This window comes from Bradyrhizobium sp. 199 (genome assembly GCF_023073355.1).
GTDB lineage: Bacteria > Pseudomonadota > Alphaproteobacteria > Rhizobiales > Xanthobacteraceae > Bradyrhizobium.
Genome location: NZ_JADPJI010000008.1, coordinates 286,766 through 343,667 on the forward strand (window position 1 = coordinate 286,766; position 56,902 = coordinate 343,667).

Annotated in this window: 49 protein-coding genes and 2 pseudogenes (2 of these 51 cut by a window edge); 17 read left to right on the forward strand and 34 right to left on the reverse strand. The window is 64.1% G+C overall.

Going from position 1 to position 56,902, the window contains the following annotated elements; genetic code table 11:
- On the reverse strand, positions 1–1,034 hold the beginning of the coding sequence (locus IVB28_RS23770; protein WP_247529440.1) for a transketolase. It extends 1,330 nt beyond the left edge of the window; 1,034 of the gene's 2,364 nt are visible here — the first part of the coding sequence; the start codon lies at positions 1,032–1,034; its stop codon lies beyond the left edge, outside the window.
- A gap of 134 nt (positions 1,035–1,168) precedes the next feature.
- Between IVB28_RS23770 and IVB28_RS23775 the strand changes: the two genes are divergently transcribed.
- Entirely contained in the window at positions 1,169–1,630 is a 462-nt protein-coding gene (locus IVB28_RS23775) for an Lrp/AsnC family transcriptional regulator (protein WP_247529441.1), read from the forward strand.
- A gap of 105 nt (positions 1,631–1,735) precedes the next feature.
- On the opposite strand, the gene IVB28_RS23780 is transcribed toward IVB28_RS23775, so the two are convergent.
- The 11 genes from IVB28_RS23780 to IVB28_RS23830 form a co-directional block, all read right to left on the reverse strand.
- The gene (locus tag IVB28_RS23780; RefSeq protein ID WP_247529442.1) at positions 1,736–2,815 is read right to left on the reverse strand and encodes a zinc-binding dehydrogenase; all 1,080 of its coding nucleotides are present in this window, start codon (positions 2,813–2,815) and stop codon (positions 1,736–1,738) included.
- Positions 2,816–2,874: 59 nt separating this feature from the next.
- Positions 2,875–3,816, reverse strand: coding sequence for a DMT family transporter (locus IVB28_RS23785; RefSeq protein ID WP_247530146.1), 942 nt, complete (start codon positions 3,814–3,816; stop codon positions 2,875–2,877).
- 186 nt (positions 3,817–4,002) lie between these two features.
- Positions 4,003–4,842: an aldo/keto reductase gene (locus tag IVB28_RS23790; protein ID WP_247529443.1), complete on the reverse strand. Its 840-nt coding sequence runs from the start codon at positions 4,840–4,842 to the stop codon at positions 4,003–4,005.
- 8 nt (positions 4,843–4,850) lie between these two features.
- The gene (locus tag IVB28_RS23795; RefSeq protein WP_247530148.1) at positions 4,851–5,747 is read right to left on the reverse strand and encodes an SMP-30/gluconolactonase/LRE family protein; all 897 of its coding nucleotides are present in this window, start codon (positions 5,745–5,747) and stop codon (positions 4,851–4,853) included.
- A 251-nt stretch (positions 5,748–5,998) separates the two neighbouring features.
- Complete coding sequence (locus tag IVB28_RS23800) at positions 5,999–8,698, reverse strand: nitrate reductase (RefSeq protein WP_247529444.1); 2,700 nt, start codon at positions 8,696–8,698, stop codon at positions 5,999–6,001.
- Position 8,699: 1 nt separating this feature from the next.
- The gene (locus IVB28_RS23805; RefSeq protein WP_346730762.1) at positions 8,700–9,917 is read right to left on the reverse strand and encodes an FAD-dependent oxidoreductase; all 1,218 of its coding nucleotides are present in this window, start codon (positions 9,915–9,917) and stop codon (positions 8,700–8,702) included.
- Between the two features lie 10 nt (positions 9,918–9,927).
- Positions 9,928–10,356 carry a globin family protein gene (locus tag IVB28_RS23810; protein ID WP_247529445.1) on the reverse strand — a complete coding sequence of 143 codons (429 nt, stop codon included), beginning with the start codon at positions 10,354–10,356 and terminating at the stop codon, positions 9,928–9,930.
- Positions 10,357–10,478: 122 nt separating this feature from the next.
- The gene (locus IVB28_RS23815; RefSeq protein WP_247529446.1) at positions 10,479–11,858 is read right to left on the reverse strand and encodes an MFS transporter; all 1,380 of its coding nucleotides are present in this window, start codon (positions 11,856–11,858) and stop codon (positions 10,479–10,481) included.
- A gap of 336 nt (positions 11,859–12,194) precedes the next feature.
- Entirely contained in the window at positions 12,195–12,989 is a 795-nt protein-coding gene (locus IVB28_RS23820) for an ABC transporter ATP-binding protein (RefSeq protein WP_247529447.1), read from the reverse strand.
- A 13-nt stretch (positions 12,990–13,002) separates the two neighbouring features.
- Complete coding sequence (gene ntrB / locus IVB28_RS23825; RefSeq protein ID WP_247529448.1) at positions 13,003–13,899, reverse strand: nitrate ABC transporter permease; 897 nt, start codon at positions 13,897–13,899, stop codon at positions 13,003–13,005.
- A gap of 60 nt (positions 13,900–13,959) precedes the next feature.
- On the reverse strand, positions 13,960–15,279 hold the full coding sequence (locus IVB28_RS23830; RefSeq protein WP_247529449.1) for a CmpA/NrtA family ABC transporter substrate-binding protein: 1,320 nt from the start codon (positions 15,277–15,279) through the stop codon (positions 13,960–13,962).
- 670 nt (positions 15,280–15,949) lie between these two features.
- On the opposite strand from IVB28_RS23830, the gene IVB28_RS23835 reads away from it, so the two are divergent.
- Together IVB28_RS23835 and IVB28_RS23840 are read left to right on the forward strand one after the other, a co-directional pair.
- A complete protein-coding gene (locus tag IVB28_RS23835; protein WP_247529450.1) occupies positions 15,950–16,789 on the forward strand; it encodes a formate/nitrite transporter family protein in 840 nt (279 codons plus the stop codon).
- A 61-nt stretch (positions 16,790–16,850) separates the two neighbouring features.
- A complete protein-coding gene (locus IVB28_RS23840; protein WP_247529452.1) occupies positions 16,851–18,587 on the forward strand; it encodes a bifunctional protein-serine/threonine kinase/phosphatase in 1,737 nt (578 codons plus the stop codon).
- 23 nt (positions 18,588–18,610) lie between these two features.
- Here the strand turns inward: IVB28_RS23840 and IVB28_RS23845 are convergent, their stop codons facing one another.
- Together IVB28_RS23845 and IVB28_RS23850 are read right to left on the reverse strand one after the other, a co-directional pair.
- Positions 18,611–19,084, reverse strand: coding sequence for an AtaL-like protein (locus IVB28_RS23845; RefSeq protein ID WP_247529454.1), 474 nt, complete (start codon positions 19,082–19,084; stop codon positions 18,611–18,613).
- A gap of 34 nt (positions 19,085–19,118) precedes the next feature.
- Positions 19,119–19,988 (reverse strand): SDR family NAD(P)-dependent oxidoreductase, encoded by an 870-nt coding sequence (locus IVB28_RS23850; protein ID WP_247529456.1) that lies wholly within the window; start codon positions 19,986–19,988, stop codon positions 19,119–19,121.
- A gap of 103 nt (positions 19,989–20,091) precedes the next feature.
- On the opposite strand from IVB28_RS23850, the gene IVB28_RS23855 reads away from it, so the two are divergent.
- Complete coding sequence (locus IVB28_RS23855; RefSeq protein WP_247530151.1) at positions 20,092–20,985, forward strand: LysR substrate-binding domain-containing protein; 894 nt, start codon at positions 20,092–20,094, stop codon at positions 20,983–20,985.
- Between the two features lie 30 nt (positions 20,986–21,015).
- Here the strand turns inward: IVB28_RS23855 and IVB28_RS23860 are convergent, their stop codons facing one another.
- Positions 21,016–21,933 carry an intradiol ring-cleavage dioxygenase gene (locus IVB28_RS23860; protein WP_247529458.1) on the reverse strand — a complete coding sequence of 306 codons (918 nt, stop codon included), beginning with the start codon at positions 21,931–21,933 and terminating at the stop codon, positions 21,016–21,018.
- Between the two features lie 176 nt (positions 21,934–22,109).
- On the opposite strand from IVB28_RS23860, the gene IVB28_RS23865 reads away from it, so the two are divergent.
- A complete protein-coding gene (locus IVB28_RS23865) occupies positions 22,110–23,384 on the forward strand; it encodes a serine hydrolase domain-containing protein (protein ID WP_247529460.1) in 1,275 nt (424 codons plus the stop codon).
- A 49-nt stretch (positions 23,385–23,433) separates the two neighbouring features.
- On the opposite strand, the gene IVB28_RS23870 is transcribed toward IVB28_RS23865, so the two are convergent.
- The 4 genes from IVB28_RS23870 to IVB28_RS23885 all read right to left on the reverse strand — a co-directional run bounded on the left by IVB28_RS23870 (position 23,434) and on the right by IVB28_RS23885 (position 26,957).
- Positions 23,434–24,753, reverse strand: coding sequence for a TRAP transporter large permease (locus IVB28_RS23870; RefSeq protein ID WP_027568829.1), 1,320 nt, complete (start codon positions 24,751–24,753; stop codon positions 23,434–23,436).
- The gene (locus IVB28_RS23875) at positions 24,750–25,265 is read right to left on the reverse strand and encodes a TRAP transporter small permease (protein WP_247529461.1); all 516 of its coding nucleotides are present in this window, start codon (positions 25,263–25,265) and stop codon (positions 24,750–24,752) included. Before IVB28_RS23875 ends, IVB28_RS23870 begins: the two co-directional genes overlap by 4 nt.
- A gap of 84 nt (positions 25,266–25,349) precedes the next feature.
- A complete protein-coding gene (locus IVB28_RS23880) occupies positions 25,350–26,288 on the reverse strand; it encodes a TRAP transporter substrate-binding protein (RefSeq protein WP_247529462.1) in 939 nt (312 codons plus the stop codon).
- Positions 26,289–26,723: 435 nt separating this feature from the next.
- A complete protein-coding gene (locus tag IVB28_RS23885) occupies positions 26,724–26,957 on the reverse strand; it encodes a hypothetical protein (RefSeq protein WP_247529463.1) in 234 nt (77 codons plus the stop codon).
- A 137-nt stretch (positions 26,958–27,094) separates the two neighbouring features.
- On the opposite strand from IVB28_RS23885, the gene IVB28_RS23890 reads away from it, so the two are divergent.
- Together IVB28_RS23890 and IVB28_RS23895 are read left to right on the forward strand one after the other, a co-directional pair.
- Positions 27,095–27,439, forward strand: coding sequence for a DUF1236 domain-containing protein (locus IVB28_RS23890; protein ID WP_247529464.1), 345 nt, complete (start codon positions 27,095–27,097; stop codon positions 27,437–27,439).
- Between the two features lie 341 nt (positions 27,440–27,780).
- Positions 27,781–29,238: a sensor histidine kinase gene (locus IVB28_RS23895; RefSeq protein WP_247530152.1), complete on the forward strand. Its 1,458-nt coding sequence runs from the start codon at positions 27,781–27,783 to the stop codon at positions 29,236–29,238.
- Positions 29,239–29,249: 11 nt separating this feature from the next.
- Here the strand turns inward: IVB28_RS23895 and IVB28_RS23900 are convergent, their stop codons facing one another.
- On the reverse strand, positions 29,250–29,981 hold the full coding sequence (locus tag IVB28_RS23900) for a cytochrome c biogenesis protein CcdA (protein ID WP_247529465.1): 732 nt from the start codon (positions 29,979–29,981) through the stop codon (positions 29,250–29,252).
- Positions 29,982–30,189: 208 nt separating this feature from the next.
- A complete protein-coding gene (locus IVB28_RS23905; RefSeq protein ID WP_246916790.1) occupies positions 30,190–30,456 on the reverse strand; it encodes a hypothetical protein in 267 nt (88 codons plus the stop codon).
- Positions 30,457–30,938: 482 nt separating this feature from the next.
- Between IVB28_RS23905 and IVB28_RS23910 the strand changes: the two genes are divergently transcribed.
- The 5 genes from IVB28_RS23910 to IVB28_RS23930 all read left to right on the forward strand — a co-directional run bounded on the left by IVB28_RS23910 (position 30,939) and on the right by IVB28_RS23930 (position 35,467).
- The gene (locus IVB28_RS23910; protein ID WP_247529466.1) at positions 30,939–31,988 is read left to right on the forward strand and encodes a LysR family transcriptional regulator; all 1,050 of its coding nucleotides are present in this window, start codon (positions 30,939–30,941) and stop codon (positions 31,986–31,988) included.
- A 29-nt stretch (positions 31,989–32,017) separates the two neighbouring features.
- Positions 32,018–32,389 (forward strand): helix-turn-helix transcriptional regulator, encoded by a 372-nt coding sequence (locus IVB28_RS23915; RefSeq protein ID WP_247529467.1) that lies wholly within the window; start codon positions 32,018–32,020, stop codon positions 32,387–32,389.
- 387 nt (positions 32,390–32,776) lie between these two features.
- Complete coding sequence (locus IVB28_RS23920) at positions 32,777–34,126, forward strand: L,D-transpeptidase family protein (RefSeq protein WP_247529468.1); 1,350 nt, start codon at positions 32,777–32,779, stop codon at positions 34,124–34,126.
- Between the two features lie 127 nt (positions 34,127–34,253).
- On the forward strand, positions 34,254–35,075 hold the full coding sequence (locus tag IVB28_RS23925) for an enoyl-CoA hydratase (protein WP_247529469.1): 822 nt from the start codon (positions 34,254–34,256) through the stop codon (positions 35,073–35,075).
- 104 nt (positions 35,076–35,179) lie between these two features.
- Positions 35,180–35,467: a hypothetical protein gene (locus IVB28_RS23930; RefSeq protein WP_247529470.1), complete on the forward strand. Its 288-nt coding sequence runs from the start codon at positions 35,180–35,182 to the stop codon at positions 35,465–35,467.
- Between the two features lie 35 nt (positions 35,468–35,502).
- On the opposite strand, the gene IVB28_RS23935 is transcribed toward IVB28_RS23930, so the two are convergent.
- The 3 genes from IVB28_RS23935 to IVB28_RS23945 form a co-directional block, all read right to left on the reverse strand.
- Entirely contained in the window at positions 35,503–36,582 is a 1,080-nt protein-coding gene (locus IVB28_RS23935; RefSeq protein ID WP_247529472.1) for an isocitrate/isopropylmalate dehydrogenase family protein, read from the reverse strand.
- 133 nt (positions 36,583–36,715) lie between these two features.
- Positions 36,716–37,783, reverse strand: a complete 1,068-nt coding sequence (locus IVB28_RS23940; protein ID WP_247529473.1) for an alcohol dehydrogenase — start codon at positions 37,781–37,783, stop codon at positions 36,716–36,718.
- Between the two features lie 158 nt (positions 37,784–37,941).
- Positions 37,942–39,138: a CoA transferase gene (locus IVB28_RS23945; protein ID WP_247529474.1), complete on the reverse strand. Its 1,197-nt coding sequence runs from the start codon at positions 39,136–39,138 to the stop codon at positions 37,942–37,944.
- A gap of 192 nt (positions 39,139–39,330) precedes the next feature.
- Between IVB28_RS23945 and glgA the strand changes: the two genes are divergently transcribed.
- Complete coding sequence (glgA, locus tag IVB28_RS23950) at positions 39,331–40,746, forward strand: glycogen synthase GlgA (RefSeq protein WP_247529475.1); 1,416 nt, start codon at positions 39,331–39,333, stop codon at positions 40,744–40,746.
- Positions 40,747–40,810: 64 nt separating this feature from the next.
- Here glgA and IVB28_RS23955 read toward each other — a convergent pair whose 3' ends face one another.
- The 3 genes and pseudogenes from IVB28_RS23955 to IVB28_RS23965 all read right to left on the reverse strand — a co-directional run bounded on the left by IVB28_RS23955 (position 40,811) and on the right by IVB28_RS23965 (position 43,888).
- Entirely contained in the window at positions 40,811–41,755 is a 945-nt protein-coding gene (locus tag IVB28_RS23955; RefSeq protein WP_247529476.1) for an oxygenase MpaB family protein, read from the reverse strand.
- 91 nt (positions 41,756–41,846) lie between these two features.
- Entirely contained in the window at positions 41,847–42,995 is a 1,149-nt protein-coding gene (locus IVB28_RS23960; RefSeq protein WP_247529477.1) for a patatin-like phospholipase family protein, read from the reverse strand.
- 70 nt (positions 42,996–43,065) lie between these two features.
- Positions 43,066–43,888: pseudogene (locus IVB28_RS23965) on the reverse strand (3-hydroxybutyrate dehydrogenase).
- A 176-nt stretch (positions 43,889–44,064) separates the two neighbouring features.
- Between IVB28_RS23965 and IVB28_RS23970 the strand changes: the two are divergent.
- On the forward strand, positions 44,065–44,946 hold the full coding sequence (locus IVB28_RS23970; RefSeq protein ID WP_247529478.1) for a LysR family transcriptional regulator: 882 nt from the start codon (positions 44,065–44,067) through the stop codon (positions 44,944–44,946).
- Positions 44,947–45,011: 65 nt separating this feature from the next.
- Here the strand turns inward: IVB28_RS23970 and IVB28_RS23975 are convergent, their stop codons facing one another.
- Both IVB28_RS23975 and IVB28_RS23980 read right to left on the reverse strand, forming a co-directional pair.
- A complete protein-coding gene (locus tag IVB28_RS23975; RefSeq protein ID WP_247529479.1) occupies positions 45,012–45,728 on the reverse strand; it encodes a peroxiredoxin-like family protein in 717 nt (238 codons plus the stop codon).
- A gap of 83 nt (positions 45,729–45,811) precedes the next feature.
- Positions 45,812–46,096 (reverse strand): hypothetical protein, encoded by a 285-nt coding sequence (locus IVB28_RS23980; protein WP_247529480.1) that lies wholly within the window; start codon positions 46,094–46,096, stop codon positions 45,812–45,814.
- A 237-nt stretch (positions 46,097–46,333) separates the two neighbouring features.
- On the opposite strand from IVB28_RS23980, the gene IVB28_RS23985 reads away from it, so the two are divergent.
- Together IVB28_RS23985 and IVB28_RS23990 are read left to right on the forward strand one after the other, a co-directional pair.
- The gene (locus tag IVB28_RS23985; RefSeq protein WP_247529482.1) at positions 46,334–46,816 is read left to right on the forward strand and encodes a cupin domain-containing protein; all 483 of its coding nucleotides are present in this window, start codon (positions 46,334–46,336) and stop codon (positions 46,814–46,816) included.
- 111 nt (positions 46,817–46,927) lie between these two features.
- Positions 46,928–48,144, forward strand: a pseudogene (locus IVB28_RS23990) (MFS transporter).
- 81 nt (positions 48,145–48,225) lie between these two features.
- Here the strand turns inward: IVB28_RS23990 and IVB28_RS23995 are convergent.
- The 4 genes from IVB28_RS23995 to IVB28_RS24010 are packed head-to-tail and all read right to left on the reverse strand — an operon-like array spanning position 48,226 to position 54,138.
- A complete protein-coding gene (locus tag IVB28_RS23995) occupies positions 48,226–49,548 on the reverse strand; it encodes an MFS transporter (protein ID WP_247529484.1) in 1,323 nt (440 codons plus the stop codon).
- A gap of 22 nt (positions 49,549–49,570) precedes the next feature.
- On the reverse strand, positions 49,571–50,089 hold the full coding sequence (locus IVB28_RS24000; RefSeq protein ID WP_247529486.1) for a PRC-barrel domain-containing protein: 519 nt from the start codon (positions 50,087–50,089) through the stop codon (positions 49,571–49,573).
- A gap of 20 nt (positions 50,090–50,109) precedes the next feature.
- Positions 50,110–52,314: an amylo-alpha-1,6-glucosidase gene (locus tag IVB28_RS24005; protein ID WP_247529488.1), complete on the reverse strand. Its 2,205-nt coding sequence runs from the start codon at positions 52,312–52,314 to the stop codon at positions 50,110–50,112.
- 60 nt (positions 52,315–52,374) lie between these two features.
- Positions 52,375–54,138 (reverse strand): ABC transporter ATP-binding protein, encoded by a 1,764-nt coding sequence (locus IVB28_RS24010; RefSeq protein ID WP_247529490.1) that lies wholly within the window; start codon positions 54,136–54,138, stop codon positions 52,375–52,377.
- Positions 54,139–54,410: 272 nt separating this feature from the next.
- On the opposite strand from IVB28_RS24010, the gene IVB28_RS24015 reads away from it, so the two are divergent.
- Positions 54,411–55,481 carry a glycosyltransferase family 4 protein gene (locus tag IVB28_RS24015; protein ID WP_247529492.1) on the forward strand — a complete coding sequence of 357 codons (1,071 nt, stop codon included), beginning with the start codon at positions 54,411–54,413 and terminating at the stop codon, positions 55,479–55,481.
- Between the two features lie 58 nt (positions 55,482–55,539).
- Here the strand turns inward: IVB28_RS24015 and IVB28_RS24020 are convergent, their stop codons facing one another.
- Positions 55,540–56,902, reverse strand: the 3' portion of a protein-coding gene (locus tag IVB28_RS24020; RefSeq protein WP_247529493.1) for an alkyl sulfatase dimerization domain-containing protein. 566 nt of this gene lie beyond the right edge of the window; the window shows 1,363 of its 1,929 coding nt (coding positions 567–1,929); the start codon falls outside the window, past its right edge; it ends in the stop codon at positions 55,540–55,542.

The following is a 56,902-nucleotide window of genomic DNA, read 5'->3' on the forward strand; positions in this document are numbered from 1 at the left end:
ATCTGCGCGACCGTCATCAGGCCGGCATGGTTGTCCTTGTGGCCCTGGAAGGGCAGGCCGACTCCCTTGATGGTGTAGGCGATGAAGCAGACCGGACGATCATGATCGATGGATTGGAAGGCCTCCAGCATGCTCTCCATGTCGTGGCCGCCAAGATTCGACATCAGCGCCAGCAATTCGTCGTCGCTGCGACGGTCAATCAGCTTGGTAATCGGACCCTGGTCGCCGATCTCGTCGTGCAAATGCTTGCGGAAAGCCGCACCGCCCTGAAAACACAGCGCGGCATAAAGCGCGTTCGGGCAATTGTCGATCCAGCGCTTGAGCGCCTCGCCGCCGGGCTCGGCGAAGGCCTCGCGCATCAGGCGGCCGTATTTCACGATCACCACGTCCCAGCCGAAATTGCGGAACATGGTCTCGAATTTCTCCCAGAGCCCTTCGCGCACCACGGCGTCGAGCGACTGCCTGTTGTAGTCGACCACCCACCAGGTGTTGCGCAGGCCGTGCTTCCAGCCCTCCGCCAGCGCCTCGAAGATGTTGCCCTCGTCCATCTCGGCGTCGCCGACGAGAGCAATCATCCGCCCCTCGCGACGATCCTTCATCCAGCCATGCGCCTTGACGTAGTCCTGCACCAGCGAGGCGAACAGCGTCTGCGCGACGCCAAGGCCGACCGAGCCGGTGGAGAAATCGACGTCGTCGACGTCCTTGGTTCGCGAGGGATAGGACTGCGCGCCCTTGAACCCGCGAAAGTTCTCCAGCTTCTCGCGGCTCTGCCGGCCGAACAGATACTGAATGGCGTGGAACACCGGGCTCGCATGCGGCTTCACCGCGACGCGATCCTCAGGTTTCAGCACGTGGAAGTACAACGCCGACATGATGGTGGCGAGCGAGGCGGACGAAGCCTGGTGGCCGCCGACCTTGAGTCCATCAGCGCTGGGGCGGATGTGATTGGCGTGGTGGATGGTCCACGACGACAACCACAGCGCCTTGCGGGCGAGCGCGTTCAGGATGTCGAGGCGGTTGGAATCAACGGGCATGGCAATGCTCCCGGCAACAGGTCGCATCGATGATACGCCCGCGGGCTGCGCCAAACTTCTCAATTTTTCGCGCGCCACCCGCCGAGATTGAGATAGCATACTAATATTTCCACAAATATACAGGTTTCATCCCAATGCCAGAGCTCGACACCATCGACCGCAAAATCCTCGCGCTGCTCCAGGCGGACAGCCGCCTGACCATGCAGGAGCTCGCCGACAAGGTCGGGCTGTCGGTCTCGCCTTGCCATCGCCGGGTCAAGCTGCTGGAGGAGCGCGGCGTGATCTCACGCTATGTCGCGACCGTCGACCAGAAGGCGCTCGGGCTGCATGTCAGCGTCTTCATCTCGATCAAGCTGGCGCGGCAGAAGGAGGAGGACCTCAACCGCTTCGCGCGTGCGATCTCGAAATGGGACGAGGTGCTGGAATGCTATCTGATGACCGGCAACCGCGACTATCTCCTGCGCGTCGTCGCCGCCGACCTCGCCTCCTACGAGACGTTCCTGAAGACCAAGCTGACCCGGCTCGACGGCATCGCCTCGATCGAGTCCAGCTTTGCGCTGAGCCAGGTGAAATATTCGATCGCGCTGCCGGTGTGACGGCTGCTTCTGCCCGTCATTGCGAGCGTAGCGAAGCAATCCAGAATGCGTCTGCGGAAACGGTCTGGATTGCTTCCTCGCTTCGCTCCTCGCAATGACGACGTGTTACCGCCACGGCTGCACGATAATCTTGGTGTGCGCCTCTGGGTTGGCAAGATCGGCGAAGGCCTTTGCGACGCCGTCGATGCCGATCTCGGCCGTCACCATCGCCGCGGCGTCCACCTGCCCTTCCGCAATCAGCCGTAGCGAGCCTGCGAACTCCTCCGGCGTATAGCCGAGCACGTATTGAACGTTGAGCTCCTTCATGATGCCGAGCATTGGCTCGTTCCTGTCGCTCTCCATGCAGACGCCGGCCACCACGATCCTCGCGTCACGCGGGGCGCCTTCGAACACCTGCTGCAACAGGCCGGGAACGCCGACGCATTCGAAGATGATCGCGGGCTTAAGCGCCGGCAGCATGGCCTGGAACGGCGGCCGCGCCCCCTTCTCGGCGTCCGACATCTGCGCGTGCTCCGCCCAGGTCGCATAGGGCTGCGACACCTTGGGATCGACGACGATGTCGGCGCCGAGCCTGGCCGCGAGCGCCCGCCGCGCCGGCGAATAGTCGGCGGCGACGATCGGATGCAGTCCCCTAAGCTTCAGCGCCGCGATCACCGCAAGCCCGACCGGGCCGCAGCCGATCACCAGCGGCACCTCGCCGCCGCGGATGTTGGCCTTGGCGACAGCGTGAACACCGACCGCGAGCGGCTCGGTCAGCGCGGCATGTTCCGGCGCGAGACCGTTGGGCACTTCGAGCAGCAGCGCTTCGCTGAGCAGCATCGCCTCGGCATAGCCGCCGATATTGTCGTTGGAATAGCCGATGCCTTCGATGCCCTGCGGCGTCACGAGGGCCGGCAGCGAGCAGACGCGCGTGCCAGGCTTGAGCTTGCGCGCGGTGCCGGCTCCGTAGTCGACGATCTCGCAGCAGAACTCGTGGCCGAACACGACGTCGCGGGCAAGATCCATCGGCTTGCGCCCGCTCTTCCGCGCCATCTCCACCATGCGGTGGGCGTGCTGGCGTGCGTGGAGGTCGGAGCCGCAGATGCCGCAGGCGAGAGTCTTGACCAGCACCTGGCCGGGGCCCGGCGTCGGCTCGGCCATCTGTCCAACGACAATCTCACCGTTCCTGAAAATCGCAGCGCGCATCCGGCTCCTCCCCTGTCGTTGGAGTCCTTGATAGCAAAAGCGGGACGCGCGGACTTGCGTCAGGGGTTCGGGGAACGCTCTTCCAGCACCAGCAGCTGGTTCCGACGGACCCGCTCGCGATGGGCGATGTAGAGGCCGCTCGCGACGATGAAGGCCGCGCCGACGATGGTCCAGAGATCAGGCACCTCACCGAAGATGAAGAAGCCCAGAATACTCACCCAAAGCAGCTGCGTGTACGAGAACGGCGCCAGCACCGAGGCATCGCCATAGCGATAGGCCAGCACGATGATCCACTGGCCGACTGTCGAGGCGACGCCGATGAGGATGCCGTATCCGACCGCAGTCCAGCTCGGCGTCACCCAGACGAACGGTACCATGACGCTGAGGATCGCAACGCCAGTCAGCGCGGAATAGGCCATGGTGGTGAGCACGGCTTCGCGGCCGCTCATCATGCGCGTCAGGATCAGCGCGGCGGCCCAGCAGAATGCCGAGATGATCGGGAAGAACGCAGCAGCGTGAAACGCGCTCGAGCCCGGCCGCAGGATGATCAGCACGCCGGTCAGGCCGATCGCGGTCGCGACCCAGCGGCGCATGCCGACCTTCTCGCTCAGAAAGATGATCGACAGCGCGGTGACGAACAGCGGCGAGACGAAGCCCGTGGCGGAGGCTTCCGCGATGGGGAGGAATGCGAGGCCGGTGATGAAAAACAGTGAGGAGCCGAGCAGCGCGGCACCGCGCATCAATTGCAGGCCAAGACGCTCGGTGTGCATCGCATGCAGCGGCGAGCCCGGCAGCATCACCGGCGTGAACATCAGTGCGAAGGTAACGAAGCGGATCCAGGTGATCTCAATCGGCGGCAGGCTGGTCGAGAGATATTTCGCGGTGACGTCGGAGGTTCCGAGAAACACCGTCGACAACAAAACCAGCGCGATGCCTTTGAAGGGATGATCGACGCGCGCAGGCGCGCGGCGAACTTCCTGCTTCTTCTCCGGCATGGGCATGGGAATACTGTCGAGCCTTGCGGCTGCAGCGGGCGGCGGTGTCACGGCTGGAACCCGGGAAATTGCGAATCGAGACCGGTGTAAAAAACGACAAATGCGCCGCGTTCACAACTTCCGAAAACAGGATGCGGATATGCGCGGGCCGCCAAGCGCGTCAACGCTCCGTTAATAATAGGAGTTTGTGCATTACAGCATGGGCAGGCTGCGCGGCTTCGGTCCGCGCGGAAACGCCGCATCGAGCGCAGAAATCTCCTCTTTCGTCAGCACGAGATCGCCGGCCGCAGCGTTCTCAGTGGCATGTTCCGCGGACGACGCCTTCGGGATCGCGAACACCGTACTTGCACGGGTGAGAAAGCTCAGCGCGACCTGACGCGGCGTTGCGCGACGGGCCTCCGCAATCTTCGCCAGCGCGGCGCCGCCATTGCTGCGCGTATCCGGGAAATCGTCATGACCGAACGGCGAATAGGCGACCACCGCGACGCCATGCTTCTCGCACCATGGGATCACCGCGTGCTCGATGGCGCGTTCCTTCAGATGATAGAGCACCTGGTTGCAGGCGATCCGGCCCTCGCCGGCCACGTCGAGAATCTCATCGAGATCGTCGGTGTCGAAATTGGAAACGCCCCAGGATTTTATCTTGCCGGCCTTCACCAGTTCCTCGAACGCAGCGACTGTGTCTTCCAGCGGATAGGAACCGCGCCAGTGGAGGAGATAGCAATCGAGACGATCGGTCTTCAGCCGTTTCAGCGAGCGCTCGCAGGCGGTGACGGTTCCGCGGCGCGAGGCATTGCTCGGCAATACCTTGGACACCAGGAACACCTCGTCGCGCCGGCCCGCAATGGCCTCAGCAATGACGAGCTCCGCATCGCCATACATCTCGGCGGTATCGACATGCGTCATGCCGAGATCGAGCCCGCGCTGAAGCGCGGCGATCGCGCGCTTGCGGTCGCCGTGGTCGAGATACCAGGTGCCCTGCCCGATGACGGAGACGCTGGCGCCGGTTTTGCCGAAGGGTCTTGTGTTCATGCTAGAGCTCACAGTCCGCTGATATCCGCCACCAGCACGCTGCCGGTCGACGACTCCGTGATATAGAGACGATCCTTGTTCGCGCCACCGATGGCGACATTGGTGCAGTTCGGCCCCGCGCACGACTTGATCCGCGCAATCAGTTCACCGTTGGGCGCGAATACGAAGACGTGGCCGAGTGAGGCGTGGCCGACGAACAGGCGCCCCTTGGCGTCCATGGTCAGGCCGTCCGGTCCGCTGGTGCCGAACAGCGAGCAAAACCGGCCGACCTTGGACACGCAGCCGTCCTTCATGAACGGCAATCGCCACACCGCATTGTCGCGCGTCATGGCGACGAACAGGACGGTCTCGGTCGGATCGAGCACGAGACCGTTCGGGCTGACGCCGGTATCGATCAGGCAGTCGAGCCGGCCATTCGATGCCAGCCGATAGACCCGGCCACTCGGATCATGCAATCCGGTCTGCCCCTGGTCGGTGAAATAGATGTCACCATTGGAGGCGAGATGCAGATCGTTGCAGCCGCGGAACGATTCCGAATTGCGCGCGGTGAGGACCGGCTTGACGCGGCCGGCCTTGGCATCGAGCTCCATGATGCCGTGCATGTAGTCGGCGAGCAGGATGCGACCGTCGGATGCGATCTTCAGCCCGTTCGGCCAGCCCTCGTATTCGATCACGAGCGACCACTCGCCGTCGGGCGCAATGCGGAAGATGCGGCCGAAGGGAATGTCGACGATGTAGAGATTGCCGTCCTTGTCGAGCGAGGGACCTTCGATGAAGGAGTCCGTCGGCACACCTGGCCGGTTGGCGTCAGCCCAATCCGTGCGCTCGCCCTTGCGGCGGAATTTGTCGGGCATGGTCGAGAAGAGCCTGGTCTCGATCAGGCGCGGCGGCGTTTCCAGGTACATCATTCTTCTTATGTGCTTTTGGGAGAGAGCGCGGCAGCATAAGGCACAATGGCGGGAAGGTCGATTGGCAGTGATGACATGGCTCCGCAGCAGCTTACACCACTCTCGTGTCCCGGACGCGCTGCAACGCGTCAGCGTTGCTGCGCAGAGCCGGGACCCAGAAAGCCGAACATTCCGCCGTTGGATGAGCCCCGGCTCTGCAGCGCATCACTTCGTGCTGCGCAGCGTCCGGGGCACGAGACCTGGCTCACCTAGCCCACCGCGCTCGCGACCTTCGCCTGCTTTACCGGGACGTCCGTCGCGATCAGGCGCTTTAGTTCGGGGATGCAGGAGCCGCAATTGGTGCCGGCCTTGAGCTTGACGCCGATCTCGGCGGCCGTACGCGCGCCGGTGGCGATGCTCTCGCAGATGGTATTGCGGCCGACGCCGAAGCAGGCGCAGACGATCGGCCCGCTCGATGCGGCCCCCTCGCCGGACTTGCCCGACAGCAGCATGCGGCGCTGATCGTCCGACACGTGATCGGCCACGAACAGGCTCTTCACCGCCTCCCAGTCGCCCGCATCATGCCCGGGCCCCACGAAGAGGCAAGTTTCGATGCGGTCGCTCGCGAAAGACGCGGCGCGATAGACGCCGCCGCCGAAGTCGCGATAATCGGCGACGTCCTCCCCGGCGACGCTCTCGAGCCAGGCCGGCCAGCGCGACAGGTCCGCATTGTCGGCAAAGAGATAGCCGAAGCCACCGGCGACCGTGACGCGGGTCCACAACAGGTTCGACGGCAGATCGAGCTGTTTCCGTGACAGCGCAAAGCCGCGGAAGACGAATTCGTAAGGCGCAATCGCAGCCGGCGTCGCCTTCGATTCCGGCTGCCCGGAGAACGGATCGGTGAACGACTGCACCAGCGCCCCGACGCGGCCATGCGAGGCGTTCATCGCGCTCCAGTGGATCGGAACGAACACCGTGCCGCGCTGCTGCCGATCGCTGACCACGGCCTTCAGGATGCACTGGCCGTAATCGGTGGTGATGCGGGCAAAGCCGTCGTGAACGATACCGTATTTGCTGGCGTCGTCGGGATGAACCTCGACGAAAGGCTCGGGCAGGTGCGCACCCAGCCGCTGGCTGAGACCGGTGCGCGTCATGGTGTGCCACTGGTCGCGGATGCGTCCGGTGTTGAGCCTGAGGGGACGCGAGGCACCGGTCTGGCTGCGCAGCGACGGCACCTCCGGCGCAACGAACCGGCCCTTGCCGTCATTGGTGAAGAAGCCGCCGCTTGCAAAAAAGCGCTCGCCAGGCGCCTGCCCCTCGCGCGCTGGCCACTGCACCGGCTTCAAGGCGTCGAAGGCTTCGTCGGACAGCGAGGTCAGCGCGCCGATGTCGAAATCACGGCTGCCGCCGTTCTCGAACGCCGAGAGCGCCGCGTGTTCGCGAAAGATGTCGGCCGCGGATTTATAATTGAAGCTATCGCGGAAGCCGAGACGTTTGGCGGTCTCGCTCAGGATCCACCAATCGGGACGCGCCTCCCCCGGCGCCGGCAGGAACGAGCGCTGGCGCGAGATGCGGCGCTCGGAATTGGTCACTGTGCCCGACTTCTCACCCCAGGCGAGAGCCGGCAGCAGCACATGCGGGCCGGCCTCGACCGTGTCGTTCGAGAGCACGTTCTCGGAGACCACGAACAGCTCGAGCTTCTTCAGCGCTTCGCGCACAAAGTCCGCCTCAGGCAGCGAGACCGCCGGATTGGTGCCCATCACCCAGAGCGCCTTGACCTCGCCGCGGTCGATGGCCTCGAACAGTTGCACCGCCTTCAACCCCTCCTGGGTGGCGATGTGCGGTGCCTTCCAGAACCGTCGGACGCGATCGATGTCGGGCGGCGTGAATCCCATATGGGCAGCGAGCATATTGGCAAGACCGCCGACTTCGCGACCGCCCATCGCATTGGGCTGGCCAGTAAGCGAGAACGGCGAGGCGCCAGGCTTGCCGATCCGCCCGGTAGCGAGATGACAATTCAGGATCGCGTTGACCTTGTCGGTGCCTTGTGCCGACTGGTTGACCCCTTGCGAGTAGAGCGTGACGACCTTCTCGGTGTCGCGGAACATCTTGAAGAAATTGGCGACGTCCCGCTCGGAGAGGCCCGTGGCCAGCGCGGTCGCGGTGACGCTGCCGGCAATGCTCCGCGCGCGTGCTAACGCGTCGTCGAAACCCGACGTGTTCTGCGCGATATACTCCTGGTCCAGCGCACCATTGTCGGCGAGATGGACGAACAAACCGGAGAACAACGCGGTATCGGTGCCGGGTTTGAGGCCAAGGAACAGATCGACGTCATCGGCGGTGTCGGTGCGGCGGGGATCGATCACGATCATGCGGGCACCGCGTTCCCCACGGTTCTTCAGCATACGCTGGAACAGCACCGGATGGCACCAGGCCGCGTTCGAGCCGACGAAAACGAGCAAATCGGCGTGGTCGAGGTCCTCGTAGCAGCCGGGCACGGTATCGGCGCCGAAGGCGCGACGATGGCCGGCGACGGACGACGACATGCAGAGCCGCGAATTGGTATCGACATTGGCGGTGCCGACAAAGCCCTTCATCAGCTTGTTGGCGACGTAGTAATCCTCGGTCAGCAACTGGCCGGAGAGATAGAACGCAACCGCATCGGCACCGTCGCGCGCCACGATGTGCTGCATGCGATGGGCGACATGATCCAGCGCATCGCTCCAGGCCACCCGCTCCAGCACGCCCTTGCAGCGGATCATCGGATAGAGCAGACGGCCCTCCAGCCCGACGGTCTCACCAAGCGCGGAGCCCTTGGAGCACAGCCGGCCGAAATTGGCGGGATGATCAGGGTCCCCGGCGATCGCCGCGCCACCCTTGCCATCAGGCGTTGCCAGCACGCCGCAGCCGACTCCGCAATAGGGACAGGTCGTCTTGGTGGCGCGGAGCGTGGGATCAATCGCCGTCATATCAAGCTGCTTTCGGAGGAAGCGCGAGCGCGCGGCCGAACATCATGTCGGTGCGGATCGCCGCCACCTTGTCGCGATTGCGGATCAGCTCGAGGTACCAGAGCGCATCGACGGTATCGCCGATCAGCACGGCGCCGGTCAGCCGTCCGTCCGCGATGACGAGCTTCTTGTAGGTGCCGCGCCTGCGATCGGTCAGCACGAGGCTCTCGCTGCCCTCGCCGCCCATGAAATCGCCCGCCGAGAACACGCTGACGCCGGACACCTTCAGATTGGTCGAGACCACGCTGCCCGGATAGGAAGCAGGACGTCCGGCGAGATGCCGCGCCAGCACGCGCGCCTGCTCATAGGCGGGCTCGACCAGGCCGTAGCAGGTGCCGCGATGCTCGGCGCATTCGCCGAGCGCGAAGATGTCTGGCGAGGACGTCTGCATGACGTCGTTGACGACGATGCCGCGATTGACCGCGATCCCCGCCTCTTTCGCTAGCGCCGCGCTCGGCTTGATGCCGGCCGCGAAAATGACGGCGTCGGCCTCGATACGGCTGCCGTCGGCGAGCTCGACGGTTTCGACATGACCATCGCCGTGGATGCGTGCGGTCGAGGCGTTGAGCAGGATGCGGATGCCCTTGCGCTCGACCAGCATCTTGAGCAGACCGGCTGCCGATCCATCGAGCTGACGCTCCATCAGCCGGTCCATCAGATGCAGCAGCGTCACCGGCGCGCCGGCCTTGGCGAGGCCGTAAGCAGCTTCAAGTCCGAGCAGGCCGCCGCCGACGACCACGACACGCTTCTTCGCTGCAGCCAGCGTCAGCAACAGGTCGACATCGCGGGTGTCGCGAAAGGTGTGCACGCCGGCAAGATCGGCGCCTGGCACGTTCAGCCGCAGCGGCGTCGATCCCGTGGCGAGCACGAGCTTGGAATATTCCATGCTTTCTTCGCCTTCGATCTTCAGCTCGCGGCGGCCGGTGTCGATCTCGGTGACGCGATAGCCGTAGCGCACGGTGACGCCACGATGGCGCCACCACTCCGCCGGCCGGAGCTCGATCTCGTGCGAGCCGGTCTCGCCCGCCAGCACGGAGGAGAGCAGTACGCGGTTGTAAGCGAGCCGCGGCTCCTCGCCGATCACGGCGACCGCGTAGCGGCCAAGCGCAGTCTTGGCGAGTTCGTCGACCAGACGCGCGGCCGCCATACCGTTACCGACGATGACCAGCGGTTCACTCACGCGGCCTCTCCTATTCAGCGGCCTGCGGCTGTGCGCCGTAGGCTTCGGACATCATGTAGCCGGACAGCACGCCATAGACGTCGGTCCACGCTTTTGCGAGTTCGGGCGTCCAGTCTTCGCCGAGCCCCTTTTCCAGCGTCCACAGCAGGGCCGCGCCGACCACGGGGTAGTGTTCGGCCTTGGTGCCATAGGCGACGTGACGCTTGGCGAGCGCGGAGGCTGCGGGAAGAATCGAATTCAGGTTCGACAGACCGCCGACGACGGCGGCGAGCATGCCCATCAGCTTTTTGCGCTGCTCGGTCATGTCGTCGGGAAACATCGCGCGCACGGACGGCGCTACCTCGAACAGGCGATCGTAGAACAGCACCGCGGCCTGCTCCGATATCGGCGCGACCTTGGAAAAGCTTTGCTGGACGAGGGCTATCTGTTCTGGCGTCATGGTATTCTCCTGTCTGTTTCGGTCTGCCTTCGTCCGCGCCGTTGCGGAAAAAGTTCATGGGTCAAACGTCATCAGAGGGGCTTCTCCCCGCGTACGGGGAGAAGCGAGATTCGTACCAATTACTAGACCCTTGCTTCGGCAAGGCTTCCGGCGGCTTCGCCCTGCGGGCTGCGACGCAGGTAGAACCACCAGGTCAGAGCGAGGCAGGTGGCGTAGAAGCCGAGATAGACCACGAGCGCGAGCTGCGGCCCGCCGGTCATGGCGATCGACTTGCCGAAACCGGTCGGGATCAGATAGCCGCCGACCGCCCCGATGGCGCCGATGAAGCCGACCGCTGCACCGCTCTCGATGCTCGCCGTCTTGAGCGCCAGCGCGCGCGCCGCATCGCCCTTGCCGCGTACCTTGAACAGGTTCTCCTCGCGGAAGATCGAGGGGATCATGCGATAGGTCGAGCCGTTGCCGATGCCCGTCGTCACGAACAGGATCAGGAACATCGAGAGGAAGCCGATGAAATCCTTCTGCCCGACGAAGTAGAGCACGCCGACCGTGGCGCCCGCCATCACGATGAAATTCCAGAAGGTGATGATCGAGCCGCCGATCCTGTCGGCAAGCCAGCCGCCGAGCGGACGCGACAGTGAGCCGATCAGCGGCCCCAGGAACGCGATCGCGATCGTGACTTGCGGGAACTGGGTCTTGATCAGCAGCGGAAATGCAGCCGAGTAGCCGATGAAGGATCCGAACGTGCCGATATAGAGATACGCCATGATCCAGGTGTGCTTGCGCTTGACGATCGCGAGTTGGTTCTTCACCGACGATTTCGCCGTGGTGAGGTTGTTCATGAAGAACACGGCACCGAACACCGCGATCGCGATAGGCAGCACCCACATCAGGCCGGCGTTCTGGAGGAAGATGCCGTCGACCGGCGTTGCCTGGAACAGGTTGAAGACGGCGAGCGTCATCAGGATCGGGGTCAGGAGCTGCACGCTGGAGACACCGATATTGCCGCCGGCCGCATTCAGGCCGAGCGCCCATCCCTTCATCCTGTCGGGGAAGAAGAAGGAGATGTTGGTCATGCTGGAGGCGAAATTGCCGCCGCCGAGGCCCGCAGTCGAGGCGATCAGCAGCATTAGCCAGAACGGCGTGTCGGGCTGGCTCACGAAATAGGCAAGCGACAGCGTCGGAATGAACAGGATCGCCGCACTGAAGATGGTCCAGTTCCTGCCGCCGAACGTCGTCACTGCGAATGTATAGGGAAAGCGCATCAATGCGCCGATCAGGCCCGGCACCGCGACGAGCTGGAACAGCTGGTCGGTAGTGTAGTGAAAGCCCGCCTGCGGCAGCTTGGTGGTGACGATGCTCCAGATCAGCCAGACCGAGAAGCCGATATGCTCGGCCACGATCGACCAGATCAGATTGCGTCGCGCGATAGTCTTGCCAGTCGCATTCCAGAACGCCTCATCTTCGGGGCGCCAGTCTGAAATCCAAGTAGGATTCTTCGTCATTGAGTATCCCTTCCAGGCTCACCGCTGCGTCGTTGCAGGCTCTGCCTCACATGGAGGCGCGCTCCGAGGCTTCACCCCGGTGGCGAGTTCACGATGCTGATTGATGGTGTTGAGGGACGTCGTCGTTGGCGTCGCGCAAAGACGTTTCAATTTCCGTGCCAATTGCGCGCATGCTAGAAATTCAGGGATTTCAGGACATTATTCGCATCGCCCGAATTCGTTGCAGGGCTTTTTCGCACGCTAAATTTGCGATTCGCTCAATCCTTGTGCGGCGCACAAGGATTGAGCGGGATGTCGATTATTTGGGCGCGCGCGTGTCTCGCGTTAACATTTGATTTACGCGGCCTCGACGAAGCGATGACGCTCGTAGAGGAATTCGAGCACGCGCTGCCGGCACTTCAGATAAGTGGCGTTGGTCGCGAGCTCGAGCCGCTTGCGCCGACGCGCCAGCGGCACCTCCAGCACCTCGCCGATGCGCGCGCTCGGTCCGTTGGTCATCATCACGATGCGGTCGGACAACAGCACGGCTTCGTCGACATCGTGGGTGATCATCAAAATGGTGTTGCCGAGCTTCTGGTGCAGCGCCATCACGGAGTCCTGCAAATGCGCGCGGGTCAGCGCGTCGAGCGCGCCGAACGGCTCGTCCAGCAGCAGCACCTTCGGCTCCATGGCCAGCGCCCGCGCAATGCCGACGCGCTGCTTCATGCCGCCGGAGATCTCCGAGGGCCGCTTGTCCTTGGCATGGGCCATCTGCACGAGGTTGAGATTGTGCATCACCCAGGCGTCGCGTTCAGCCCGCTTCTTGGTTTTGGCGAAGACCTTGTCGACGCCGAGCCTGACGTTCTCGTAGACGGTGAGCCACGGCAACAGGCTGTGGTTCTGGAACACCACGGCGCGATCCGGCCCCGGCGAGTTGACCTCGCGGTTTTCCAGCAGCACGCCGCCCGTGGTGGCGTTGGTCAGGCCTGCGATGATGTTGAGCAGGGTCGACTTGCCGCAACCGGAATGGCCGATGATCGAGACGTATTCGCCCTTCTCGATCGTCAGGTTGATCTCCTTGAGCACCTCGGTGGTGGCGGCGCCGCGGGTAAAGACCTTGTCGATATGGTCGAGCTTCAGATAGGCGGTCATGTGCCCCTCTCCTTTAATTCTGCGCGGTGCCGCCGGTGACGAACTTGCCGAGACCCGCAATCAGGCGGTCCAGCACGAAGCCGACGATGCCGACATAGAACAGCGCCAGGATGATCTCGCTGATATGCGACGAGTTCCAGGCGTCCCAGATGAAGAACCCGATGCCGACGCCGCCGATCAGCATTTCAGCCGCGATGATGGCGAGCCATGACAGCCCGATGCCGATGCGCAGGCCCGTGAAGATGTAAGGCGCGGCCGCCGGGATCATGATCTTGGCGAAGAACTCGAGCGGATTGAGCTGCACCACCGCGGCGACGTTGCGATAGTCCTGCGGGATGTTGCGGATGCCGACCGCGGTGTTGATGATGATCGGCCAGATCGAGGTGATGAAGATGACGAAGATCGCCGAGGGCTGGCCGTCGCGGAAGGCCGCGAGCGACAGCGGCAGCCAGGCCAGCGGCGGGATGGTGCGCAGCACCTGGAACAGCGGATCGAGCCCGCGCATCGCCCAGACCGACTGTCCGACCAGCACGCCGAGCCCGATGCCGGCGATCGCCGAGAGCGAATAGCCGAAGGCAACGCGCTGCAAGCTGGCGGAGAGATGCCAGAACAGGCCCTTGTCGATGCCGCCATGGTCGAAGAACGGATCGAGGATCAGCTCCTTGGTATCCTTGAACACTTTCGATGGCGGCGGCAGTGCCGAGCCGGCACGGCGGCAAATCAGCTCCCAGATCAGCGTGAGCAGCGCGATCACGACCAGCGGCGGGATCACGCGTACGGCCGTCTCCCTTGCCAGGCGTGCGTAGGCTTGCGTGCGCGGGGGACGCTTTGGCGTCATTGCAACGACCGCCGCGGCACTGGCCGCGGGCGTCGCAATCTCGATCTCAATCTTTGCAGCAGGCATATTCATCGCAATTTCTCTCCGGCTTGAAAAGTCGATGCGGCCGCCCAAAGGCGGCCGCTGGCTCCATCAGACTTCGACACGCTTGATCGCGAGCGATTTCAGATAGGCAGCCGGATTTTCCGGATCGAACACCTTGCCGTCGAAGAAGGTCTCCTTGCCGCGCGAAGTAGAGGTTGGAATGTCGGAGGCGGCAACACCGAGCGTCTTGGCCGCATCGCGCCACATGTCCTCACGGTTGACCTTGGCGATGAGCGCCTTGGTGTCGAAGTTCGCCTCGTACTTGCCCCAGCGGATGTCCTCGGTGAGGAACCAGAGGTCGTGGCTCTGGAACGGATAGGAGGCGTGGTCGCGCCAGTACTTCATGATGTGCGGCGAGTTCTCGACCACCTTGCCGGGGATGCCGTAGTCGAACTTGCCGGCGGTGCGGTCGAGCACGTCTTCGACAGGGCAGTTCATCCACTGCCGCTTGCCCATGATAGCGGCAAGCTCCGCCTTGTTCTCGGCCTTGTCGGCCCATTGCTGGGCTTCCATCACCGCCATCAGCAGCGCCTTGGCGGCCTTCGGATATTTATCGACGAAGGCGGCGCGCATGCCGAAGGATTTTTCCGGATGCTTGTTCCAGAGTTCGCCCGTTGTCACGGCGGTGTAGCCGATTTTCTGATTGATCAGTTGCAGGTTCCAGGGCTCGCCGACGCAGAAGCAGTCCATGGTGCCGACCTTCATGTTGGCCACCATTTGCGGCGGCGGCACCACGATGGTCTCGATGTCCTTGTCGGGATCGATACCGCCGGCGGCGAGCCAATAGCGCAGCCAGAGGTCGTGCGTGCCGCCGGGGAAGGTCATTGCCGCCTTCACGGCCTTGCCGGAGGCCTTCTTCTTCTCCAGCGCCGCCTTGAATGGCGTAGCATCGACGCCGAGCTTGAGGTCGGCATATTCATTGGCGACGGAGATGCACTGGCTGTCGAGATTGAGCCGCGCCAGGATGTACATCGGCGTCGGCTGGTTGTTCTGCGTCACCTTGCCCGCCGAGATCAGATACGGCATCGGGGTGAGGATATGTGCGCCGTCGATGCCGTTGCCTTCGGAGCCGAGCACGAGATTGTCGCGCGTGGTGCCCCAGGAGGCCTGCTTCTGCACGTCGGTGTCGGGCACGCCGTATTTGGCGAACAGGCCCTTGTCCTTGGCGACGAAGAGCGGGCCGGCATCGCTCAGCGCGATGAAGCCGAGCTTGGCGCCCTTGACCTCGGGCCCTGCGTCCTGCGCGAAGGCGCCGGCGGGGAAATTCAGTTTTGCGGCGGCGAGAAGTGCGGCGGTCGAGCTTGCGGCCTTCAGCAATTGACGGCGGCTGAGCCCGTTGTCCGAGGGCCGGCGGGTGCGCTTGGTCATGAGTGGTGTCGTCCTTTGCGTCGTTGCAGAATTGATGGCGTCAGTGCACGCGAGCAGCCCGTCCGTCCGGCGGCGCCGTCTTTGGCGCATGCGAACGCACGACGGGGGAAACCCCCGTCTGGTGGCGTCGGCAAGTCGGATGAGAGTCTCGCGGGACGGCTTCAATGGCGTCGGCGCGGAACTATTCAAGCTTCATGCCAAGCGCGACACCTAAAAAACAGAAGACTAATCAACGCGTTATTGGCTTTGCGGCAGGCCGTCGCAGGACCACCGCGCAAGTCAAACTTGCGGCCTGCTCAATCTTTGTGCGGCGCACAAATCTTGTGCATGGGATCAAGCAAGAAGCCGACCAGCGCTGCACCGCCGGACCGAGCTGAGAGCTATCGCATTGATATTACTACACTTCCATAAGAGCTTGGTACGGCACGCAACTTGCATCTCCGTAGGCGTCAACGAAGACTGCGGCTTGCCGCATTGTTGCAGCCTCTGGCGGCTGCATCCGGAAGCTCATCTGCTTCGCGCCCCTTTCCGGCTCAGGCCTCGTGACGCGGTTCCCGGCTTCCAAACTTTCAATAGCTCGTGCGCGGCAGGTCAGCCCGCACGGCCCAAGACGTTCAGCCGCCCCCTCCCAGAGGGGGTCGATCTCACTTACGAAGCAAAGGAACCATTGATGTCGTATCTCGCGCCTTCGGAATTCGTCACCAAGATGGTGGATGCGGGCGAGTCCAAGATCTTCATGTCCACCCGAGATACCATCATCCGCGCCTACATGGCCGGGGCCATCTTGGCGCTGGCGGCATGGTTCGCCGTCACGATCAACGTCAATACCGGTCAGCCCCTGGTCGGCGCACTGCTGTTCCCGGTCGGCTTCGTCATGCTCTATCTCCTGGGCTTCGACCTTCTGACCGGCGTGTTCGTGCTCTCGCCGCTGGCTCTGATCGACAAGCGTCCGGGCGTCACGTTTGGCGGCGTGCTGCGCAACTGGGGTCTCGTCTTCGTCGGCAATTTCGCCGGCGCCTTCACCGTCGCCTTCATGATGGCCTTCGTCACGACATTCGGCTTCACGCAAGACCCCGACAAGGTCGGCGCCGCCATCGGAAACATCGGCGAGGGCCGAACGCTCGGCTATGCCGCGCATGGCGCCGCCGGCATGGCGACGCTGTTCCTGCGGGGAATGCTCTGCAACTGGATGGTTTCGACCGGTGTCGTCGGCGCCATGATCTCGACCTCGGTCCCGGGCAAGGTGATCGCGATGTGGATGCCGATCCTGGTGTTCTTCTACATGGTGTTCGAGCATTCCGTCGTGAACATGTTCCTGTTTCCCTCGGGCCTGATGCTGCACGCGAAGTTCTCGATCATGGATTATCTGATCTGGAACGAGATCCCGACCGTGCTCGGCAACCTCGTCGGCGGCCTCGCCTTCACCGGCATGACCCTTTACGCCACGCACGTCATGACGCAGCCCAAGCGCCAGGCCGGCAAGGCGACCCAGCCCCGCGTTGCGGCCTGATCAAACAACGTCTCGACAGAGGAGCCTCGCCCCAGCAGGGTGAGGCTCCCCTTTGCCGGTGATGACGATGACCCGCGGACTTCAGATTTCGGTCGGCCAGCATTCCGACAAGGGTCGCAAACCCATCAACCAGGACTTTCACGGCGTCCTCGTTCCGGACGAGCCGCAGCTCAGCCTGAAGGGCATCGCGGCCGTCCTCGCCGACGGCATCTCGAGCAGCACGGTGAGCCAGATCGCCAGCGAGTCGGCGGTCAAGAGCTTCCTGATGGACTATTATTGCACGTCGGAATCCTGGACGGTGAAGACGTCCGCGCGCCGCGTGCTGGATGCCACCAATTCCTGGCTGCACGCACAGACGCGCAAGAGCCAATATGCCTATGACCGCGACAAGGGCTATGTCTGCACCCTCACCGCCATGGTCATCAAAGCGACCACCGCGCACATCTTCCACGTCGGCGATTGTCGCGTCTATCGGGTCGCCGGCAAGGCGCTCGAGCAGCTGACCGACGATCACCGGATCATCGTGTCCTCGGAGCAGACCTATCTCGGCCGCGCGCTCGGCATCAATCCGCAGCTCGAGATCGACTATCAGGCCTTCGAGATCGAAGCGGGCGACACCTTCCTGCTGGCGACCGACGGTGCCTACGAATTCGTGGACGCGCGCTTCATCACGAGCGCGCTCGGCGAGCACGCAGCCGAGCTCGACGGCGCGGCCAAGGCCATCGTCGAGGAAGCCTACCGGCGCGGCAGCGACGACAACATTACGGTCCAGATCCTGCGGATCGATGCGGTGCCGCAGCGCGAGCCGGCCGGCATCTTCAGTCAGACCTCACAATTGCCGCTGCCGCCGCTGCCGGAGCCACGAGCGGTCTTCGACGGCTATCGGATCGTTCGGGAAATCCACGGCAGCAGCCGCAGCCATATCTACCTCGCGGTCGATGTGGAAACCGAGGAGCCGGTCGCGCTCAAGCTGCCGTCGGTCGACCTGCGCGACAATGCCGCCTATCTCAAGCGTTTCCTGATGGAGGAGTGGATCGCGCGCCGGATCGACAGCCCGCACGTGCTCAAGCCGCTGTCACAGTCGAAACGACGCAGCTATCTCTACGTTGCCACCGAATTCGTCGAAGGCCAGACCCTGAAGCAGTGGATGACCGACAATCCACGTCCCGACCTCGAAACCGTCCGGGGCCTTGTCGAGCAGATCGCCGCCGGCCTGCGCGCCTTCCACCGCATGGAGATGCTGCATCAGGACCTCAGGCCCGACAACATCCTGATCGACAAGACCGGCACCGCGAAGATCATCGACTTCGGATCGGTCAGGGTGGCCGGCGTGGCCGAAGCGGCGCCGCCGGACGAGGCCGACGAAATCCTGGGCACCGTCCAGTACACGGCGCCGGAGTATTTTCTTGGGCAGGGCGGCTCGCCGCGCTCCGACATGTTTTCGCTGGGCGTGATCTGCTACCAGATGCTGACCGGAAAGCTTCCCTATGGCGCCCAGATCGCCAGGATCCGGCGCAAGGCGGACGTGCGAAGGCTCAAATATCGCCCGGCCGATGGCGATCGTAACGTGCCGGCCTGGATCGACGGCGCGCTCAGGCGCGCGCTTCATCCCGATCCCTACAAGCGCCACGAGGACCTGTCCGAGTTCATCTTCGAGCTTCGCACGCCCAATCCGGCTTATCTGGACACGCGGATCACACCGCTGTTGGAGCGCAGTCCGCTGATGTTCTGGAAGCTGACCTCGGCGGCGCTCGCCTGCGCAGTCGTCGTGCTGCTGGCGCTGCTGCACGCGCGCTGACGCGGATCGTGTCGCAAGCGGGCTCAGAGCCTGCCTTCCGCGAACAACTCGCGGGTACGCCTCAGCGTTGACAGCAGGGCGGCCCTGTAGCCGTTGTCGCTGTCGAACTGCGCCTGTTCGGCCTGCTCTTCGGGCCCGAAGGGCTTCTTTCCGCGCAGGCCGGTGTAGCAATAGAACCGCAGCTGCAGCGCGCCGGCTTCGTCCTCGAACAGCTCGTTGACGATCGCGCCTTCGCGGGGGCCGGCGGCCTGGAAGAAGGACACCTTGCGCTCCGACTCAAAGCTGATGATCTCGCGCAGATCGTCGCCTGCGATCGTGGCTTCGCGCACGATGTGCGTCGGGCTCTCCTCTACGACCTCGCAGCGGGTGCAGAGATTGGGTGGAAGAAACAGCCGGGCGTCGCGGGCCTTAAGGACAAGCCCCTGCCAAGTTTGCGCGCGGGTCAGCGCCGTCTCGCCTGGCGGATTCACCGGCACTGTGGCGGTCGAATAGATCATAATCGTCGTCCTTGTTGTCGTGAATGACATACCGTCAGGCCGAGGCCGCGATCTCGGAGACGAAGTCGCGATAGGAGCGCAGGGGGCGGCCGAGCAGCGCGGTCAGCCGCTCGACGTCGCCGGCCTCGGGGACCATTCCCTCGGTGAGGAAACGCTCGCTCATGAGCCGCATGTCGTAGGCCATCCAGCTCGGCATGAACTGCCGGAGATTCTTCTCGAAGCCGGCGGTATCGTCCCCGGGATAGGCGATCGTGCGACCCAGCACCTCTGACCAGACCTCGGCGGCTTTCGCGCCGGTCAGGGTTTCGGGACCGACAAGATTGATGCGGTCGAGCGCAAGCGGCGCTGCGGCGCGCTCACGACGGATGAGCTCGAGGGCCGCGATCTCGTCGATGTCGCGCGCATCGATCATGGCGAGCCCCCTGCTCCCGATGGGCATCGGATAGATGCCGTATCCGGTCACCACGTCCTTGATCGTGATATCGTTGTTCATGAAGTACGCCGGACGCAGGATGGTGGCGTTGAAGCCCATCTGCTCGATCATCCGCTCGACGCCGAACTTGCCGGCAAAGTGCGGGACGTTTACGTAGCGATCGCTGTGGATCACCGAGAGGTAGACGACCCGCTCGACGCCCATCTCGCGGGCCACGTTGAGCGCGATCAGCGCCTGCGTGAATTCATCGGCGACCACTGCGTTGAGCAGGAACAGGGTCGAGACGCCCTTGAACGCGCTGCGCAGCGAGTCGACGTCGAGCAGGTCGCCCTGCGCGACGGTGGCGCTCGCCGGGAGGTTTGCCTTTGCAGGATCGCGGGCGAGCGCGCGGACATCGGCGCCGCGCTTGACGAGCTGTTCGACGACGTTGCGGCCGATGGTGCCGGTGGCGCCGGTAACGAGGATGGTCATGGGGATCACTCCGGGTTGGGGTCAGAAGACACCCGAGAAATTAGTGATCCACATTCGAACCGATAGTCGCTATATCTGGACAGACCGTCTCACTGGTGGAACGATGGACTTGCTCGCCCTCGCCGATTTCAATCTTGTCGCCCGCCACGGCGGGTTCGGACGCGCCGCACGGGCCGCCGGGCGCCCGAAAGCCACCCTGTCCCGCCGGGTCGCGGAGTTGGAGGCCGCGCTCGACCTGCGCCTGTTCGAGCGCGGCGCGCGTGCCCTGAGACTCACCCAGGAAGGACGCGCCCTTTACGAGCGGACGGGGGCCTTGCTCACCGAGCTCGACGAGACGGCGGCAGCGATCGCTTCGGGTGGGGACAGCCCGCGAGGCAGGATGCGGATCAGCGCGCCTTTGCTGTTCTCGCAGACGGCAATGGGGAAGCTCTCGGCCGAGTTCGCGCTCAGATATCCGGAGGTCCGTCTTGAGGTCACGACGGAAGATCGCTCGGTCGACATGGTCGAGGAGGGGTATGATCTGGTGATCCGGGTCAATCCCGATCCAGATGACAGCCTTGTCGGACGAATCTTTCTGCGCGACCGGCTGGTGGTCGTAGCGAGCCCGGATCTGAAACGACCGAGCGAGGGTATCGCTGTGCCGGCTGTCATGCGCGGACCGGGCGACCAGCTGGCAACCTGGGAAGTGAAGGTGCCAAGCGGAAGATCGCGCATCGCGGTTGATCCAGTCCTTCGCCTGTCATCGCTCGTCATGGTCCGCGATGCGGTCCGGGCGGGCGTCGGCGCGGCACGCGTTCCGGTGTCACTGGTCAGTCACGATCTGGCTGCCGGCACGCTGGTGCATTGGGGTGACATCGAGGGACCAGAGATCGCGTTGTGGACGCTCTATCCATCGCGCCGGCTCCTAAGCGCGCGCGTATCCGCCTTCCTCGACTTTATCAAGGAAGCCTTTCCGATGGGGACGCCTGACGAATTGGCGGCCTTTATCGGGAGATGAGAGGCCGCGCGCGCCCCTCGCGCCTGACCCTCACGCCGGCTCTTCCGCCTTCACACCCAGCGGTTTCGGCGCGATGCCGCCGCCGGGCTTGAGGTGGAATTCGTAAGTCATCAGGTGCCACCGCCCGTTCGCCTTGGTGCCGTCGGGCATCTCATGGTCGGTGCGCGGCTCGACCTTGGCGATGAGATCGTCCTTGACCCCGAACACCACGTCGGAATCCAGGTATTTGTCACCGTCCATGAAGACGTGGGTGATCAGCGGCTCATAGCCCTTTGCGTTGACCAGGAAATGCACATGCGCCGGGCGCATCGGGTGACGCTTGGTCTGCATGATCATCTCTCCGACGGGGCCGTCGGTCGGGATCGGATAGCTGCATGGCAAAATGGTACGGAAGAAGAAGCGGCCATCGCTGTCGGTGACGAAGCGCGCCCGCGCCGAGGCGCCGACCTCGTCGTAGTTCGGCTTCTGGGAATCGTAGAAGCCGTCGTCATCGGCATGCCAGACGTCGACGGGGACATTGGCGAGCGGCTTGCCCTTGAGGTCGGTCACGCGGCTCTGCACGAACATCCGCTCGCCGGCTTGATTGTTCGGCGAGATATCGGTGCCATGCGCTGTCACCTTGTGCTCGCCGACATAAAATGGGCCGAGCACGGTGGTCTGGGTAGCGCCGTCGCGGTCGCGATGATTGACGGCGTCGACCAGCATGGAGACGCCGAGCACGTCGGACAAGAGGATGAATTCCTGGCGGGTATCGGTGCATTTCTGCCCGGTGCGGGTCAGAAAATCGATGGCGTATTCCCATTCTTCGAAGGTGAGACCGGTCTTGCTCACGTAATCGTGCAGCGACTTCACCAATTCCTGGAGCAGGAATTTCGCGCGCGTGTCGGGCGTCTGGTCAAAGCTCCGGACGACGGCGTCGGTGAGTTCGGTCTCGTTGAACTGGGTCATGGTGCGTTTGCCTGCGTTTTCTCATTGGCCCCAAGGGGCTCCTTTCAGGGGCTCCTTGGAGGTCTTCCAAGGCGGAGTCTACACCAGTCGGCCCGCCGACGTTAAGCGCGACGCCCTTGGAATGGGGCCGCCACTTCGGCTATCAACCTTCCAAGAAAAGCTGTCCGGAGGAACTGATGCTCGCCCCCACCCCCGCCTCGCCCGAATCCGTCGGCATGTCCAAGGCCGCGCTCGACCGCGTCGATGCGCATCTGAAGAGCCGGTACATCGATGCCGGCCGCTTCCCGGGCACGCATCTCCTGGTCTATCGCCGAGGCAAGATCGCCCACAGCTCGGTCCAGGGTTTTGCCGACGTCGAGCGCAAGCTGCCGGTCAAGGACGACACCATCTACCGCATCTATTCCATGACCAAGCCGCTCACCAGCGTCGCCTTCATGATGCTGGTGGAGCAAGGCCTCGTCGCCATCGACGAGCCCGTCGCCAAATACATTCCAGAATGGAAGGACCTCGGCATATTCGTCGCGGGCACCGCGCCTTCCTTCCTGACCCGGCCGCCGTCGCGGCCGATGCTGATCGTCGACCTCCTGCGCCACACCTCCGGCCTCACCTACGGCTTCCAGCAACGCTCCAATGTCGACGCCGCCTATCGCGCCGAGAAGATCGGCGAGGTGGAGAAGTCGGGCACGCTCCAGACCATGATCGAGGCGCTGGCAAAAATCCCGCTGGAATTCTCGCCGGGCGAGGCCTGGAACTACTCCGTCTCGACCGACGTCCTCGGTTATCTCGTCGGCAAGATCTCCGGCATGCCGTTCGAGCAGTTCCTCAAGACACGCATCCTCGATCCACTCGGCATGACCGACACCGACTTCCACGTGCCGGCTTCCAAGGCCCATCGGTTCGCGGCCTGCTACTCGGCCGATCCGGGCGGTGGCATGACCTTCCATGCCGGCCAGCGCCGCGAGGGCCTGACGCTCCAGGACGATCCAAGCAAGAGCTCGTTCCTGTCACCGCCCTCCTTCATCTCGGGCGGCGGCGGGCTGTGCTCGACGACGGCCGACTATCTCACCTTCTGCCGTGCGCTGCTCAACGGCGGCGAGCTCGGCGGCATCAGGCTGATCGGACCGAAGACGCTGGCGCTGATGACGGCCAACCACATTCCGGGTGGACGCACGCTGCCGGAGGTTTCGCGCTCGCTATTTGCGGAGGCCGCCTATAACGGCATCGGCTTCGGCCTCGGCTTCGCCGTGACCATGCGCCCGGCGGAGACGCTGATCGCCGGCAGCCCCGGCGAATATGCTTGGGGCGGCGCGGCCACGACGTCGTTCTGGATCGATCCGGCCGAAGAGCTGATCACCATCTTCATGACGCAGGTGCTGCCGTCGAGCGCCTACCCGCTCCGTCGCGAGCTGCGCAGCATGGTCTACGCTGCGATCACCGAGAGCAATCTCTGAGAAAAATGCACCGATCCCGCGGCATCAGAGCCGCGGGATCAAGCTTTGCTCATTTCAGCATCTCCGGCACGATCAGGCGCGGCAGGAACAGGGAAACGCTGGGCCAAATGATGAGCGCCGCCAGCACGAGCAGCATGGGGATCAGCATGATCACCGTGTCCTTCAGCGCATAGCGCAGCCGCACCCCTGCGATCGAACAGGCGATCATCAAGCACAAGCCATAAGGCGGCGTCACCAATCCGAAGGCGAGCGAGACGATCGAGATGATCGCAAACTGCACCGGATGAAGGTCCACCGATTTCGCCAGCGGTTCGAGAACGGTGCCGACGATGATGATCGCCGGAATGGCGTCGAGGAAGCAGCCCACCACCAGAAAGCAGAACGCGATGAAGAAGCCGGCCCCGATCGCGCCCATGCCCCAGGTCGAGACGTTGGCCAGCAGCTCCTGCGGGATCCTGTAGTAAGCCAGCAGCCAGCCGAACGCGCTGGCGGTGCCCACGCAGAACAGCGCGACGCCCGCGAGACGGCCGGTGTCGAGCAAGGCCTTGTAGAGTTCGCGCGCGCCGGTTTCACGGTAAAAGAATGTCGATAGCGCCACGGAATAAAGCACCGCGACGCAGGCGGATTCGGTTGCGGTGAACCACCCCAGCAGGATGCCGCCGACGATGATGAACGGCGTCAGCAGCGCCGGTATCGAGCGCCAGATGGCGCAGCACATCTCCCTCCAGGTGTCCTTCGGATAGGTCGGGTAACCTCGTCGCACGGCATAGATATGCACTGTCGCCATCTGCGCTCCGGCGATCAGCAATCCCGGCACGATGCCCGCGAGATACATCGCGGCGATCGAGGTCGAGATCAGTCCACCCCACACGATCATCAGGATCGAGGGCGGGATGATGACCGCGAGCACGGCCGAGACCGCGGTGATCGCGATGGAGAACGAGAGATCGTAGCCCTCCTTGGTCTGGGCATCGATGAAGATCTTGGACTGGCTCGCCGCGTCCGCGGTGGAGGAGCCGGAGATGCCGGCAAAGAACACCGACAGCACGACGTTGATCTGCGCCAACGACCCCGGCCAGTGCCCGACCATCGAGCGGGACAGCGCCACCAGCCGGTCGGTGATGCCGCCGATGCTCATCAAATTGGCGGTGAGCAGGAAGAACGGCACCGCCAGCAGGATGAACGAATTGTAGGCATTGAATGTTTCCTGCGCGAGCGTCATCAGCGACAAATGCGGCTCGATCAGCAGGATCGGCACGCAGGCAAGGCCAAGCGCGAAGGCGACCGGCACGCGTATGATGAGCAGGCCAACGAAAGTACCGAACAGGACCATGGCGGCCTGTCCGGCAGAAAGAACATTGCCGCTCATCGATTTGCCCCAACCAGAATTCGCATCTCGTCGACAATCTGTTCACCGGCGAACACGATCCACGTCAAGCCGGCAACCGGCCAGGCAACATGGATGAGCCAAAGCGGCAGATCGGCCAGCTCCGAAGTTCTATTCCAGGCGAAGCGGGTGAACTCCAGGCCGGCGGATACGAACACCAGCGCCAGCGCCAGCACGCCGAGCCGCGCGAGGATCCGCACCATGGCTTCGCTTCCGGGTGACAGCTCAGGCCAGACGTCGACTTCAAAATGCTGCGACTCTCTGATGCCGACCATGGCGCCGATCATGATCGTCCAGATGAACATGAATCGCGCCATCTCCTCGGTCCAGATGTAGGACGGAATCAAAGGCGTGTAGCGCGAGATGATCTGCAACGTGACCGGAATGACCAGAAGGCCGACAGAGGCGGCGAGCAGGATTTCCAGCAGTTTTGCATAGGCCGCCGTTGCTCGGCGCCATAGCGACGGGTTCGGTGGCATCGATATTTCGGTCATTACGACTCCGGGGGATCACAATCACGCAATGGGGCAAGCCGTCTGGCTTGCCCCGACGTCCTGTCGCGTGGGCGGCGACAATTCTCAGACGACGTTGATCTTCTCGAAAATGCCTTCCGCACCGATTTCCTTGGCGTAGGTGGCCATCACGGGGTCGGCGAGCTTCTTCATGGCGTCCCGCTCCTCGAAGGGGACGCGCTTGAGCTTGCCGGCCTTCTCCAGCGTGTCGAGCTTGACGACCTCCTCGCTCGACTCCAGTTGTCGGCCATAGTCGCCGGCCTCCTTGCCGGCCTTCATGATCGCGTCCTGCAAATCCTTCGGCAAGGTCTTCAGCGTCTTCACCGAGAAGCAGATCGGCCGGATCGAGACGGCGTGCTGGGTCAGGTTGAGGTGCGGAGCCACTTCGTAGAACTTCATCGCCTCGACTCCGGCCGCCTCGTTTTCGCCGGCCGATATCACGCCGTTCTGGATCGCGTTGTAGATTTCGTTGTAGGCGATCACGGTGGGGCTCATGCCGACCGCCGCAAAGGTCTTGGACCAGATCGGCGCGCCCTGCACGCGAACCTTGAGCCCCTTGAGATCGGCGAGATTCTTGAGCGGCTTGTTGGCGAAGATGTTGCGGATGCCGCCGCCGGAATAACCGATCAGAACGACCTCGGCCTTCGCCGCGACTTCATCGGCGATCGGCGCCAGGATGTTGGCTTCGACGACCTTGTTCATGTGATCGATGCCCTTGAACACGAAGGGCGCGTCGATGAACGGGGCGGCCTTGGCGAAGGTCGACATGTGAGCCGGCGAGACGATGCCGTAATCGACGGCCTTGCCCTGCGACATGTACTCGAAATATTGCTTCTCAAGGCCGAGCGAGGAGTTTCTGTGCAGGGTGAAGTTGACGGGCTTGCCGTAATACTTTTTCACCAGCTCCTCGAACCGGAGCAGCGCCCGGTTGAAGGCGTGGTCGTCGTTGAACTGGACTGCACCGTTCAGGGTGACCGGCGCTTGCGCCCTGAGAATCGACGGCATGCCAATCGCAGCCGCCGCAGTTGTCGCCCCGATACTAGCGAGAAATGATCTTCGCTTCATCGTCTCCCCTCCCTTTGATGCTCCGCCCCTGTCGCCGGGGCGTAAGCGCAGCCGGTATGCGGCTTGCGAGAGGAAGCGTATGAAAAACCTCGGCGGGACGGAAGTGATTTCGACTGCGCTGGCGCTACTCCTTCGTCGCAGGGCTTCCCCTGCACGGTCTGCTGCACTGCAACTCGCCTGCCGGCCCGCGGCCTAAGCGCTCAAAGGATGCGAAGACTTGCGAGGCCGAATGCTTGCCGACCTGTGCGTGCGCGCACAGGTCGGCTGTCCTGCCAATTCAAGCTAGTGCATATGTCCAATCAGATAAATGCCGCCGCCGATCACCAGAACGGCCGGCACGGCCCACAAAATAAGGACTGGCATTTGTCATCCTCCTCAATTTGACGTGCAAACCTTGACGGTCTTCATGCTGCTCTCCGCCTCGGTGCGCGACTTGTAGATCGTGCCCGACGGGCTGACGACGGTCATGGACGTGTCCGTCGGCTTCTTGTCGACGATCGTGCACTTCTTGGTCTTGACGTCCTGCACGACGTAGAACTCGTCTGCCGCAAATGCCGGCAGGGACAATGCGGTAACCATCAGTGCTGCGGTTGCAATTTTCAGCTTCATAGGATCCTCCTCCAATTGCCGGGCTTCCAGCCCGATCGACTCACAAACGGGAAGAAGTGGCAATTTGTTCCGTTCCGGAGGGAACGTCGTCACGGATGGGATGTTGTTGCAGCGCTCATTCCGAGGAGGAGAACAAGATGAAAAAGCTCTTGCTGGTTTCCACCGCGGCGGTCCTGATTTCGACCGGCGCCTTCGCGCAGTCCACCGTGGTGACCACCACCGGGACCGGCCATGCGGCTGCTGTTCAGATCGAGCCGCAGTACCGAACCAGGATCAAATCCTACGTCACCGAGCATCGCGTCCGGCCGGTGACGACCAAGGAAAGGATCGTCGTCGGTGCGGCGGTGCCGAGCGAGGTCGAACTCGAGGCCGTTCCCGCGGACTGGGGTCCCTCGCTCACCAAATATCGCTACGTCTATTCCGGCGATCGCGTAATGCTCGTCGATCCCGGCTCACGCACGGTCGTTCAGGAAATCGATTGATCAAGGCTGAGGGGTGACCGCCCAGAAGCGGTCGCCCCTACGCGGAGTTCTGCACATGAAATCGAATCGAGAGGCTCGAATCGCCGGGCTCAGCCTGGCGGCTGTCTACGCCGCGTGTCTGTTACTGACCGCCGTCAGCATGAGCTGAGGCGCAACCAGGCACTGCGCTGCAACATTTTGTCCCTGGACAGCTCGCCGGATGCGAAAATCGTGGCGTAGCCTAAGTCCCGCCCGTATGGTCCCCCAAAATCATAATCCGGCCGCTGCCGCCGGAACCGGGACGCCTGCGTTTGTCAAAGCTCACCCTGCCGGTCCGGCTCGCTCTTCTCGTCACGGGAACGATGTTGCCGCTGATCGTCTTTGCGGTCGGCATTGTCTTCTACAATTACAAGCAGGACCGCAGCGACGCGGCCCGCCGCGTGCTGGAGAACGTGCGCAACATGCGCCTCGTTCTCGACTCCGAAGTGCAGCGGATGACCGGCGGCTTGCAGGTCCTTGCGCTCACGAATTCGCTGCGCAGCGACGACTTCGAGAACTTCCGCCGCATCGCGCTCGGTTTCGTCGAGCAATATGGCAAAGGCGGCCTGGTGCTGATCTCCGACCGCAAAGGCCGAGTGTTGTTCTCCTCCGCAACGGAAGACACTGGGAGCCTGCCGCCACGCGGCCATCTGGAGATCGTCGAAAAGGTGTTCGCGACCAGGTCGCCGCAATATTCCGACCTGTTCACAGGCGCGATCAATGGGCGGCAGATGCTCACCGTCGAGCTTCCGGTATTCCGCGACGGCGAGGTGATCTACGACCTCTGCTTCAGCCCGCCGCTCAGCATCTTTCAGCAGCTGGTGGAGAAGCAGCGGCCCGACCAGCTCTGGACCGTGTCCCTGCTCGACACCAAGCGCATCGTATTTGCACGTGCGCCGAATCCGGGCGAGACCGTCGGCAAGCAGGCTTCCGGCGCACTCTATGATGCGATGTCTCGCACGTCAGAGGCCACTCTTTCGAGCGTTTCGCTTGACGGGGTCGCGCTGTCCTCCGCTTTTACCAGGTCGGAGCTGACCGGCTGGACGGTTGTGGCCGGCGTCGCCGAGAACTCGTTGATCGCGCCGCTCTGGCGCAACATCGCGATCACCAGCCTGATCGGTGGCATCCTGCTGCTGACCGGCCTGACCTTCGCGGTCAGGATGGCAACCACGATCGCGCGCGGCGAGATGCTGCACAATCTCCTGATCGATGAGCTCAACCATCGCGTCAAGAACACCCTGGCTTTGATGCAGGCGATCGCGGTGCAGACCTTCCGCAGCGCCAGTCGGGACGAGCGGACCAAGTTCGAAGGCCGGCTCGGTGCACTGGCCGAAGCGCATAACCTTCTGAGCCAGGAGAAATGGGCGGGCTCCGAACTCCGGGACGTGATCGCCCGCGCGCTTCAACCTTTCCTGCTGAATAGCCCGGACCGCATCCGCATGACCGGTCCCGCGGTGCCGCTGTCGCCGCGGCTCGCCGTGGTGCTGTCGATGATCGTCCACGAGATCGCCACCAACGCCGCGAAATACGGCGCGCTGTCCAACGAGACCGGCCGGGTGACACTGGAATGGGAGGTCATCGCCGATGCACCGAAGCCGCGGCTGCGGCTGATCTGGACCGAGATCGGCGGACCGCCGGTGACCGCGCCGGTGCAGCGCGGCTTCGGCTCGCGCCTGATCGAGCGCAGCGCGCGGGATCAGCTCGGCGGCGAGGCAACCGTCGACTTCCTGCCGCGCGGCGTCGTCTGCACGGTGATCTGCACGCTTGACGAGGCGCGGTGAACGGGAACGCCCTACCCGATCGTCTGCAATGCCGGAAACGTCTCGAGCAGCCAGATACTCACATTCGAGACCGCACCGGTGAGAAAGCCGATGCCGGTGATCACCATCAACACGCCCATGGCGCGCTCGACATTGACGAGGTGGCCCTTCATGCGTGCGAACAGGGCGGAGAACTGTTCGATCATCAGCGCGGCGATCAGGAAGGGAATGCCGAGACCTGCGGAATACACCGCGAGCAGGCCGGCACCCTTGGTGACCGTGGCTTCAGCCGCGGCGATCGAGAGGATCGCGGCGAGGATCGGGCCGATGCAGGGGGTCCAGCCGAAGGCGAAGGCGAGGCCCATGATATAGGCCCCCCAGAGCCCGACCGGCTTCGGGATGGGCAGCCGGCCCTCGCGCATCAACAGGCCGATGCGCGTAAGGCCGAGGAAGTGCAGGCCCATGACGATGATGACGATACCGGCGAGGATCGACAGCTCCGCCGACCAGGCACGGATCAGGCCCCCGATCAGCGAGGCGCTGGCGCCGAGCGCTACGAACACCGTGGAGAATCCGAGCACGAACAAGAGCGCCGACATCATGATCGCGCGTTTGGAGGTCGAAGCCGGCTCGTCGCTTTCGACATGCTCGATCGAGGCGCCCGTCAGATAGATCAGATAGGGCGGAACCAGCGGCAGGACGCAAGGCGAGAGGAAGCTGACGAGGCCGGCAATCAGCGCCGCCGGGATCGAAACATTTTGCATGATGCCGTCTGAGCCATCTCAGGTGCCGGTACGGCGCGCGGGGAATGCGCCCGGCCCGGAGCCGAACCGGCTCCGGTGTAGCCGATGCCCGGGAATGCGCAACAGAGGCGCACGAGACCAGGGCTCCTCCGGATGCCGTCTGCGATCACAGGTGCGGCATCGGGACGCGCACAAAGCTCGCCAAAAAGCGAGAGCTTCGGCGGCGCGGCTATTTCACCACGCGGAGCAGCGGACGCCGGGGCTGGTCCTGCGTCTGCTTGGAGGGGGACGGCGGCTCGCTCGCAGCGCTCCGCAACATTTCGTCGCACAGTGCCTTCAGATCGGCGCTGTCGATTCCTTTGAGTTTCATCCTGACGTCGAGGATGGCGATGGACAGCAGCTCGGCCGACTCACGGCTGTCGCACGCGTTGAGCACCCTGCGGCACTCCTCGAGCGTTTCCAGCACCGACTGCAACTGTTCGTCTGAATGCGACACCGGCGTTCTTTCCGTTAATTCGGCCTGCGAGACGTGGTTGTGGCGACCCCTTCGGCCCCCACGGAATACCGAAGATAACATGAGGCCGCTGCGCCTCCGAACCTGAATTCAGTCGGTTTAAGCCTTGGAACCGCAATTCCGGCCAACATCGCTGCGCTGCTCAGCTGGCCATTGTCGAAGCGGTCCGAAAGGAAACGCCCGGCGCGCTGTGATTGATCCCTCGAGGGAGGCGACGCCGGCTCTTGCGCAAAGTCATTCCTTGCGAACAGCGCCTGCAATCCCGCAGCCATTTGACGGCTCGCAACGGAACACACGCCACACCCCTCATCCGGGCAGATAGTCCGCCCGATTCCCCAGCTTTGGCAGCACTCTAATACCACCTACGAGTAGTAAGGATGACGTTCAAAACTCAACGTCCCCCAACCCGCAGTGGTTGTGGTTTGCGCCAGATTCTGCCAGTTTAGCGACCCGAAGGGACTTGTATGCACTCCATGGCGGAAAGGGGCGTTCGTCTGACGGAACGCCCAAAGACAAATCTCAGCGGCCTCTCTGATTGGGATGCGGCCCGCATCTTCCTCGAAGTCGTCCGATGCGGAAGTTTCCGCTCGGCGGCGGAGCGCTTGTCCCTGTCGATCAACGCGGTGCGCCGGCGGATCGACGATTTCGAACGCCAGACCGGCACGACGCTGTTCACCCGCGACGTCCACGGCACCCACCTGACCGATGAAGGCGCGCTGGTGGTCTCCGCCGTCGAGCGCATGGAAGCCGCCACCTTCGACGTGCTGCGCGCCAGTGATTCGATGGCCAACGCCCTGTCCGGCGAGGTTCGGGTCGCCGTCACCGAGGGGCTCGGCACGTTCTGGCTCGCCCCGCGCCTGGTTGAATTCCAGCAGGCCTATCCGAAGATCCTGGTCGACCTGCATTGCGCGATGCGTTCGGCCGACGTTTCACGTCACGAGGCCGACGTCGCCATCCATCTGTCGCGTCCCTCGGCGCTCGACATCAAGCTGGTGCGGCTCGGCCGCATGCACCTGATGTTCTGGGCCTCGGAGAAATACATCGAAAAGCATGGCGCGCCGCGTTCGGCTGCGGAATTGATCAAGCATCGCCTGGTGCTGCAATTCGCCGATCAGCTCGCCGCCAAGGAATCCTTCGAGAGCTTCTTCCCGGGCGTTTCGGAACGTGACCTCTTGGTCATGAAGACCAACGTCTCGAGCGCTAATTATTGGGCGGTCGCCAATGGCGCCGGCATCGGCGTCTTCCCCAGCTACGCCATTGCGCTTGGCGGGAAATTGATTCCACTGGAGGTCGAGCTGAACCGACCGCTGGATATCTGGTTGTCCTACCATCCCGGTAGCGGCCGTATTCCGCGCGTGCGGCACATGATTGACTGGCTGATCGAAGCTTTCAGTCCGGCCCGCTTCCCGTGGTTTAAGGAAGAGTTCGTGCACCCGCATGAATTCAAGGACTCGTATATGGGCGAACCCCTGACCCAGCTCTTCGGGGGATTTTCAACCGAAGAACAAAGGTGAGAACAAAGATGAAAGCAGCGGCGAAAAGAATGAAGCAGCGCAGTGCCGGCAAGCCGGACATTGAGCTTGGCAAGCGGATCCGCCTGCGGCGCGTCGAGATGAAGATCTCGCAGGCCGAGCTGGGCGAGCAGCTCGGCGTCAGCTTCCAGCAGGTCCAGAAATACGAAAAGGGCGTCAATCGCGTCGGCGCGGCTCGGCTTCAGCAGATCGCCACCGCACTCGATGTGCCCGTGACCTTCTTCTACGACGGCGACAACAAGGCCCGCGAAGTCGAGAGCCTGCTGTTCCTCGACAGCGCCTTCAGCCTCCGCCTGCTGCGCGCCTACAGCAAGATCAAGGACCAGACGGTGCAGCGGCAGCTCGTCTCGCTGATGGAATCGATCGCAGCGAACGAAAGCTGATCGATCGACGGTCTGCCTTTAGGGCCACTCTTCAATCCGCCGCGCCACGGGGGCGCGGCCGGATTGAACGATATCTGAGGGAGAAGATTTGGGCTTGCGCGCCAGCTGCGCGCTGCCTCTGCTGTCCAAGGCGGCTTGGCCGCCTTTTTCTCGGCGGTTTGTCCGCCATTCATCGCGCTTTTCGCGAACCCATCCCGGCCCTGCTGCGACCCAATCGAGAGACTCCGCATCGGACGCGCGGAGCTTTCGGCTGCCGTGCTTATTGGGACCTCAACCCTGACACCGTAACTTTCTGCTGATTTGCCGATCGGCGTACGCGGCGCGCCGACCGGAATTGCCAATGCGGGCGCCCGTCCGGGCCTCGTTCTCGTGGGGAAGACTGGACATATGTCGAAGCGCCATGCCGTGATGATTGCCATAGGCCTGTTCGCCAGCGCTTCGGCGCTTGCGCAAACCGAGACCACGGGCCAGGCCGGCCCCAAGTCGGCGACTTCGGCGGGCACGGTGCCTGCGGCCACCAATCCGGCTCATGCGGCAGCACCGAAAGCTGCTGCGCCCGCTTCGACCGCGGAGAGCCGCTCAGCCGCGGCGCTCGCACTGACGCACGAGCCAATCTATGACGAAGGCTCCGCCCAGCGCATCAAGGACGCAGCCTTCAGCTATTCCGGCCTCGCGGTGCGCGGCGGCTGGCCGACCATCCCGGCCGACGCCAAATTCGCGCCCGGTATCCAGGGCGCCGATGACGATCTCTTGCGCAAGCGGCTGATCATCTCCGGCGATCTCGCCGCCGACAAGCCGAACGGCGGCTACGACCAGGATCTCGCGGGCGCGGTGAAACGCTTCCAGGCCCGTCATGGCCTCGCGCCGACGGGAACGATGACGCCGCGCACGGTCGCGGCGATGAACGTGCCGGTGCAGAAGCGCATCCGGCAGCTCGAGGCTTCGCTCGAGCGGCTCCAGCACATGAATTTCGAGTTCGGCAAGCGCTATGTCGTGGTCAACATCCCCGCCGCCTTCGCAGAAGCGATCGAGAACGACGTCGTGGTGCGGCGCTATCGCGTCATCGTCGGCAAGACCGAAAAGCCCTCGCCGACGCTGACGGCGCAGATCACCAGTGTCGTGCTCAATCCAACCTGGACGGTGCCGTCCTCGATCGCAAAGACCGAAATCTCTGCGCATATGCGCAAGGATCCGACCTATTTATCGCGGATGCACATGGAGGTGCTCGACGCCCACGACAATCCGATCGATCCGCATTCGGTCGACTGGTCGGGCACGCACACGCCGAATTTTACGGTTCGTCAGCACAACGGCACCTTCAACGCGCTTGGCGCGGTCAAGATCGACATGCCGAATCCCTATTCGGTCTACATGCACGACACCAACCAGCGCAATTTGTTCAACAACGACTACCGTTTCGACTCCCACGGCTGCTCGCGCGTCGACAACGTGCGTGATCTCGCGGCGTGGCTGCTCAAGGACCAGCCGAAATGGAGCCGGGCGGCCATCGATGCAGAAATTGCCAGCGGCCAGCACCTCGAAGTCGCCATGGCGAAGAGGGTGCCGGTGGCCTGGATCTACCTCACGGCATGGATGACGGCGGACCAGACCGTTCAGTTCCGCAACGACGTCTATAATCAAGACGAGCAGTTGCTGGAGGCGACCGCCGAAGAGGCCGCGTTCTTCGGCCATGCCGCGGCCCATCCGCTGACCGCGCACATGCACGTGACGCAATAGGGCGTCCCCGGCAGACGGTGCCATGCAATCGCGGCACGGGCGGATGCAAAGCCGCCTCCTTGCCGCGGTTGACCCCGCCCTCGCCTCGGCCGCACATTGCACCTCGCCAACGACAAGCGAGCGCGCAATGCCCGACACTTCCGGCACGACCGAAACGCCTTATGCCGACGGTAAGATCCTCAAGCACGCGGCCAACGGCGTCGGCGTGATCACCTTCAACAATCCCGGCAAGCGCAACGCGATGTCTCTGGAGATGTGGGAGGGATTTGGCGAGGCACTGGCGGCCTTGCGCGACGACGATACGGTGCGCGTCGTGATCCTGCGCGGCGCGGGCGGCAAGGCGTTCGTATCAGGTGCCGATATCAGCCAGTTCGAGAAGACACGCCATAACGCGGCGGCGTCCGAGGAATACGCCAAGCGCAGCGCGGCGCAGCGCGCGCTATTCGCCGACTATCCCAAACCGACGATAGCCTGCATCGAGGGCTTTTGCCTCGGCGGCGGCATGCAGGTCGCGATGCTCGCCGACATCCGCATCGCCGCACACGGCAGCCAGTTCGGCATCCCCGCGGCCAGGCTCGGCATCGCCTATGGTTATGACGGCTTGAAGCATCTGGTCTCGTTGGTTGGTCCGTCCTGGGCGCGCCTCTTGATGTACACGGGCATGCGGATCGATTCCGCCGAGGCGCTGCGCATCGGCCTCGTCGAGCGCGTGGTCCCGGAGGGCGAGCTCTGGGACGAGACCATGACGATAGCGCAGACCATTTCCGAGAACGCCCCGCTGGCGATCAAGGCCGCCAAGATCACCATCGCGCAGGTGCTGAAGGACGAAAGCCAGCGCGACATGGAGGCGATCAATGCGGTCGGCCGTGCGTGCATGGACAGCGCGGATTTCCGCGAGGGTCGGCAAGCCTTCATGGAGAAACGCCGACCCAAGTTCCAGGGGCATTGAATCTGAACCATCATTCAGGAAGATTAAATCCGCGTGCGGCCGCCCCTCGGTAGCAACCAGTTGATCCGTCGCAGGTTCTCTCGCCACCAACGAGGGAGATTGCGATGAAATTCAAATTTGCTGTTCTTGGTTTGGCTGCCTTGGGCGGTGCAGCGCTCGCGTCAGGCCCGGCGTTCGCGGCAATGCCAAACGGCATTCCGCAGGCAGATCGAATCGCGAGCGGCCCAGCCGCTGACGTCGATCAGGTGCGCTGGGTCTGCAACCCCTGGGGCCGTTGCTTCTGGCGCCCGAACTATTACGGCGCCTACGGCTATTACGGCGGCCCGCGACGCTTCTACGGCCCGCGTCCGTGGGGCTGGGGTCACCGCCATCACCACTGGCGCCGCTGGTGAACTGCGAGGGGCCGCGAGGCCCCTCTTCTCTTTGACTACAGTGCTTCCAGGACCGCTTTGGTAATGTCGGCGGTGCCGTTGCTGCCGCCGAACTCCATCGGCTTGATGCCGCCGGCGTAGACCTGATCCACCGCGCGCTCGATCGTCTCGCCGGCTTCCGCCGCGCCCTCGACGCCGTGCTTGTCGGCGAGCCAGTCGAGCATCATCGCGGCCGACAGGATCATGCCGGTGGGATTGGCCTTGCCTTGCCCCATGATATCGGGCGCGGTGCCGTGGCAAGGCTGGAACACGGCGTATTTATCGCCGATATCCGCCGACGGCGCCATGCCGAGGCCGCCGATCAGGCTCGCGGTGATGTCGGAGACGATGTCGCCGAACATGTTCTCCATCACCATCACGTCGAAATCCCAGGGCCGTTTGACCAGCATCGCCGAACAGGCATCGACATAGAGCCGATCGGTCTTCACATCAGGATGCTTCTTCTCGATCTCGTCGAAAATGCCGCGGAAGAAGGCAAAGGCTTTGAACACATTCGCCTTGTCGACACAGGTGAGCATTCCCGGCTTGCCGCGCGCCTTGCGCCGCTCGGCCAGGCGGAACGAGAACTCGAACAGGCGTTCGGACGTCTTGCGCGTGATCACCATGGTCTCGCGCGCGTCCTCATGGGTGACGACGCCCTTGCCCATCGAGGCGAACAGGCCCTCCGTGGATTCGCGGATCACGACAAGATCGATGCCGCGCTGGTCGGCGCCGACGATCGGGCTCGGCACGCCGGGAATGAGGCGCGCGGGCCGCACCCCGGCATAGAGGTCGAAAATGAAACGCAGCTCGATCTGCGGCGCGATCTCGGTATTGTCGGGGTAGCGCACCGACGGCAGACCGCAGGCTCCGAGCAGAATCGCGTCCGCCTCCTCGCACAGCTTGATGGTGGAGTCAGGCATCGACTTGCCGGTCGCGAGATAGTTGTTTGCGCCGGCCGGGGCCTCGGTGAAGCGGAACCGCAAATCCGATTTCTGCTCGATCTTGCGCAGCACCTCGATGGCGGGCGCCATGACTTCGGGACCGATGCCGTCACCGGCGAGCACGGCAATGTGGAAGGCGTTGTTTGCGGACATGGGAGGCCTCGAGAAAGAAGTTTGCCAAGTCGTCATTGCGAGCGAAGCGAAGCAATCCAGAATCTTTCCGCGGGCGGCAGTCTGGATTGCTTCGTCGCTTCGCCCTTCGCGATGACGGAGAAGAGAGCGTTCGTTACGGCGTCAGCACCGTGCGTCCGACCACCGCGCCCTGCTGCAATTGCACCAAGGCGTCGTTGGCCTTGGCGAGCGGTGCCGTCGTCACCGGAATCGGCGGCACCTTCTTGGTGCGCACGAGCTCGAGCAATTCCTGCGTCTCGCGCAGGTTTCCGACATAGCTGCCCTGGATCGTCACCGCCTTGATCGGGATCAGCGGCAGCGCCCAGGTCGCGCCACCGCCGAACAGGCCGACGATGACGAGCTTGCCGCCCTTGGTCAGGCAATCAAACCCGAGCTGCGTCGTCGCGGCGTTGCCGACGAGGTCGATCACGGCGCGGATCGGCCCGCCCGCCTTCTTGGCAAGCTGCTCCAGCGCATCGCCCGCCTTGGGATCGACCGTGGCGAGCGCGCCGGCCTTCTCCGCCGCCTCGCGCTTTCTGGCGTCGATATCGACCATGATCGCGCCTTTGCCGCCCATCGCCTTCAGCAGCGACAGCGCCATCAGGCCGAGCCCGCCGGCACCGAACATCACAATCGGCGTGTCGAAATGCTGCTCGACTTTCTTCAGCGCGCTGTAGGTGGTGACGCCCGAGCAGGCATAGGGCGCGGTGGTCGCCGGGTCGAGCCCTTTCAGATTGAGCAGATAGCGCGGATGCGGCACCAGCATGTGATCGGAATAGCCGCCGTCGCAATAGACGCCGAGCGAGCGCGGCGTCAGGCACATGTTCTCGTCACCCGCCAAACACGTCGCGCATTTGCCGCAGCCGATCCAGGGATAGACCAGGCCGATATCGCCGAGCTTGAGGTCGCCCTGGTCGGTCGCCTTCACGTCGGGGCCGAAGGCGAGAATTTCGCCGACGGTCTCGTGGCCCATGGTCAGCGGCAGATTGATGCCGCGGTCCTTCAGCGACAGCGGCTTGCGGCCATGACCGAGATCGTAGCCGCCTTCCCAGATGTGGAGATCGCTGTGGCAGACGCCGGCCGCCTTTACCTTGATCAGCACCTGCGTGCCCGACGGCTGCGGCGTCGCCTCGTCGAGCTCCTGCAGCGGCGCCTTGAAATCGGCAACCTTGAAACTCTTCATCGGCGTCCTCCCGGCATTTTATGTAGTCGCGTTGTTCTCCCGCGAGCATGCCATGGCCCGCGACACGAGACAAACCTGGACCTGTCTAGTTGACGCCGGCCGATGATGACAAGCCGGGCTGGACGCAGGGCCGCATTGCTTGCTGCACCACGCCGGCTTCAGCCTTGCGCGGCCGTCTTGCCTGGCGAAACGGGCGCATCATCTGCGAGGCCGATTTCGGCGCGCAGCGCACCCGTATGCTCGCCGAGCGCGGCCATTGTCCTGGCGGGCGTGGTGTCGGCGCCGGACATCCGGAACGGCAGATTGAGCACCTGAAAGGAGCCACCCTCGTCACGCACCACCGAGAGCGCCTGCCGGTGCGCGAGCTGCGGATCGGCCAGCGCCTTGGCCACGGTGCGATAGGCTGAAGCCGGCACGCCGGCCGCGCCGAGGGCGGCGAGACACGCATCGGTCATGAGCTGCCGTGACCAGGCTTCGACGCCGTCCATCATCTCGACCCAGTTCTCGCGGCGCGCGGCGTAGGTCGAGAAGCGCGGATCGGAGATCCATTCGGGGCGACCGATCACGCCCATCAAGCCCTGAAACGTCTTCTCGCTGGCGACAGTGATCATGACGTAGCCGTTTCCGGTCTCGGTCGGCCCGAACATGGGACGCGACGTCGGCTTCACCGTGAATTGCGAGGTCTGCAACTCGGTCAACGTCAGCGACAGCATCGTTTCCATCATGGAGACGTCGATGTGCTGGCCAAGTCCTGTCACGGTACGCTGATAGAGCGCGGACGCGATCGCGCCGAAGCCGTAGGTGCCGGTGACGACGTCGGCATGATAGATGCCGCAATTATCGGGCCGGTTGCGGCCGGGCTGGTAGGCGAGGTGCGCCATGTCGTAGCCGGAGGCCGCGTGAACCACCGGCGCATAGGCCGGCAGCTCGGCCGAGGGGCCGGTCTGGCCATAGCCCGAGATCGAGCAGTAGATCAGCTTCGGGTTGATCTGACGCAGGCTATCGTAGTCGAGCCGCAGCCGCTGCATCACGCCGGGGCGAAAGTTCTCGACCAGGATGTCTGATGTCGCCGCCAGCCGGCGGACCGCCTCCTTGCCGTCCTCGGATTTGAGGTCGAGCACGACGCTCTTCTTGCCGACATTGAGCTGGCCGAACGCGGTGCTGCACCCCTTGCGCAAGGGAGGCCGGGTCCGCATCGTCTCGCCGCCCTCGGTCTCGATCTTGATGACCTCGGCGCCCATGTCCGCTAGCATCCGCGCGCAGTGAGGACCGGCAATGGTGGTCGAAAAATCCAGGACCCGCAGGCCTGCGAAGGCCTTTGTCGTCGTCCCCTCATGCTTATCTGCCACCTGCATACTTGCTCACGTCCTTGGGTACCTTAGGAACTCTCGAAGTTCTCTGTTGTTGACGCGGCGACCCTAGAGGGCGGCGGCTGGGTAGGAAAGTCTTTACCGAACCGACGCGTCTCAAAGGCGGGCTTGGGAATTCCGGGACAACTGGACCCGTTCTTGCATAGCAGCAACGGGATCGGAAGAGGGCAGCTGTTCTTGAGGGTCTTGTTCGTCACCACAGAGATGGACGACTTCGTCCGCGTCGGCGGACTTGGAGCCGTTTCGGCCGCCCTCCCCCGCGCCCTTCGCTCGTTTGCCGATATCCGGATCATGCTGCCCGGCTATCGCGACATCATCGAGCAACTCACGCATATTCAGATCGTTGGCCGCTGCCCCGCGCTTGCGGAAATGCCGGCCTGCTCGCTCGGCCGGGCCGCGACCAAGGACGGAATGCCGGTCTACGTGCTGTTGTGCTCACAGCTCTACGACCGCCCCGGCAACCCCTATGGCGACGAGTCCGGGCGCGACTGGCCGGACAACGACATCCGCTTCGCGCGCCTTGCCTCGGCAGCCGCTGAGTTGGCCATGGGCAAGCTGGACAAGAATTGGGCAGCAGACCTGATCCATGCCAATGACTGGCAGGCCTCGCTCGTGCCGGCCTATCTCGCCTGGCGCGGCGCCAAGCTGCCGTCGATCCTGACCATTCACAACCTCGCCTATCAGGGCCTCTTCCCGAAGGATTCGCTGCGGCGGATCGGCGCACCGGAGAGCTCCTTCCACATCGACGGTGTCGAATTCTACGACCAGGTCTCCTTCCTCAAGGCTGGCCTCGTCTATGCCTCGCACCTCACCACGGTCAGTGGCACCTACGCGCGGGAGATCACGACGGCCGAGTTCGGCTGCGGTCTGGAAGGCCTGCTCCGCCTGCGCTCGGACGCCGCCGAGCTCACCGGCATCCTCAACGGCATCGACGAGAGCTGGGACCCGCGCTCCTGCGCCCAGCTCGCCCAGCAATTCGGCGCCGGTGATTGGATCGGCAAGAAGGCCAACGCGGATTACGTCCGCAAGCAGTTCGGCCTTGCGGTCTCGCGCGGCCCGATGTTCGGGATCGTCGCCCGCCTCGTGCACCAGAAGGGTATCGACCTCGTGCTGTCGGCGGCCGACGAGATCGTCGATGCCGGCGGCCAGATCGTGGTCACCGGCTCAGGTGAGCCGGCGCTCGAGCAGGCCTTGATCGACGCGCATCGCCGCCGCCCCGACGCCATCGGCGTGGTGATCGGCTTCAACGACGCCCAGGCACGCCGCATCTTTGCCGGCAGCGATTTTACCCTGATGCCGTCGCGCTTCGAGCCGTGCGGGCTCAGCCAGATGTACGCCCAGCGCTTCGGCTCGCTGCCGATCGGCCACCAGACCGGCGGCCTTGCCGAGACCATCACCGACGGCGAGACCGGATTCCTGTTCGCAAAACCCTCGCGCGAGTCCTTCCTCGGCGGCGTGCGCCGAGCCTTCTCGGCTTTCGTGGCGCACGACCAGCTCGACACCATGCGCCGCAGCGCCATGGGGCGCTCGTTCTCCTGGAGCATCTCGGCGGGAAGTTACAGCGCGCTGTATAGGAAGCTGGCTTCGGTGTGAGGCTGACGGCGCTTCCCATCATTGCGGGGAGCCCGCCGACAAGATTGCGAAGCAATGGGAGCGTTCAGCGACGCACATCCATCTGCGGCCGCCCGATCCACGCTCTGTTCAGACATCGGATCATCCAGTCCGGTTGCACCTCGCCCCGCAAGCGCGCCTGCGCCTCCTGGTAGGGGCCGACATAGCGCAGCCTATCAGGCAATCTTGGATAGACGCGCCTGACCCATTCCAGCGCACGGTCAGCGGATCTGGTGTCGCGCGCGTCGAGCCCAAATCCGAAGCCCACGCGCAAGCGCTCCGGCAACATCCGCGCCGTCAGCGCGCGATACCATCGCGGCGGTCGCAACCACGGACGCGCGCCGCCGAAAACCTGCGCGGCAATCTCGCGCGCCGCCGGGCTGACGGTCAGCGTCTCCGAATGCGCCATCGCCGCGGTGTACGCCGTAAAGCCCGACCAGTCCGCCGGCAGGTCGTCCGCCGTCAATCCGAACAAGGCACCGAACAGCCGGCTCTCGGTCCAGTAACGCTCGCGCTCCTCTGCCGAGAGAGGTGGCAGCACCAGGTCGTGCGCCAACAGCGCGGACTCCACCAGCGTCGCATGAACCCAACGCAGCGACGGGATGTCCTTGGCGCAATAGCGCGAACCTTTCGCAAAGGGGCCGACAGTCTCCGGCATCTCTCCGACGATCATGCTGTGGCGCCGATGCAGTTGCCGGGACGACAGCAATGCCCGGTCGAGCGAGCCGAACACCATGGCAAAGACGATGTCGAAGGTGCGATGGAAACGGCCGATCGGATCGGCAAAGGTGCGGGAATGTTCGGCGATGGCGGCCGCGACCCAGGGATGGGCGAGTTGCAGCAACAAGGCACGTCCGGCGCCGAGGAAGATGACGGCCTCCCGGTCGATGCGCCAGGTCAGCGTGTCAGGACCGAACACGCCCGCAACCGGTCCCGCCGCATTGGCGCGAACCTGATCGAGGGTCGATTCCAGATCTTTCTCGGCGACCAATGGCAGGCCTCACGGCGAAGATGCCATGACAATAGCCCAGACCGCGCTCTGGTGACATCGTCACCGCGCAAGACAATCATGCACAACGCCTTCACTCCGCCGCAATCGGCAGCACGTCCATATGCTCGTGCAGCACCACGCCGGCGAGCGGATCGAATTCGCCGATCCACGGCTTTCGTTCGAGCACGGACCTCGTGTGAGCATAGCCGGCGTCCCAGCGCCGCATGATGCCGGACGGGCTGAAGTCGATGTCCTTGGTATGGGTCTCGCGGTCGAGCTGCGGCGCCAGCAACCGCACGACATGCATCCGGGTCGGACAGCCGTAGCTGGTCAATTCCTTCACCTCGGGGTCGCGGCGCTCGCTCTCGGAAAGCCGCGCGGCGAGCTGGTTGATGACGTGGCGCAGACGGTGGGCCTGCTGCTGGCGGGCAATCTGGCTCGCGATGCGGCTTGAGTATTGCACGTCCTTGTGCCGGTTCAGCACCTCCGCCATCGTCATCGGCTCTGCGCCTACGGGATTCCACAGATGCACGGCGAAGATCAGCGAATTCCTGCGCGGATTGTCGTCGAACACAGCCTCCGTCGGGGTGTTGGACAGGATGCCGCCATCCCAATAGAGCTCGCCGTCGATGCGCACCGCCGGAAACGCCGGCGGCAACGCGCCCGAGGCCATGACGTGCTTCACGGTCAGTTCGCCGTCACGGCTGTCGAAATAGCGCATCTGGCTGCTGCGGACATGTGCCGCGCCGACCGTCAGCCGCGGCGCGCAGCGATTGACCAGGCTGAAATCGACCAGCTCGAGCAGCGTCCCCTCCAGCGGAGCGGTGGAATAGAAGCCGGCGTGATCGGCACCCAGCGGATAGGAATCGCCGACATGCGCCAATGGATTGGGACGAAAGAAGCCGGGAATGCCGTTGGTGATAGTCGACCAATAAGCCAGTTTCTCGTTGAAGTCGGGAAACGCGGTGCGCAGGTTCCAGACCGGGTTCTGCTCCATCCGTTTCCAGAATTCCTTCAAATGCGCCAGCCGCTGGCCCGGCTCGTTGCCAGCAATCAGACTCGCATTGATGGCGCCGATCGAGGTGCCGATGATCCAGTCCGGCTCGATTCCGGCCTCATGCAGCGCCTGATACACCCCGGCCTGGTAGGACCCGAGCGCGCCGCCGCCCTGGAGCACGAGCACGACCTGCCCTGGCAGATCCGTAACCTTGCTCTGCGTGTTGTCCTGCATGCCGTTCATGTCTCGCTCCTGGTGCGCTCGCACTGATCGAATACTCGCCATCGACGGCAGCTTGTTGCGGCGGCCCATGTCAATGCGCGGTCAAGCCGCCATCGACCGGGAGCGCGATGCCGGTGATCGAAGCGGCCGCGTCCGTCGACAGGAACACCGTCAACGCGCCGAGCTCCTCGACCGTGGCAAAGCGCTTGTTCGGCTGCTGCGCCAGCAGCACGTCGCGGATCACCTGATCGCGCGAAATACCATGCCTTGGCCTGCCCGTCGATCTGCGCTTCCACCAGCGGCGTGGAAACGTAGCCGGGACAGACCGCATTGCAGGTGATGCCCTCCTCGGCGGTCTCCAGCGCCGTGACCTTGGTCAGACCGACAATCCCATGCTTGGCGGCGACATAGGCCGCCTTGAACGGCGAGCCGACCAGGCCGTGCGCCGAGGCAATGTTGATGATCCGGCCAAAGCCGTTCTGACGCATCGCCGGCAGCGCGAGCCGCGTCGTGTGAAAGGCCGAAGTCAGGTTGATCGCGAGGACCTGATCCCATTTCTCGACTGGAAACTGATCGAGCGGCGCGACGTGCTGGATGCCGGCGTTGTTGACGAGAATGTCGAGCCGGCCCGATTGGGCGATGGTAGCCGCGATCATCTCCCCGATCGATCTGGGCTTGGTCATGTCGGCCGGAGAGTAGCTCGCCTTGACGCCGAACTCGACGGCGATCTGCTCGCGTGTCCGGCCGATCTCGGCGGCGACGCCAAGGCCGTTCAGCACGATGTCGGCGCCGGCTGCGGCCAGGGCCCGCGCGATGCCGAGACCGATGCCGCTGGTCGAGCCCGTGACAAGCGCGACCTTGCCGGCGAGCGCGCGCGCAGGCTGAGACGTCTGCGGCTTCAGCGGTATGTTCATGGCACGTCTCCGTTGCGACGACTGGGCTCCCAGCCCTCGCAGAACAATGGAGGATCGTCGGCCCAAACGGAAATACCGGCTGGCTTCCGAATCCATAGGCGCGCGCTATTGCGGCCGGGATGTCATTCCCCAATCCGATCGGATAAGGTTCGGGCGATCTTGCCGGGAGCCGATCCATGGAAATGCACCAGGTCCGCTATTTCCTCGCGGTGGCGCAGTTGCTCAACTTCACGCGCGCGGCGGAGGAGTGCAACGTCACGCAGCCCTCGCTGACGCGCGCGATCAAGCAGCTCGAGGCCGAACTCGGCGGCGACCTGTTCCGCCGCGAACGGCCGGCGGCGCAACTGACCGAGCTAGGCCAGCGCATGCATCCGCTCCTGAAGCAGTGTTTTGAAGCCGCCGCCGGCGCGCGCTTGCTCGCCTCCTCGTTCCGAAGCGGCGAGGTCGGCGCACTGCGCGTTGCCTTGACGCATTCGATCGACCTCGCGCTGCTGATTCCGCACCTCAATCAGATCAGGCGGCAATTCAACCGGCTTGAATTCCGCTTCCTGCGCGGCTCGAACCGCGAGGTCGGCGAGTTCCTCAAGAAGGGGGAAGCCGAACTCGGCATCGCCGCCGATATCGACGAGGCCTGGGACCGGCTCGACGTCTGGCCCCTGTTCACCGAGAGCTTCGAGCTCGTCGTTGGAGACGGACATCGGCTGGCCGGCCGCAGCAGCATCGAACTGGACGATTTGCGCTCGGAGCAACTGCTGAGCCGAACGTTCTGCGAGCACTCGCACCGCATCTCCGCGAGCCTGCGCGAGCACGGCATCGAGCATGGCCACGAGATTTCGAGCGAGCGCGACCTGATCGAGCTCGTCGAGGCCGACATCGGCGTCGCCATGGTGCCGCACACTTCGCCCCTGCCGGAGAAGCTGACGCGCGCGGCCGTCGCCGGGCTGGACGCCCGTCGCACCGTCAGCCTTTACGGAGTGGCCGGCCGGCAGCGTACGGCGGTGGCCAACGCCGTGATGCGCATGCTGCGCGGCGCCGACTGGCGCGAGATCGCGGGATAGGATTGCGAATGATCGCCGCTGCTCTTCCTTTTCTCGTGCGGGAGGAGGAGGAATGCGCGCGAACCTCAGTTATCCCGGCTCGCGCTGTCCAGCGCTGCGAGCAGATCATCGATCTCCATGCGCTTGCGGAAGTCGGGATCGACGAAGCGGGCTTTGACCACCCCATCGCGACCGACCACGAACACGGCCGGGATCGGGAGTATCCATCCGTCATTGCCGTGGAATTTCGCCATATCCTGATAAGACAACAGGCCCTGGATTTCGGCGCCCAGCCAGATCGCGAGATTGAGCGACAGCGCATAGCCGTTGTCGAGATCGGTCAGGATCGGAAACGGCGCGCTTGATTCAGCCTTGATCTGCGTCGTGTATTCCTGCGTCTCCGGCATGACCGCAACGATCTGCGCACCCACGGCCTTGATGCGATCGCGCGCCTGGACCACGGCGCGGACATTGAGCCGGCAATAGGGACACCAATGGCCGCGGAAGAACATCACGGCAAGCGGACCGCGCTCCAGCAGCGAAGGCAACGTGACGAGACGTCCGCCCTCGTCCGGCAGCATGAACGGCGGCATCGCATCGCCCGGGCGCGGCGCGGTCTCGCCGCCGCCCGGCCCGCCAAGTCTCTCCACCAGGCGATCGACTGCCTCTCCATAGGCCGGAAAGACCGCACGGCTGGCATCGGCATAGGCGCGGAGCTGTTCGTTCAGCGTGCCGTCCATGTCGCGGCAGCGCTGGAAGGCAAGCCTGAGCTGTTCGGCATCGGTTGGCGAGAGAGACGTCATCTTCTGCTCCGGCATTTCCAGGGGCCAATATTAGTTTCCCGGTTCGGCCGCCCGCAAGGGGGCGGCCATGACGCCAGGCCGGATCAGTTGATGTAGAAATTTCCGGTCGGATCGAGCCGTCCTGACGTGGAGTACAGTGATCCATTGTCCATGAAGAAGACGGTGTTGTGGGGCACCTTCTTGGCGTTCTTCATCATCGCCTCGTGGTTCTTCTCGGCCGGGGCCATGGCCATCGCCGACATCTTGCCGGGTCCGCCATAGACATAGGCCATACCGGCCTTGAAGTCCCAGGTGGCCTCCGAGAAGGCCGAGGTGGCGATAACCGCAAACGCGGCGGTGGCGATCAGGGTCTTGGACAATTTCGGCATAGGGGGCTCCTCCGGATTCACGTAAGCGCCCGCCGATCGGGCGCCTTGGCATCGGACGCCGAATGCCGCGGAAGCGGAAATGCCGTTGCCCAATCGGATCGATAGCCGCCGCGCATCAACATAGGGTGGCGCTATCGCATCGAGAGCAAGCCGGCATTTCAGAACGGACGCGATCTCGATGAAGCTCCAGTCATAGCCGGCGACCAGCGGGGTTGCGGCCAACAGAGGAGACTTCCCATGCTCAAGAGCCACGCCATGTCCCGCCTGATCTGGTCAGGCCTTGCCATGGTCGGCGCACTGACGCTCTCGGTGCAGCCGGTCGTTGCCGGCGAATGCCCGGCCGGCAAGGTCAAGCCGAACGCCCAGCAAATGGTGGACTACAAACCGGTCGGCGTCACCGATGTCACGCTCGGCGCGATCGACCTCGGCAAGCAGCCGGCGCATATCGAGGGCCGTGAGCTGCGCTTCCGCAAGCTGACCATCGAGCCCGGCGGCATCGTGCCCTGGCACAGCCATGACGACCGTCCCGCTTTGATCTTCGTGCAGCAGGGCGAGATCGTCGAATACGCCTCCAACTGCATCGATCCGATCGTGCACAAGGCCGGCGACATCCGCCCTGAGGTCTACGGCACCTCGCATTGGTGGAAGAACCTCGGCAAGGAGACCGTCATTCTCTATGTCGGCGACGTCCGCAAGGACCCCAACGACCATCACATGTGACGGCCTTTGGTCGCACGTCGTTCCGGGGCGCGAAGCGAACCCGGAACCTCGAGATTCCGGGTCTGGTGCTGAGCACCGGCCCGGAATGACAGATCTGCGGAGCGCAACGCCATGACCGATCTTTCCGCGCGCATCAAGCCGGCCGCGATGACGATAGATGGGCACTCGCCAGGTCTCGCGCTTCGCTCGCTCGTGATCGGCCTCACCGCGTTCCTGACCGTCGTCGACCTCTTCGCGACGCAAGCAATCCTGCCCTCGCTGGCGCGCCACTACGGCGTCACGCCGGCGGCAATGGGCTTCGCCGTCAATGCCAGCACATTCGGCATGGCCATGGCCAGCCTCGTCGTGGGCTTTTTCAGCCCGCACATCGACCGCCGGACCGGCATCCTGCTCAGCCTGACGCTGCTCGCAATCCCGACGAGCTTGCTGGCAATCGCGCCAAATCTCGCTGTCTTCACCGCCCTGCGCGTCGCCCAGGGCCTCTGCATGGCCTCCGCCTTCGCGCTGATGCTGGCTCATCTCGGTGAGCAATGCAGCGCGACCGATGCCGGCGGCGCCTTCGCGGCCTACATTACCGGAAACGTTGCCAGCAACCTCGTCGGCCGGCTGATCTCGGCGGCTGTTGCCGACGGCCTCGGCCTGGCCTGGAATTTCTATTTCTTCGCGACCCTCAACCTGGCGGGCGCGGTGCTGGTTTACTTCACGGTCAAGCACGTGCCGCTAATGCATGCGACTGCGGCGGCGGGATCTCCGCTGGCCGCCACGATCGCGCATTGGCGCAACCGGCGATTGCGCGCGGCCTACGGCATCGGCTTTTGCATTCTGTTTGCCTTCATCGGCACCTTCACATTCGTCAATTTCGCGCTGGTGCAGCCGCCGCTGTCGCTGGGCATGATGGATCTCGGCCTCGTCTATCTGGTCTTCCTGCCCTCGGTCGTCACGACGCTTCTGGCCGGCAAGGTGGCAGCGCGGCTCGGAACGCAGCCCACGATCTGGGGCTCACTCGCTGTTGCCGGGCTGGGCCTGCCATTGATGCTGATGCCGCATCTGGGCGAGGTGCTCGCGGGCATGGTTCTGGTCGGCATCGGCACCTTCTTCGCGCAGGCCGCCGCCACGGGCTTCGTTGGGCAGGCGGCGGCTGAAACCGCGGCATCGCCGGCGGGACGTATCTCGCCTGTTACTTCTGCGGCGGCCTGGTCGGTACGGCCGTGCTCGGGCGATTGTTCGACAGCTCCGGCTGGCTCGCCTGTGTCACCGGTGTCGGCGTGGCTCTTGTGGCAGCAGCCGTGCTCACCTTCGCCCTGAGGCCTAAAGCGCGATGCGATTAGGATGAATCGCCATCGCGCTTTAGGTTGTTATTTAAGCATGATCTTTTCGGAAAACCGCCGCGCACTTTTCCGGATCATGCTTTAGCGCTTGGCCGGGGCTTCCTGGGGCGAGGCGACCAGACTCGTACGCCGTGTCTCCGGCATCACAAAGAGAATGAGCAAGAGCCCCGTCGCAGCAACGCCGGACAGCCCGATGAAGGCGGTCGCATTGCCGAACTTGTCGCTGACATAGCCTCCGAGCGCCGTGCTCAGTGCCGCGCCGATCCCGGTCGCGGTGCCGACGATGCCCTGCGCCAGGTTGAAATGGCCGCTGCCGAAAGCGACGTCGGCCACGATCAGCGGAATCATCACCGCGAACACCGCCGCGGTGATGCCGTCGAACACCTGTACCGCTACCAGCAGGTACGGATCGCGCACGGTCGCAAACAGCAGGCCCCGGATCATCAGCGCGCCGAATCCGATCAGAAGCAACGGCCGTCGGCCCCACGCTTGCGCCTTGCGGCCAACGGTCGGCGACAGCAGCGCCACGATCGCTTGCGGAACGACGATGCAAAATGCGACGAGCACCGTTGCCCATTGGCTAGACCGCGCTGTCACCGCGCTCGCCATCAGCGGCATCATCGCAGCGTTCGCGAGCTGCAACAGCAGCACGCTGAGGGCGAAAACGATGAGCGGACGCTGCCGGATCAGGTGCCAGAGATTGGTGTCGCCACGGTCTGCCGCTTCGGGCGGCATCTCGCCGTGACAACGCCTGATGTCGACCTCGTGCTCGCGGATGCGCGAGAGTGCGATCAGGGTCGGGATTGCGAGCAGGAAGGTGACCAGGAAGACCGAGCGGCTCGACAGCAGGTAGCCCGCGGTGCCCATCACCGCTGCTGCGACGCCATTGCCAAGCGAGGCAAAGCGCGCGTTGCGGCCGAGCCGCTCGCCGATCGCGAGCGGACCGACCAGGCCAAGGCTGATCGCCGCAATCGCCGGCCCCAGCACGCAGCTTGCCGCCGCGTGCAAGGTGGCTGCGGCCACCACGACGGGGAAGATCGGCATCGCCGCATAAGCCAGCGCGCAAGCGCCGATCGTCGCGATCGCCAGGCCTGCGACCAGCCGCTCCGATTTCGCGGCATCGATGATCGCCCCGCCCGGCATCTGCCCGATCAACGCGACGATCCCGCCGATCGACAGCACGAGGCCGATCTCGACCTGGGTCCATTTCTGGGTGGTCAGATAGACCGCGATGAAGGGACCGAATCCGGTCTGCACGTCGGCGAGGAAAAAGATGAACCAGTCGAGGCCGCGCAGGCTCTGGCGCGACGGCGCCGGAATGTCGGCGGCCGATCGCACAGCGACGTTGTCCTGTTCAACGCGGCCATCCCGGTCTGCTTGGTTCGGCTTCTTCAACAACAGCACAGGCGGTCAGCCCTCCCGCACCTCACTGGATCACTTGCAGCGGTTGTAGACTGCCGGACGCGCCGAGCACGACGATCGGCGTGTCTTCCTTGTATTCCGGCGCGGCCGCGACCTGCGCCTTGGTCAATTCCAGCGTGATGCTGTCCTTCTTGTTGGCGATCTTGCCGAACCGCAGCGCATTCCAGTCCACCACGATCTTGCGGCTGCCGACGCCGAGGAAGCCGCCGAAATCGATCGCGGCGGCGCGGACATGGCCGGCGCGATCGACGATCACATCGACGATGCGGCCCATGTCCTCGCCGGCGGCACTGCGCACGTCGCGGCCGAGTACGCCGTGGGCCTCGCTGGCGCCGATGATGGTCACCGACGGCGGCGGGGCGGCGTCCTTCGGCGTGACGGGCACGGTCGAAGCCGGCGGCTGCGTCGCCGGCGCATTCGCCTCACTCGCGCCTGTGGACGGCTCGTCTGCGGCACGCGAGGTCGCCACCGCCAGATTCGCGACGATGGCCATGCCAACAATCAGTGCTCCGATCACACGCATGACGCCCTCCTTGCGCGCCGCTAGCGCGCCAGCACGATCGAGACCTGAATCCGGCCGCGCGTGCGCAACACCTCCAGCGCCACGTCGTCGCCGTGGCGGCTGACGCGAAGATCGACGCTGGATTCGCCCAGGCGCAAGTCGCGCAGGATCACCTCATTGAGGAACGTCGGCAGATGCGGGTTGCGCAGACGAATTTCGCCGCGCACCACGTCGAACTCGAGGCCGAGGGCCGCTTCCAGCAGCGTGAACGGCGTCGCGCTGGCCCAGGCCTGAGGCGCGCAGGCGACCGGATAGAGCGTCGGGCCGCGCCGCTTCTCGCGCCGGAAGCCGCAGAACAATTCGGGCAACCGGCGCAGATCCATGTAGGTCGCCGCGTCGAACAGTCCCTTGAAGACATGCGCCACCGAGTGCTTGAGGCCGTAGCGCGCAAAGCCGAGCGCGATCAGCGCGTTGTCGTGCGGCCAGATCGATCCGTCGTGATAGGACATCGGGTTATAACGCACCTCGCCTTGCGCGACGGTGCGGATGCCCCAGCCCGAGAAGAAATGGGGCCCCATCAGATCGGCTGCGACGAGGCGGGCGCGATTCTCGCGGATCATGCCGCTGAACAGGACCTGACCGGCGTTCGAGGTCCGCACCTTGCACGGCTGCTTCTTGCCATCGAGCGCGAGTGCATAGGTGCCGAGCTCCTCGCACCAGAACGCCGCCTCGAACCGTTCGGCCAGCGCCTTGGCCTCGGCCTCGAGCTTGCGCGCACGGTCCGGCTTGCCGAGCCGCAAGGCGCAACGGGCGGCGAGCTGCTTTGCGGCGTAGACGTAGCCCTGGACTTCGGCGAGCGCGATATTGCCCTCCGCGAGCTGGCCGTCGGCGTGGAAGATCGCGTCGTATGAATCTTTCCAGCCCTGGTTGGCCAGCCCCTTTTCCGTCGCGCGCTGGTATTCGACGAAGCCGTCATTATCCGGGTCGCCGGGACCGTCGATCCAGGCCAGCCCCGCCTCGATGGCCGGCCATAGCTCGATCAACGTGGCCTCGTCTCCGGTGCGTTCGAAATAGCTTCCGGCGAGCAGGATGAACAGCGCGGTCGAATCCACGCTGCCGTAATATTGTGAGAACGGCACCTCGCGCAGCGCGGCCATCTCGCCGCCGCGCATCTCGTGCAGGATCTTGCCCGGCGCGGCATCGGCGAGCGGGTCGATCGCCTTCGCCTGAAAATGCGCAAGCCGCCGCAGCACGCCCTTGGCGATCCGCGGATCGACCCACAGCATCTGCAGCGCGGTGATCAGGCCGTCGCGGCCGAACGTCGTCGAGTACCAGGGAATGCCGGCATAGGGATAACGTCCCTGCGGTGTCTCCGTCATCAGCATGTTGAGGTCGGCCATGGCCTGGCACAGCACCTCGTTGAAGATGTTGTTGGAGGTCTCGATGCTGGCGGCGCCCATTGTAGACTGGCGCATCTCGCGGCGATGGGCGAGCAGGCCGCTGAAGAAGCGCGCAGGCTTCTCCGCAATCGGCCGGTTGCAGGACACGGCCACAAACAGCGATTCCGATTCATGCGGATCCAGTTCGATCTGCCAGGTCGCGGCATTCACCGACAGCCGCGTCGGGCGCGGGTCGAAATGCAGCCCCGTCGTGCGCTCGGCGTCATCGAGACCGCGATATTCGAACAGCACGTCGGTCGGCCCCAGCAATTTGCTCGTGCCGGTCCCGCGGCGCGGGCGACGCTCGCCGCGGACCTCGAACAGATCGGCAAAGTCGTTGTCGAACAGCAGCGTCAGCTCGAAGCTGGCGCGCGCGCCGCCGTGGTTCTGCACGCCGATGCGCTGATAAGCCGTGCCGCGCCACAGGAAGATCGTGCGCACGATGTGCAGCAGGTCCTTCTGAAGCACCAGGCGGCCCTGACGATAGATGTCCGGATTGGTCAGATCGACCGTCAGCGCCGAATTGTCGTCGCGCAAATTGGAGCCCAGCAGCAGCGGCTGGAGATCGTCGAGCACGAGCTCCAGCCGCGCCAGATAGCGCGTGTCGTAGTGAAACAGGCCGTCCGGCCCGCCGGCGGAGGCGCCGATGTCGCCGTGGCTGTCGAGCACGATGAACATGTCGTCGTGCTTGAGGGACCGCCGCGGCCGAGCCGACGGCCCGGTCATCGGGATATAGAAAGGTTGCTCCGCGACCTGTTGCGGGGTCCGCGTCACGGGACCGAGTTGGGCTACGGCTTCGGCCGACATGAGCTGCTCCCCTGCGCTTGTTTCAAGAAACGCGACCGACTCGAGAACGCGACTGTTGGTTTACGCGGCGGCCTGCGCGAGGCGGCTCATTTCCTGCGTGACCAGCTCACGATAGGGCCCGTGGCCCTGCATCAGGCGTTCGGGCGAGCCGTCTTCGATGATCTTACCATTCTTCAAAACCACCACGCGATCAAAATTGCGCAGCGTAGCCAACCGATGCGCGATCGCGATCACGGTACGGCCGCGCATCAAGCGCGACAACGCCTCGCGGATCGCCTCTTCCGACTCGCTGTCGAGCGCCGCGGTGGCCTCGTCCAGCAGCAGGATCGGCGCGTCCTTCAAGAACGCGCGCGCGATCGCGATGCGCTGGCGCTGGCCACCCGACATCTTGACGCCGCGGTCGCCGACCATGGTATCGAGCCCTTCAGGCAGGCTGTCAATGAAGTCGCAGCGCGCCGCGATCGCCGCGCGCAGCACCTCGTCGTCGGTCGCGTTCGGGCGGCCGTAGCGGATGTTCTCGCGGATCGACCGATGGAACAAGGAGATGTCCTGCGGCACGACGGAGATCGCCTCGCGCAGGCTCAGCTGCGTGACCTTCGAGATGTCCTGTCCGTCGATGGTGATGCTGCCCTCGTCGGTATCGTAAAAACGCTGCAGCAGCGTGAACAGCGTCGATTTTCCGCCGCCGGACTGGCCGACCAGGCCGACGCGCTGGCCGGGTTGCAAGCGAAGGCTGAAGCGCTCGAAGATCTTCTCGCCGCCGGGATAGCCGAAGGTGACATTGTTGAACGCGATGGCCGCACCGCTCTTCACCAGCGGCTCCGCCTCGGGGTGATCGCGCAACTCGTGCGGCACCAGCAGCGTGGCGATCGCCTCGGTCAGACGTGCGACGTGCTGGGTGACGTCGACCAGCGCCACCGCGAGATCGCGCGTGGCGCTCAGGATGGAGATACCAAGCGTACAGACCAGCACGACATCGCCGGTGGTCGCTTCGCCCCGCTGCCAGAGCGTGACTGCCCAGGCCATCAGCGCAATCGTCAGAAGCACGGTCACTGCGGCATGCAACAACCGCAGCTTTTCCAGATAACGCAGGCTGCGGCTGCGCGCGGTCAGCTCCCGGCTCACCGTCGCGTCGAACCGCTCGTGCTCGTGGCCGATGCCGCAGAAGGCCCGCACCAGGGGCATGTTGCTGATGACGTCGATCATCTCCCCGTCGACCACGGCGGCCTTGTCGGCGAAGTCGTCGTGCAGCGGCTTGCCCGCGGCAGCGAGACGGAACATCGCAATCACCATGCCGCCGGCAATCACGATCAGGCCAAGCGCCATGTAAGGACTGACGGTTCCAATCAAGGCGATTGCCGCAATTGTGGCAACGCAGGGCGGCAACACATTCCAGACGAACATGTTCTCGACCGTGAACACCGCGTTCGACGTCGCGGTGATGCGGCTGGTCAGCATGCCCGGCATCCGGTCGGAGAAGTAGCTCGGTGCGTGCCCGGTCAGATGACGAAATATGTCGCGTCGTAAATCACCGGTGACACGAACGAAGGTGAAACTCGCCGTCCAGCTCGCGATCCGCCACAGGAAGTTGTCGGCGGCAATCAGCGACATGAGCAAAATGAATGCCAGCCATACGTTACCCCCATGTGATGGTCCCGCGGAGAGGCTGTCGACCAACGACTTGACGCCGTATTGCGTGCCCACGGAGCAGGCAACGGCTGCCACCACTGCAACCAGGATCACCAGATGCGACGCAAGGCGACGTCGAAGATAGCGCAAGACAAAGGCAAATGGCCTGCGTGCGTATCCGGAAAGCTGATCCATATGGCTATCGCCCCGTTATGCTGGTTTTTGTTTTGTTACTGACCGACTGAACATCGACCGTGCGCCGGGGTTCCCGGCCGAGCGATCACGACATGCAGATGCGGACGATGTGAGAAGAGGTGATGGCATCATCGCGGCCGCGCTGCACTGTGTCGAAGAAGTAACGTTCGCAGGAAGGAACTTCGCAACTGCGGGAACGTTCCTTTGTTTGGCGTGCCGGTGCCGTACTGGCGGGGGTTTACAACTTTCATGATCGCAGAGGAGATGGTGAGATGCGCATCGCGCAGGTAGCTCCGTTGACGGAGGCTGTTCCACCCAAGCTGTATGGCGGCACCGAGCGGGTGGTGCATTGGTTGACGGAAGAGTTGGTGGCGCTCGGGCACGACGTGACTTTGTTCGCCAGCGGCGATTCTCAGACATCAGCCAAGCTGGACGCGCTGTGGCCCCGGGCGCTCCGTCTCGATGGGTCCGTGCGCGATCCCAACGCGCTACACATGGTTCTGCTGGAGCGCGTGCGGCAGAAATGTGACGACGAGGAGTTCGATTTCCTCCACTTCCATCTCGACTATTACCCCTGGTCGTTGTTCCACCGGCAGCCGACCCCCTTCCTGACCACGCTGCACGGCCGGCTCGACCTGCCGGAGCATCAGCCGGTCTTCAACACCTTCTCCAAGATGCCGGTGATCTCGATCTCGAATGCGCAGCGGCGGCCGGTACCGCAGGCGAACTGGGTGCAGACGATCTATCACGGCCTGCCGGAGAACCTGCTGACGCCGAAGGTTGCGAAACAGGAATATCTCGCCGTGCTCGGCCGCATCGCGCCGGAGAAGGGCGTCGACCGCGCCATCAAGATCGCGACCCATTGCGGCATTCCGCTGAAGATCGCGGCCAAGGTCGATCGTGCCGATCAGGATTATTACGACGAGCTGATCCGGCCGATGATCGAGAACAATCCCCTGGTAGACTTCATCGGCGAGATCGGCGATCACGAGAAGTCGGACTTCCTGAGCGGCGCGCTCGGACTTCTGCTGCCGATCGACTGGCCGGAGCCGTTCGGCCTCGTGATGATCGAAGCCATGGCCTGCGGAACGCCGGTCGTCGCCTTCAACCGCGGTTCGGTGCCGGAGATCATCGACGACGGCCTGACCGGCTTCATCGTCGAGGACGTCATCAGTGCGGCGGGGGTCGTCAACCGCCTTGCGCAGCTCGACCGCACCGCGATCCGCAAGCAGTTCGAGACGCGCTTCACGGCGCGGCGCATGGCGCTGGACTATCTCGCCGCCTACCGCGGCCTCGCCGAGCAACAGGCGCCGCGGATCAAGCTGGTGAGCAGCGCGGAGTAAACTCTCGTGTCCCGGACGCGCTGCAACGCTCTTGGCGTTACGGCGCGTCGCCAGCCCCCTACCTCACCACCGCCCGCTTCGGCTCGACGATCTCGAACATCCGCGGAAACTCGTCCATCAGGCCCATCAGCTCGGCGAGCTTCATTGGGTTGCCTGACAGCTTGACCTTGCCGGCTGCGACGGCTTCCGGAAAGCTCGTCAGCTTGGCGATCACCTCGTCGAGCGTGGAGCGCGCCAGCGTGAAGCTGCCATCGGCGCCTTCCGCCTGCACGCCCCCGGTGTAAGTGAGCGCGCAGTTCTCCAAATTGAGCACGAAGGTCTCGCCGGTGTCGGAGAAGCTCCAGTTCAAGACGATGTGCTTGCCTTCCGCCCTTGGGCCGTTGAGGCGAATGCCCAGCACGTCCCAGAGCTGGGAGGTGCGCAGCGCGGCCAGCGTCTCGCGCGGCATTGGCGGGCGAGCCGGCACCTTCGGCATGCCCTGGCGCAATTCCTGCGCGCCGAACAGATAGGCGTTGCGCCAGGTCGCGCTCTCGGCGGTGTAGCCGAGCTGTTCCAGCGTGTCCGCGAGCAGACCGCGCGCGGCCGCATTGTCGGGCTCGGCGAAGACGAGATGGCCGAGCACCTGGGCGACGAAGCGAAACTCGCCCTTGTCGAAATCGCTGCGCGCCCGTGCCAGGATCGCATCCGCGCCGCCCATATACTCGACATACTTCTTGCCTGACTCCACCGGCGGCAGCGGATCGAGATTGACTGGATTGGCGTCGTACCAGCCGAGATATTTCTGATAGATCGCCTTCACATTGTGCCGGATGTGGCCGTAATAGCCGCGGCCGTGCCAGGCACCTTCCAGGCTTTTCGGCAGCCGGATCGTCTCGGCGATCTCGGCTGCGGTGAGGCCGTGATTCATCAGGCGGATGGTCTGGTCATGCGCGAATTTGTAGAGGTCGCGCTGCTGCCGGATCATCGTGCCGATACGATCGGCCCCCCATACCGGCCAGTGATGCTGGCCGCACATCGCCTCGGCCTTGCCGTCCCAGAGCTGCAACGCCTCGTTCAGATATTTCGACCAGGCCAGCGCGTCGCGCACGTCGGCGCCGCGGAACGGCAACAGATTGTGGAAATTGTGCGTGCAGTTCTCGGCAAGGTTCAACAGCTTGTAGCGCCGGATGAAGAAGTGCATCTCCGCCGGCGCCTCACTATTCGGGGCCATCTGAAATTCGAACTCGACGCCGTCGATGACGCGCCTGTCCCCGGTCGCCATGATCAGATCTGTGGGGCGCAGCAGCGCGACCGATCCTGCCGCCATCGACTTGCCGAGACCGCAATCGACCTGTCCCCGCGCGCCCTTGGCGAGCAGCGGCCCGAACTGGTACTGCGCCCGGCGCAGCATTGCGGGTCCCGCAATGATGTTCTCGGAGACG

What these genes read in the sequence shown, in the direction of transcription:
- IVB28_RS23775 (WP_247529441.1), top strand. Translation starts at nt 1,169, where the DNA reads ATGCCAGAGCTCGACACCATCGACCGCAAAATCCTCGCGCTGCTCCAG.
- IVB28_RS23780 (WP_247529442.1), bottom strand. Translation starts at nt 2,815, where the DNA reads ATGCGCGCTGCGATTTTCAGGAACGGTGAGATTGTCGTTGGACAGATG.
- IVB28_RS23785 (WP_247530146.1), bottom strand. Translation starts at nt 3,816, where the DNA reads ATGCCCATGCCGGAGAAGAAGCAGGAAGTTCGCCGCGCGCCTGCGCGC.
- IVB28_RS23790 (WP_247529443.1), bottom strand. Translation starts at nt 4,842, where the DNA reads ATGAACACAAGACCCTTCGGCAAAACCGGCGCCAGCGTCTCCGTCATC.
- IVB28_RS23795 (WP_247530148.1), bottom strand. Translation starts at nt 5,747, where the DNA reads ATGTACCTGGAAACGCCGCCGCGCCTGATCGAGACCAGGCTCTTCTCG.
- IVB28_RS23800 (WP_247529444.1), bottom strand. Translation starts at nt 8,698, where the DNA reads ATGACGGCGATTGATCCCACGCTCCGCGCCACCAAGACGACCTGTCCC.
- IVB28_RS23810 (WP_247529445.1), bottom strand. Translation starts at nt 10,356, where the DNA reads ATGACGCCAGAACAGATAGCCCTCGTCCAGCAAAGCTTTTCCAAGGTC.
- IVB28_RS23815 (WP_247529446.1), bottom strand. Translation starts at nt 11,858, where the DNA reads ATGACGAAGAATCCTACTTGGATTTCAGACTGGCGCCCCGAAGATGAG.
- IVB28_RS23820 (WP_247529447.1), bottom strand. Translation starts at nt 12,989, where the DNA reads ATGACCGCCTATCTGAAGCTCGACCATATCGACAAGGTCTTTACCCGC.
- ntrB (WP_247529448.1), bottom strand. Translation starts at nt 13,899, where the DNA reads ATGAATATGCCTGCTGCAAAGATTGAGATCGAGATTGCGACGCCCGCG.
- IVB28_RS23830 (WP_247529449.1), bottom strand. Translation starts at nt 15,279, where the DNA reads ATGACCAAGCGCACCCGCCGGCCCTCGGACAACGGGCTCAGCCGCCGT.
- IVB28_RS23835 (WP_247529450.1), top strand. Translation starts at nt 15,950, where the DNA reads ATGTCGTATCTCGCGCCTTCGGAATTCGTCACCAAGATGGTGGATGCG.
- IVB28_RS23840 (WP_247529452.1), top strand. Translation starts at nt 16,851, where the DNA reads ATGACGATGACCCGCGGACTTCAGATTTCGGTCGGCCAGCATTCCGAC.
- IVB28_RS23845 (WP_247529454.1), bottom strand. Translation starts at nt 19,084, where the DNA reads ATGATCTATTCGACCGCCACAGTGCCGGTGAATCCGCCAGGCGAGACG.
- IVB28_RS23850 (WP_247529456.1), bottom strand. Translation starts at nt 19,988, where the DNA reads ATGACCATCCTCGTTACCGGCGCCACCGGCACCATCGGCCGCAACGTC.
- IVB28_RS23855 (WP_247530151.1), top strand. Translation starts at nt 20,092, where the DNA reads ATGGACTTGCTCGCCCTCGCCGATTTCAATCTTGTCGCCCGCCACGGC.
- IVB28_RS23860 (WP_247529458.1), bottom strand. Translation starts at nt 21,933, where the DNA reads ATGACCCAGTTCAACGAGACCGAACTCACCGACGCCGTCGTCCGGAGC.
- IVB28_RS23865 (WP_247529460.1), top strand. Translation starts at nt 22,110, where the DNA reads ATGCTCGCCCCCACCCCCGCCTCGCCCGAATCCGTCGGCATGTCCAAG.
- IVB28_RS23870 (WP_027568829.1), bottom strand. Translation starts at nt 24,753, where the DNA reads ATGAGCGGCAATGTTCTTTCTGCCGGACAGGCCGCCATGGTCCTGTTC.
- IVB28_RS23875 (WP_247529461.1), bottom strand. Translation starts at nt 25,265, where the DNA reads ATGACCGAAATATCGATGCCACCGAACCCGTCGCTATGGCGCCGAGCA.
- IVB28_RS23880 (WP_247529462.1), bottom strand. Translation starts at nt 26,288, where the DNA reads ATGCCGTCGATTCTCAGGGCGCAAGCGCCGGTCACCCTGAACGGTGCA.
- IVB28_RS23885 (WP_247529463.1), bottom strand. Translation starts at nt 26,957, where the DNA reads ATGAAGCTGAAAATTGCAACCGCAGCACTGATGGTTACCGCATTGTCC.
- IVB28_RS23890 (WP_247529464.1), top strand. Translation starts at nt 27,095, where the DNA reads ATGAAAAAGCTCTTGCTGGTTTCCACCGCGGCGGTCCTGATTTCGACC.
- IVB28_RS23895 (WP_247530152.1), top strand. Translation starts at nt 27,781, where the DNA reads ATGTTGCCGCTGATCGTCTTTGCGGTCGGCATTGTCTTCTACAATTAC.
- IVB28_RS23900 (WP_247529465.1), bottom strand. Translation starts at nt 29,981, where the DNA reads ATGCAAAATGTTTCGATCCCGGCGGCGCTGATTGCCGGCCTCGTCAGC.
- IVB28_RS23910 (WP_247529466.1), top strand. Translation starts at nt 30,939, where the DNA reads ATGCACTCCATGGCGGAAAGGGGCGTTCGTCTGACGGAACGCCCAAAG.
- IVB28_RS23915 (WP_247529467.1), top strand. Translation starts at nt 32,018, where the DNA reads ATGAAGCAGCGCAGTGCCGGCAAGCCGGACATTGAGCTTGGCAAGCGG.
- IVB28_RS23920 (WP_247529468.1), top strand. Translation starts at nt 32,777, where the DNA reads ATGTCGAAGCGCCATGCCGTGATGATTGCCATAGGCCTGTTCGCCAGC.
- IVB28_RS23925 (WP_247529469.1), top strand. Translation starts at nt 34,254, where the DNA reads ATGCCCGACACTTCCGGCACGACCGAAACGCCTTATGCCGACGGTAAG.
- IVB28_RS23930 (WP_247529470.1), top strand. Translation starts at nt 35,180, where the DNA reads ATGAAATTCAAATTTGCTGTTCTTGGTTTGGCTGCCTTGGGCGGTGCA.
- IVB28_RS23935 (WP_247529472.1), bottom strand. Translation starts at nt 36,582, where the DNA reads ATGTCCGCAAACAACGCCTTCCACATTGCCGTGCTCGCCGGTGACGGC.
- IVB28_RS23940 (WP_247529473.1), bottom strand. Translation starts at nt 37,783, where the DNA reads ATGAAGAGTTTCAAGGTTGCCGATTTCAAGGCGCCGCTGCAGGAGCTC.
- IVB28_RS23945 (WP_247529474.1), bottom strand. Translation starts at nt 39,138, where the DNA reads ATGCAGGTGGCAGATAAGCATGAGGGGACGACGACAAAGGCCTTCGCA.
- IVB28_RS23960 (WP_247529477.1), bottom strand. Translation starts at nt 42,995, where the DNA reads ATGAACGGCATGCAGGACAACACGCAGAGCAAGGTTACGGATCTGCCA.
- IVB28_RS23970 (WP_247529478.1), top strand. Translation starts at nt 44,065, where the DNA reads ATGGAAATGCACCAGGTCCGCTATTTCCTCGCGGTGGCGCAGTTGCTC.
- IVB28_RS23975 (WP_247529479.1), bottom strand. Translation starts at nt 45,728, where the DNA reads ATGACGTCTCTCTCGCCAACCGATGCCGAACAGCTCAGGCTTGCCTTC.
- IVB28_RS23980 (WP_247529480.1), bottom strand. Translation starts at nt 46,096, where the DNA reads ATGCCGAAATTGTCCAAGACCCTGATCGCCACCGCCGCGTTTGCGGTT.
- IVB28_RS23985 (WP_247529482.1), top strand. Translation starts at nt 46,334, where the DNA reads ATGCTCAAGAGCCACGCCATGTCCCGCCTGATCTGGTCAGGCCTTGCC.
- IVB28_RS24000 (WP_247529486.1), bottom strand. Translation starts at nt 50,089, where the DNA reads ATGCGTGTGATCGGAGCACTGATTGTTGGCATGGCCATCGTCGCGAAT.
- IVB28_RS24005 (WP_247529488.1), bottom strand. Translation starts at nt 52,314, where the DNA reads ATGTCGGCCGAAGCCGTAGCCCAACTCGGTCCCGTGACGCGGACCCCG.
- IVB28_RS24010 (WP_247529490.1), bottom strand. Translation starts at nt 54,138, where the DNA reads ATGGATCAGCTTTCCGGATACGCACGCAGGCCATTTGCCTTTGTCTTG.
- IVB28_RS24015 (WP_247529492.1), top strand. Translation starts at nt 54,411, where the DNA reads ATGCGCATCGCGCAGGTAGCTCCGTTGACGGAGGCTGTTCCACCCAAG.